Source organism: Caryophanon tenue (assembly GCF_001700315.1).
Classification (GTDB): domain Bacteria; phylum Bacillota; class Bacilli; order Bacillales_A; family Planococcaceae; genus Caryophanon; species Caryophanon tenue.
The window spans coordinates 1-57,671 of sequence record NZ_MASJ01000024.1 but is presented as its reverse complement, the minus strand read 5'-3'; the positions used below and the strand labels follow the sequence as shown (position 1 = coordinate 57,671).

56 protein-coding genes, 8 tRNA genes and 1 pseudogene (1 of these 65 running past the window's edge) are annotated in these 57,671 nt (G+C 38.9%); 55 read left to right on the top strand and 10 right to left on the bottom strand.

All coding sequences use genetic code 11. The annotated features are described in order from the left end of the window. The 8 genes from hflX to A6M13_RS11485 form a co-directional block, all read left to right on the top strand. On the top strand, positions 1 to 593 hold the 3' portion of the coding sequence (gene hflX, locus A6M13_RS11520) for a GTPase HflX (protein WP_066546402.1). 697 nt of this gene lie to the left of the window's left edge; only the last 593 of its 1,290 coding nucleotides appear in the window; its start codon lies beyond the left edge, outside the window; the stop codon is at positions 591 to 593. A gap of 333 nt (positions 594 to 926) precedes the next feature. Continuing rightward, positions 927 to 2,417, top strand: a complete 1,491-nt coding sequence (locus A6M13_RS11515) for a peptide MFS transporter (RefSeq protein WP_066546400.1) — start codon at positions 927 to 929, stop codon at positions 2,415 to 2,417. 153 nt (positions 2,418 to 2,570) lie between these two features. Next, entirely contained in the window at positions 2,571 to 3,680 is a 1,110-nt protein-coding gene (gene menC, locus A6M13_RS11510; protein ID WP_066546398.1) for an o-succinylbenzoate synthase, read from the top strand. 321 nt (positions 3,681 to 4,001) lie between these two features. Further along, positions 4,002 to 4,955: an ABC transporter permease gene (locus A6M13_RS11505; protein WP_066546396.1), complete on the top strand. Its 954-nt coding sequence runs from the start codon at positions 4,002 to 4,004 to the stop codon at positions 4,953 to 4,955. 49 nt (positions 4,956 to 5,004) lie between these two features. Next, positions 5,005 to 5,916, top strand: a complete 912-nt coding sequence (locus A6M13_RS11500; RefSeq protein WP_425393921.1) for an iron chelate uptake ABC transporter family permease subunit — start codon at positions 5,005 to 5,007, stop codon at positions 5,914 to 5,916. Further along, positions 5,913 to 6,680 carry an iron ABC transporter ATP-binding protein gene (locus A6M13_RS11495; protein ID WP_066546391.1) on the top strand — a complete coding sequence of 256 codons (768 nt, stop codon included), beginning with the start codon at positions 5,913 to 5,915 and terminating at the stop codon, positions 6,678 to 6,680. Before A6M13_RS11500 ends, A6M13_RS11495 begins: the two co-directional genes overlap by 4 nt. A gap of 145 nt (positions 6,681 to 6,825) precedes the next feature. Continuing rightward, positions 6,826 to 7,881, top strand: a complete 1,056-nt coding sequence (locus tag A6M13_RS11490; RefSeq protein WP_066546389.1) for a siderophore ABC transporter substrate-binding protein — start codon at positions 6,826 to 6,828, stop codon at positions 7,879 to 7,881. A gap of 413 nt (positions 7,882 to 8,294) precedes the next feature. Further along, the gene (locus tag A6M13_RS11485) at positions 8,295 to 8,924 is read left to right on the top strand and encodes a phosphatase PAP2 family protein (protein ID WP_066546387.1); all 630 of its coding nucleotides are present in this window, start codon (positions 8,295 to 8,297) and stop codon (positions 8,922 to 8,924) included. 115 nt (positions 8,925 to 9,039) lie between these two features. On the opposite strand, the gene A6M13_RS11480 is transcribed toward A6M13_RS11485, so the two are convergent. The 3 genes from A6M13_RS11480 to thrC all read right to left on the bottom strand — a co-directional run bounded on the left by A6M13_RS11480 (position 9,040) and on the right by thrC (position 11,839). After that, on the bottom strand, positions 9,040 to 9,690 hold the full coding sequence (locus A6M13_RS11480; RefSeq protein ID WP_066546384.1) for an NAD(P)-dependent oxidoreductase: 651 nt from the start codon (positions 9,688 to 9,690) through the stop codon (positions 9,040 to 9,042). 194 nt (positions 9,691 to 9,884) lie between these two features. Beyond that, positions 9,885 to 10,787 (bottom strand): homoserine kinase, encoded by a 903-nt coding sequence (gene thrB / locus A6M13_RS11475; protein ID WP_066546382.1) that lies wholly within the window; start codon positions 10,785 to 10,787, stop codon positions 9,885 to 9,887. After that, entirely contained in the window at positions 10,787 to 11,839 is a 1,053-nt protein-coding gene (gene thrC / locus A6M13_RS11470; RefSeq protein ID WP_066546380.1) for a threonine synthase, read from the bottom strand. The genes thrB and thrC overlap by 1 nt, the downstream gene beginning before the upstream one ends. Before the next feature lie 258 nt (positions 11,840 to 12,097). Between thrC and A6M13_RS11465 the strand changes: the two genes are divergently transcribed. Continuing rightward, the gene (locus A6M13_RS11465) at positions 12,098 to 13,321 is read left to right on the top strand and encodes an MFS transporter (protein WP_066546378.1); all 1,224 of its coding nucleotides are present in this window, start codon (positions 12,098 to 12,100) and stop codon (positions 13,319 to 13,321) included. A 506-nt stretch (positions 13,322 to 13,827) separates the two neighbouring features. Further along, entirely contained in the window at positions 13,828 to 14,682 is an 855-nt protein-coding gene (locus tag A6M13_RS11460) for a MurR/RpiR family transcriptional regulator (RefSeq protein ID WP_066546376.1), read from the top strand. Between the two features lie 95 nt (positions 14,683 to 14,777). Here A6M13_RS11460 and A6M13_RS11455 read toward each other — a convergent pair whose 3' ends face one another. Further along, positions 14,778 to 15,584: a GNAT family N-acetyltransferase gene (locus A6M13_RS11455; RefSeq protein WP_245669309.1), complete on the bottom strand. Its 807-nt coding sequence runs from the start codon at positions 15,582 to 15,584 to the stop codon at positions 14,778 to 14,780. A 252-nt stretch (positions 15,585 to 15,836) separates the two neighbouring features. Between A6M13_RS11455 and A6M13_RS11450 the strand changes: the two genes are divergently transcribed. From A6M13_RS11450 to A6M13_RS11375, 16 genes are all read left to right on the top strand, one after another. Then, positions 15,837 to 16,760, top strand: a complete 924-nt coding sequence (locus A6M13_RS11450; protein ID WP_066546366.1) for a manganese-dependent inorganic pyrophosphatase — start codon at positions 15,837 to 15,839, stop codon at positions 16,758 to 16,760. 261 nt (positions 16,761 to 17,021) lie between these two features. Beyond that, on the top strand, positions 17,022 to 17,657 hold the full coding sequence (locus tag A6M13_RS11445) for an NAD(P)H-dependent oxidoreductase (RefSeq protein ID WP_066546362.1): 636 nt from the start codon (positions 17,022 to 17,024) through the stop codon (positions 17,655 to 17,657). A gap of 328 nt (positions 17,658 to 17,985) precedes the next feature. Continuing rightward, positions 17,986 to 20,349, top strand: a complete 2,364-nt coding sequence (locus A6M13_RS11440) for a bifunctional 2',3'-cyclic-nucleotide 2'-phosphodiesterase/3'-nucleotidase (protein ID WP_066546359.1) — start codon at positions 17,986 to 17,988, stop codon at positions 20,347 to 20,349. A 424-nt stretch (positions 20,350 to 20,773) separates the two neighbouring features. Beyond that, a complete protein-coding gene (locus tag A6M13_RS11435) occupies positions 20,774 to 21,079 on the top strand; it encodes a winged helix-turn-helix transcriptional regulator (protein ID WP_066546356.1) in 306 nt (101 codons plus the stop codon). A gap of 27 nt (positions 21,080 to 21,106) precedes the next feature. After that, positions 21,107 to 22,027, top strand: a complete 921-nt coding sequence (gene murB, locus A6M13_RS11430) for a UDP-N-acetylmuramate dehydrogenase (protein WP_066546353.1) — start codon at positions 21,107 to 21,109, stop codon at positions 22,025 to 22,027. Between the two features lie 98 nt (positions 22,028 to 22,125). Further along, positions 22,126 to 22,878 carry an exodeoxyribonuclease III gene (locus tag A6M13_RS11425; RefSeq protein WP_066546351.1) on the top strand — a complete coding sequence of 251 codons (753 nt, stop codon included), beginning with the start codon at positions 22,126 to 22,128 and terminating at the stop codon, positions 22,876 to 22,878. Next, a complete protein-coding gene (locus A6M13_RS11420; protein WP_066546348.1) occupies positions 22,878 to 23,228 on the top strand; it encodes a fluoride efflux transporter FluC in 351 nt (116 codons plus the stop codon). Before A6M13_RS11425 ends, A6M13_RS11420 begins: the two co-directional genes overlap by 1 nt. Beyond that, the gene (locus A6M13_RS11415; RefSeq protein ID WP_066546345.1) at positions 23,225 to 23,557 is read left to right on the top strand and encodes a fluoride efflux transporter FluC; all 333 of its coding nucleotides are present in this window, start codon (positions 23,225 to 23,227) and stop codon (positions 23,555 to 23,557) included. Before A6M13_RS11420 ends, A6M13_RS11415 begins: the two co-directional genes overlap by 4 nt. Before the next feature lie 91 nt (positions 23,558 to 23,648). Further along, a complete protein-coding gene (locus tag A6M13_RS11410) occupies positions 23,649 to 23,990 on the top strand; it encodes an ArsR/SmtB family transcription factor (protein WP_066546342.1) in 342 nt (113 codons plus the stop codon). A gap of 5 nt (positions 23,991 to 23,995) precedes the next feature. Further along, positions 23,996 to 26,089, top strand: a complete 2,094-nt coding sequence (locus A6M13_RS11405; protein ID WP_066546340.1) for a heavy metal translocating P-type ATPase — start codon at positions 23,996 to 23,998, stop codon at positions 26,087 to 26,089. Between the two features lie 85 nt (positions 26,090 to 26,174). After that, on the top strand, positions 26,175 to 26,471 hold the full coding sequence (locus A6M13_RS11400; protein WP_342669477.1) for a late competence development ComFB family protein: 297 nt from the start codon (positions 26,175 to 26,177) through the stop codon (positions 26,469 to 26,471). 356 nt (positions 26,472 to 26,827) lie between these two features. Continuing rightward, positions 26,828 to 27,244 (top strand): transcriptional regulator MntR, encoded by a 417-nt coding sequence (mntR, locus tag A6M13_RS11395; protein WP_066546337.1) that lies wholly within the window; start codon positions 26,828 to 26,830, stop codon positions 27,242 to 27,244. Between the two features lie 15 nt (positions 27,245 to 27,259). Then, a complete protein-coding gene (locus A6M13_RS11390; RefSeq protein ID WP_066546334.1) occupies positions 27,260 to 28,117 on the top strand; it encodes a CvfB family protein in 858 nt (285 codons plus the stop codon). Between the two features lie 141 nt (positions 28,118 to 28,258). Next, positions 28,259 to 29,155, top strand: a complete 897-nt coding sequence (locus A6M13_RS11385; protein ID WP_066546326.1) for a DUF1002 domain-containing protein — start codon at positions 28,259 to 28,261, stop codon at positions 29,153 to 29,155. 59 nt (positions 29,156 to 29,214) lie between these two features. Continuing rightward, positions 29,215 to 29,484, top strand: coding sequence for a GNAT family N-acetyltransferase (locus tag A6M13_RS11380; RefSeq protein ID WP_066546323.1), 270 nt, complete (start codon positions 29,215 to 29,217; stop codon positions 29,482 to 29,484). Between the two features lie 148 nt (positions 29,485 to 29,632). Continuing rightward, entirely contained in the window at positions 29,633 to 30,043 is a 411-nt protein-coding gene (locus A6M13_RS11375; protein ID WP_066546321.1) for a hypothetical protein, read from the top strand. 208 nt (positions 30,044 to 30,251) lie between these two features. On the opposite strand, the gene scpC is transcribed toward A6M13_RS11375, so the two are convergent. Both scpC and A6M13_RS11365 read right to left on the bottom strand, forming a co-directional pair. Continuing rightward, entirely contained in the window at positions 30,252 to 31,766 is a 1,515-nt protein-coding gene (gene scpC / locus A6M13_RS11370) for a succinyl-CoA:acetate CoA-transferase ScpC (RefSeq protein WP_066546318.1), read from the bottom strand. Between the two features lie 425 nt (positions 31,767 to 32,191). Then, on the bottom strand, positions 32,192 to 32,842 hold the full coding sequence (locus tag A6M13_RS11365; RefSeq protein WP_066546316.1) for a LytTR family DNA-binding domain-containing protein: 651 nt from the start codon (positions 32,840 to 32,842) through the stop codon (positions 32,192 to 32,194). 500 nt (positions 32,843 to 33,342) lie between these two features. On the opposite strand from A6M13_RS11365, the gene A6M13_RS11360 reads away from it, so the two are divergent. Both A6M13_RS11360 and A6M13_RS16040 read left to right on the top strand, forming a co-directional pair. Continuing rightward, the gene (locus tag A6M13_RS11360) at positions 33,343 to 34,134 is read left to right on the top strand and encodes a helix-turn-helix transcriptional regulator (RefSeq protein WP_066546313.1); all 792 of its coding nucleotides are present in this window, start codon (positions 33,343 to 33,345) and stop codon (positions 34,132 to 34,134) included. 264 nt (positions 34,135 to 34,398) lie between these two features. Continuing rightward, complete coding sequence (locus A6M13_RS16040) at positions 34,399 to 35,328, top strand: M15 family metallopeptidase (RefSeq protein ID WP_083998341.1); 930 nt, start codon at positions 34,399 to 34,401, stop codon at positions 35,326 to 35,328. A gap of 53 nt (positions 35,329 to 35,381) precedes the next feature. Here the strand turns inward: A6M13_RS16040 and cls are convergent, their stop codons facing one another. Both cls and A6M13_RS11345 read right to left on the bottom strand, forming a co-directional pair. After that, a complete protein-coding gene (gene cls, locus A6M13_RS11350; RefSeq protein ID WP_066546310.1) occupies positions 35,382 to 36,839 on the bottom strand; it encodes a cardiolipin synthase in 1,458 nt (485 codons plus the stop codon). A gap of 104 nt (positions 36,840 to 36,943) precedes the next feature. Further along, on the bottom strand, positions 36,944 to 37,741 hold the full coding sequence (locus A6M13_RS11345) for a YwqG family protein (RefSeq protein WP_169817443.1): 798 nt from the start codon (positions 37,739 to 37,741) through the stop codon (positions 36,944 to 36,946). A 296-nt stretch (positions 37,742 to 38,037) separates the two neighbouring features. Between A6M13_RS11345 and A6M13_RS16335 the strand changes: the two genes are divergently transcribed. Further along, positions 38,038 to 38,175, top strand: a complete 138-nt coding sequence (locus A6M13_RS16335; RefSeq protein WP_169817442.1) for an Lmo0850 family protein — start codon at positions 38,038 to 38,040, stop codon at positions 38,173 to 38,175. Positions 38,176 to 38,280: 105 nt separating this feature from the next. Here A6M13_RS16335 and A6M13_RS11340 read toward each other — a convergent pair whose 3' ends face one another. Then, the gene (locus A6M13_RS11340) at positions 38,281 to 39,465 is read right to left on the bottom strand and encodes an FtsW/RodA/SpoVE family cell cycle protein (protein ID WP_066546307.1); all 1,185 of its coding nucleotides are present in this window, start codon (positions 39,463 to 39,465) and stop codon (positions 38,281 to 38,283) included. Positions 39,466 to 39,658: 193 nt separating this feature from the next. On the opposite strand from A6M13_RS11340, the gene A6M13_RS11335 reads away from it, so the two are divergent. From A6M13_RS11335 to A6M13_RS11305, 7 genes are all read left to right on the top strand, one after another. Further along, positions 39,659 to 40,405 carry a hypothetical protein gene (locus tag A6M13_RS11335; protein ID WP_083998343.1) on the top strand — a complete coding sequence of 249 codons (747 nt, stop codon included), beginning with the start codon at positions 39,659 to 39,661 and terminating at the stop codon, positions 40,403 to 40,405. 155 nt (positions 40,406 to 40,560) lie between these two features. Beyond that, positions 40,561 to 41,622, top strand: a complete 1,062-nt coding sequence (locus tag A6M13_RS11330; RefSeq protein WP_066546302.1) for a D-alanine--D-alanine ligase — start codon at positions 40,561 to 40,563, stop codon at positions 41,620 to 41,622. A gap of 13 nt (positions 41,623 to 41,635) precedes the next feature. Then, positions 41,636 to 43,003, top strand: coding sequence for a UDP-N-acetylmuramoyl-tripeptide--D-alanyl-D-alanine ligase (locus A6M13_RS11325; RefSeq protein WP_066546298.1), 1,368 nt, complete (start codon positions 41,636 to 41,638; stop codon positions 43,001 to 43,003). Between the two features lie 54 nt (positions 43,004 to 43,057). Further along, a complete protein-coding gene (locus tag A6M13_RS11320; protein ID WP_066546295.1) occupies positions 43,058 to 43,765 on the top strand; it encodes an alpha/beta hydrolase in 708 nt (235 codons plus the stop codon). A gap of 338 nt (positions 43,766 to 44,103) precedes the next feature. Then, positions 44,104 to 45,663 (top strand): degradosome RNA helicase CshA, encoded by a 1,560-nt coding sequence (gene cshA, locus A6M13_RS11315; protein WP_066546292.1) that lies wholly within the window; start codon positions 44,104 to 44,106, stop codon positions 45,661 to 45,663. A 107-nt stretch (positions 45,664 to 45,770) separates the two neighbouring features. Further along, the gene (locus tag A6M13_RS11310) at positions 45,771 to 46,250 is read left to right on the top strand and encodes a PH domain-containing protein (protein ID WP_066546466.1); all 480 of its coding nucleotides are present in this window, start codon (positions 45,771 to 45,773) and stop codon (positions 46,248 to 46,250) included. Further along, the gene (locus A6M13_RS11305) at positions 46,243 to 47,760 is read left to right on the top strand and encodes a PH domain-containing protein (protein ID WP_066546286.1); all 1,518 of its coding nucleotides are present in this window, start codon (positions 46,243 to 46,245) and stop codon (positions 47,758 to 47,760) included. The genes A6M13_RS11310 and A6M13_RS11305 overlap by 8 nt, the downstream gene beginning before the upstream one ends. A gap of 50 nt (positions 47,761 to 47,810) precedes the next feature. Here A6M13_RS11305 and A6M13_RS11300 read toward each other — a convergent pair whose 3' ends face one another. Then, complete coding sequence (locus A6M13_RS11300) at positions 47,811 to 48,425, bottom strand: rhomboid family intramembrane serine protease (RefSeq protein WP_066546284.1); 615 nt, start codon at positions 48,423 to 48,425, stop codon at positions 47,811 to 47,813. A gap of 70 nt (positions 48,426 to 48,495) precedes the next feature. Here A6M13_RS11300 and acpS point away from each other — a divergent pair, with 70 nt between their 5' ends. The 19 genes and pseudogenes from acpS (at position 48,496) to A6M13_RS11205 (ending at position 57,476) form a co-directional block, all read left to right on the top strand. Further along, positions 48,496 to 48,864 (top strand): holo-ACP synthase, encoded by a 369-nt coding sequence (acpS, locus tag A6M13_RS11295; RefSeq protein WP_066546270.1) that lies wholly within the window; start codon positions 48,496 to 48,498, stop codon positions 48,862 to 48,864. A 70-nt stretch (positions 48,865 to 48,934) separates the two neighbouring features. Then, positions 48,935 to 50,056 carry an alanine racemase gene (gene alr / locus A6M13_RS11290; protein ID WP_066546268.1) on the top strand — a complete coding sequence of 374 codons (1,122 nt, stop codon included), beginning with the start codon at positions 48,935 to 48,937 and terminating at the stop codon, positions 50,054 to 50,056. 132 nt (positions 50,057 to 50,188) lie between these two features. Then, on the top strand, positions 50,189 to 50,458 hold the full coding sequence (locus tag A6M13_RS16620) for a hypothetical protein (RefSeq protein ID WP_066546266.1): 270 nt from the start codon (positions 50,189 to 50,191) through the stop codon (positions 50,456 to 50,458). Between the two features lie 4 nt (positions 50,459 to 50,462). Then, positions 50,463 to 50,813, top strand: a complete 351-nt coding sequence (locus tag A6M13_RS11280) for a type II toxin-antitoxin system PemK/MazF family toxin (protein ID WP_066546261.1) — start codon at positions 50,463 to 50,465, stop codon at positions 50,811 to 50,813. Between the two features lie 167 nt (positions 50,814 to 50,980). Beyond that, positions 50,981 to 51,385: an anti-sigma regulatory factor gene (locus A6M13_RS11275; protein WP_066546259.1), complete on the top strand. Its 405-nt coding sequence runs from the start codon at positions 50,981 to 50,983 to the stop codon at positions 51,383 to 51,385. A gap of 15 nt (positions 51,386 to 51,400) precedes the next feature. Then, complete coding sequence (locus tag A6M13_RS11270) at positions 51,401 to 52,399, top strand: PP2C family protein-serine/threonine phosphatase (protein ID WP_066546256.1); 999 nt, start codon at positions 51,401 to 51,403, stop codon at positions 52,397 to 52,399. Between the two features lie 76 nt (positions 52,400 to 52,475). Continuing rightward, a pseudogene (locus tag A6M13_RS11265) lies at positions 52,476 to 52,685 on the top strand (STAS domain-containing protein); the annotation flags it as partial. Beyond that, positions 52,672 to 53,142 (top strand): anti-sigma B factor RsbW, encoded by a 471-nt coding sequence (rsbW, locus tag A6M13_RS11260; RefSeq protein ID WP_066546253.1) that lies wholly within the window; start codon positions 52,672 to 52,674, stop codon positions 53,140 to 53,142. The pseudogene A6M13_RS11265 and the gene rsbW, both read left to right, overlap by 14 nt. Beyond that, positions 53,120 to 53,908 carry an RNA polymerase sigma factor SigB gene (gene sigB, locus A6M13_RS11255; RefSeq protein ID WP_066546248.1) on the top strand — a complete coding sequence of 263 codons (789 nt, stop codon included), beginning with the start codon at positions 53,120 to 53,122 and terminating at the stop codon, positions 53,906 to 53,908. Before rsbW ends, sigB begins: the two co-directional genes overlap by 23 nt. A gap of 97 nt (positions 53,909 to 54,005) precedes the next feature. Beyond that, entirely contained in the window at positions 54,006 to 56,171 is a 2,166-nt protein-coding gene (locus A6M13_RS11250; protein ID WP_066546245.1) for a Tex family protein, read from the top strand. Between the two features lie 12 nt (positions 56,172 to 56,183). Next, positions 56,184 to 56,648, top strand: coding sequence for a SprT family protein (locus tag A6M13_RS11245; RefSeq protein ID WP_066546242.1), 465 nt, complete (start codon positions 56,184 to 56,186; stop codon positions 56,646 to 56,648). A gap of 117 nt (positions 56,649 to 56,765) precedes the next feature. Beyond that, positions 56,766 to 56,841: transfer RNA gene (locus tag A6M13_RS11240), tRNA-Asn, on the top strand. A 4-nt stretch (positions 56,842 to 56,845) separates the two neighbouring features. Further along, a tRNA-Glu gene (locus tag A6M13_RS11235) sits at positions 56,846 to 56,920 on the top strand. A 25-nt stretch (positions 56,921 to 56,945) separates the two neighbouring features. Next, positions 56,946 to 57,021 (top strand) — tRNA-Asp (locus A6M13_RS11230). A gap of 5 nt (positions 57,022 to 57,026) precedes the next feature. Continuing rightward, a tRNA-Gln gene (locus A6M13_RS11225) sits at positions 57,027 to 57,101 on the top strand. Positions 57,102 to 57,106: 5 nt separating this feature from the next. Continuing rightward, positions 57,107 to 57,182: transfer RNA gene (locus tag A6M13_RS11220), tRNA-Lys, on the top strand. 31 nt (positions 57,183 to 57,213) lie between these two features. After that, positions 57,214 to 57,300 (top strand) — tRNA-Leu (locus tag A6M13_RS11215). Between the two features lie 20 nt (positions 57,301 to 57,320). Further along, a tRNA-Arg gene (locus tag A6M13_RS11210) sits at positions 57,321 to 57,397 on the top strand. Between the two features lie 5 nt (positions 57,398 to 57,402). Next, positions 57,403 to 57,476 (top strand) — tRNA-Gly (locus tag A6M13_RS11205). The last annotated feature ends 195 nt before the right edge of the window (positions 57,477 to 57,671 follow it).

The window sequence follows — 57,671 nt, the reverse complement described above, 5'->3', positions numbered from 1 at the left end:
ATGACAAGCAAGTATTCGAAAAAGATATGCTGTTTGCAACGCTGGAAACAAGTGTGCGTCAAATTGATTTAGAGGATAATAAACGCTTTTTATTAACGGATACAGTTGGATTCGTTAGTAAATTACCACACCATCTTGTTAAAGCCTTCCGTTCAACATTAGAAGAGGCGCGTGACTCTGATTTACTGTTACACATTGTAGACGTATCGAATGAAGAATACCGTTATATGATGGAAGTGACAGAGGACACATTAAAAGCGATTGGTGTAGAAGATGTACCAACTATTTATGTGTACAATAAATCAGATAAAGCAGACTTACGTTATCCAATGGTGAGTGGCGATAATATTTGGATTTCAGCGAAACAAGATGAAGGTTTAGATGAATTAATTCACATGATTCGCGAAGAAATTTTCTCAAACTATGTACGTTGTGACATGCTAATTCCATATGACCGTGGCGATATTGTTTCTTATTTTAATATGCAAGCATCGATTTTTGAAACATCTTATGAAGAGGACGGCACATTATTAAGTGTTGAACTGCAAGAGTCCGACTACCAAAAATATAAGCAGTTTGTTGTAGAGAAATAAGAATTTTATATGTAGAAGCAACCGATTTGAAAGGTTCAACATTTCAAATCGGTTTTTTTATAAATATTATTTGTTATATTGAAATATTATATATGTTATTTTTATTTGTATTTATTTAGTATAAAATATTTATTTGAAAATTAAATGTATTCTAAACAATAAGTTTGACGTCAAAAAAGGTGTATAATGCTAAACATATTGAAAAAATAATATTTTCTAACTTTTTAAATACCTATTGCAAAATAATTAATTTTGCTTTAGTGTAGTGAAATGGTTTGTTTAACAGACTAATAAGATAAATTGTTAGAATATTATAGTAAAGGGTGAAAATTTATGTTGAGTAGAGACGACATTGTCAAATCAGTCCCTCAAAAAGGGTTTTTCGGTCATCCTAAAGGGTTATTTACATTATTCTTCACGGAGTTTTGGGAACGTTTCTCTTACTACGGGATGCGCGCAATTTTACTGTACTACATGTACTATGAATTAAATCATGGTGGTTTAGGCTTAGACCGTACAACAGCAAATACAGTAATGGCGATTTACGGGTCGCTTGTTTATATGTCAGGAATCATCGGTGGTTATTTAGCAGACCGCGTATTCGGTACGCGAAAAGCGGTATTCTACGGTGGTATTTTAATTATGATTGGTCATATATTATTAGCATTACCAGGTAGTGCAACATTATTATTTGGCTCAATGTTCTTTATCATTATCGGTACAGGTTTATTAAAATCGAATGTATCAACCATTGTAGGGGATATGTATACAGAGGAAGATGCACGTCGTGATGCAGGTTTCTCAATCTTCTATATGGGTATTAATATGGGTGCGTTTTTATCACCATTAATTATTGATCGTGTGTACCAAGCAGCAGGTTTCCACGCAGGTTTCTCTGTAGCAGCGTTCGGTATGGCATTAGGGTTAATCGTTTATGTCGTAACGGCTAAGAAAAACTTAGGTTTAGCAGGTACAGTCCCGCCAAACCCAATGACACCAGCAGAAAAGAAAAAAATGTCTATTATTGCGATTATCGCAGTAGCGGTTATTATCGCATTAGTATTAGTAGCCAATGCAACAGGCACATTAACGGTTGCAAACTTCTCATTAGTCATTACAACATTAGGGATTTTAATTCCAACAATTTTATTCACATATATGTATCGTAGTCCAAAGACGACAACGGAAGAAAAATCACGTGTGTTAGCGTATATCCCATTATTCATTGCAGCAGTAATGTTCTGGGCAATTGCTGACCAAAGTGCAACAATTTTAGCGACGTATGCAGATACGCGCGTGAATTTAATGTTAGGTAGCTTTGAGATTTCACCAGTATGGTTCCAATCATTAAACCCAATGTTTATCATTTTACTGGCACCATTATTTGCGACATTATGGATGAAACTTGGCGTACGTAATCCATCGACACCACGTAAGTTCTCATACGCATTATTCTTTGCAGGGGCATCATTCTTCTTAATGGTTATCCCAGGTATGTTATCAAACGGTGGCGAAACATTAGTAAGCCCTTGGTGGTTAGTTGGTTCATTCTTCTTAGCAGTAATCGGTGAATTATTACTATCACCAGTAGGTTTATCAGCAACAACAAAATTAGCACCAGCAGCATTCGCCGGACAAACAATGGCGATTTGGTTCTTAGCATCAGCAGCGGCATCAGCGATTAACGCACAGTTAGTACGTATTTATGCAGTTGTATCAGAAGTAACATACTTCGGTGTGCTTGGTGCATTTGCAGTAGTTATCGGTATTATTATTTTAATCATTTCACCAATCATTTCTCGTGCGATGAAAGGTGTAAAATAACAAGAAAAGAAGTGCGTCTAAGAAGAGATTCTTGGGCGCGCTTTTTTTTGTGCAAAAATACAGTACACTACTATAATAAAGTGTAGGTGTCCAAACTTTTATTTTTTCTAATATAATAGAAGAAACTCCAAAAAAGAGAATGGTGGGATATGTATGTTTCAAATAGAAAGAATGGTTGTACGCACTGCGAAAATGCAATTGAAAGCACCGTTTAAAAGTGGCATCGATATGATTCATGATAAGCCATTTTTAGTTGTCGAAGTACATACAACGAACGGGATTATTGGGTATGGTGAGGGGCTCGCATTTGAAAAGCCTTATTACACTGAAGAAACGATTGGGACGATGCAACATATAATTGGAGATGTACTTGCACCACTTGTATTACATCGTTCGCTAAAGCATCCACGCGATATTCATACACTTTTTGAACCGATTCGTCGTAATCAAATGGCAAAGTCAGCTGTAGAGACTGCTGTCTGGGATGCATATGCACAGCTTGTCGATCAACCACTTGCACAATTATTAGGCGGTACACAGCAAGCGATTGAAGTCGGCGTTGCCATTGGTTTACAGCAAGATGAAAACGCGATGATTGCTCGTATTCAGCATGCATTGGATGAAGGGTATAAACGCATTAAAGTAAAAATAAAGCCAGGCGAAGACATTGACCTTTTACGCATGATTCGTCGTCATTTTCCAACAATTGATTTAATGGCAGATGCTAATTCTACGTACACACTTAAGCAACTAGATCGTTTAAAAGCACTCGATGAATTTAATTTAGTGATGATTGAACAACCACTTGCATATGATGATCTTGTTGAACATGCGATTTTACAGCAACATATCACTACACCCATTTGCTTAGATGAAAGTATTTGTTCATTAGCAGATGCAAAGCGAGCTATACAATTAAAAAGTTGTAAAATTATAAATGTGAAGCTTGCGCGAGTTGGTGGTTTTACAGAAGCAATACGTATTCATGATTATTGTGAACAACATGACATTGGTGTGTGGTGTGGGGGAATGTTAGAGGCTGGAATAGGTCGTGCACATGCGATAGCAATTGCATCGCTACCAAACTTTATGTATGCATCTGATATTGCAGGTGCTAATCGCTACTGGTACGAAGATATTACAGTACCTGAAATTACAGCAAGCGGGGCGAAAATCAGTGTGCCAACAGTGGCAGGGCGTGGCTATGGGCTTAATCACGAGCACCTTGAGCGTATCACAATTGGCATAAATACATATGTATAATCTAAAAACGTACAAATAGCGCTGATTTGTACGTTTTTTAGAATTATTTTATTTGACAAAAATGTCAAATTAAAATGATTCTTAAATATTTTGAATTTGAAATTTTTTTCGCAGGTGATGAAGTCTTTTTGTTATCTACAATATGTTGATATTATTGTATTTTATACATGAAATATGTTAATGATTGGCTATTTTTTTCATTCTCAATTAGCGAGAACGGTTGAATGACTATAGAGAAAGGGTATATAATGAGTTTTACATGCAATGATAATCATTTTCATTGTGAAAAGAAAACAAAATAGAATAAATGAGGTTTACGAAATGAGACTATGGATGCTAATTGTAGCAGCTGTTATTTTGTCGTTTATCTCTCTGTTTGTAGGCGCAATTGATATTAGACCAAGTGACCTACTCGACTGGGATTCTGATAAGATGCAAATCTTTTTAGCCAGCCGTGTGCCACGACTAATGGCGATTATTTTAGCCGGCGCAGGTATGAGTATTGCGGGGTTAATTATGCAATCACTAAGCCGTAATAAATTCGTTTCACCTACAACAGCGGGGACATTAGATGCTGCGAAACTAGGGATTGTAATTTCGATGGTGTTCTTCACACAAGTAACGTATATGCAACAAGTTTTATTTGGTTTTGCATTCGCGTTAGCAGGAACATTTATCTTCATGCAATTACTTGACCGTATTAAGTTTAAAGATGTTATTTTTATTCCATTAATCGGGATTATGTTCGGGAATATTATTTCTGCAATTACAACATTCTTTGCTTATGAATCAGAAATTATGCAAAATGTGAGCGCCTTCTTCATGGGAAGCTTTACATTGGTCGTATCAGGTCGTTACGAACTACTATACGTAGCAGTACCAGCGATTATACTAGCATATATTTTTGCGAACAAATTTACTGTTGCAGGAATGGGTGAAGATTTTGCAAAGAACTTAGGACTTAGTTATAAAACCGTATTAAACATTGGTTTAGTACTTGTAGCCGTTATTTCAACAACTGTTGTTTTAACAGTAGGGGTTATTCCGTTCCTAGGGTTAATTATTCCAAACATCGTATCGTTATATTTAGGCGATAATTTACGTAAAACGATTCCACATACAATTGCACTTGGGGTTGTATTCCTACTAGCATGTGATATCTTCAGCCGCTTAATTGTTCACCCATATGAAATTCCGGTAAACACGACGGTTGCAGTAATCGGTAGTGCCATCTTCTTAGTGATGTTATTTAGGGGGAAAGCATATGCAAAGTAGTGTAAAACGAAAAAACCTCATTAAAATATTAGTATTAGTTGCTCTTGCTATGTTATCAATTGCAGGATTCTTATTTTATAACATTCAAGGTGGTTTTAGCTATGCGTTCCCAAAACGTGTTATTCGTGTCCTTGCAATGATTATTACGGGTGTAGCGATTGCGTACGCAACCGTTATGTTCCAAACTGTTACACGTAACCGTATTTTAACACCGTCGATTATCGGGGTTGACTCGATGTATGAAGTGGTACAAACGGTTATTTATTTCTTCTTAGGTTCGGCATCTATTTTTGTTGTAAGCCGTTACTTAAACTTCGGTGTATCGATTTTAGCGATGGTATTATTCGCGTTATTATTATACCGTTTCTTATTCCGTGCCGATAAATATCCAATCTACTTACTACTATTAGCTGGTATGGTTATTGGCACATTGCTCGGAAGTTTTGTGACGTTTTTACAAGTTATTATTGACCCAGTAGAATATTTAAGCCTACAAACACGTTTATTCGCGAGCTTTACGAACGTAAAAGCTGAACTTTTATATATTGCTGCGGCGATTTTAATTGTGTCCTTCATTTGGGGCGCAATGATGATGAAAGATTTAGACGTAATGGGCTTAGGTCGTGAAACAGCGATTAACTTAGGTGTAAACTATGATAAGCGTGTATTACAAGTATTAATTTTATCATCTATTTTATTAGCAACATCAACAGCTTTAGTTGGACCAATTACATTCTTAGGATTAATTGTCGCCAATTTAGCGTATCAATATTTAGTAACCTATAAGCATTCGATTTTAATTCTCGGTGCGAGTTTAATTAGTATTATTGCTCTTGTCGGTGGTCAATTCCTTGTATTACACGTATTTGATTTAAATACGACAATCAGTGTCATTATTAACTTTGTCGGTGGATTATACTTCATTTACTTATTACTAAAAGAAAGTAGGTCAGCAGGATGATTGAAATTAAAGGCCTGTCGAAGTTTTTTGCGAAAAAACCTGTTGTAGAAGATGTGTCAGTGACAATTCAACCTCGTACAATTACGTCATTTATTGGACCAAATGGTGCTGGTAAATCGACATTATTATCAATGGTAAGCCGCCTATTAGATTCAGATACTGGTGAGGTTTTATTAGATAGCAGCAACGTGAAGGGTATTAAATCACATGAATTTGCGAAACGTGTCGCAATTTTAAAGCAAGCGAACCACATTAATGTGCGTTTAACAATTCGTGAACTTGTCGCATTTGGACGTTATCCGTACTCAAAAGGTCGTTTAACACCAGAAGATGAAGTGAAAATTGATGAAGCGTTAGAATATATGAACTTAGCAGATATGCAGGATAAATATTTAGACGAATTATCAGGTGGTCAAAAGCAACGTGCGTTTATTTCAATGGTTATTGCGCAAGATACAGAATATATTTTATTAGACGAGCCATTAAATAACTTAGATATGAAACACTCTGTACAAATTATGAAAATTTTACGCCGTTTAGTAGACGAGTTAGGGAAAACGGTTATTATCGTACTGCATGATATTAACTTTGCATCTGTATATTCAGACCGTATCGTGGCGTTAAAAGATGGTCGTCTTATTAAAGATGGTCCAACAAATGAAATTATTAATTCAGAGGCATTACAAGAAGTTTATGACATGCACATCCCGGTCCAAGAACAAGACGGTTGTCGCATTTGTGTGTACTTTAACTCGCATTCATAGCATATCGTTCTACATGAATTGTAAAAGTTTTTTTAAAAGATGATTGACAATTGTAAAAGAATTCGTATAGAATTACGTTAGTTAAATGAAAACGATAATCACTATCATTTAAGATGGTGATGACAATCCAGGAGGAGACATTACAATGAAAAAATGGCGTTTTTTAACGACAACTGCAGCATTAACGTTAATGCTAGCTGCTTGTGGAGCTGAAGAAGAGGAAACAACAACTGCAGAGGATACAGAAGAAACAGCTGCAACAGAAACTTCAAACGAAGAGACTGCAACTGAAGAAACTTCTGCATTCCCAATGACTGTACAATCTTTATCAGCAGGTCGTGAAAATGAAGATGGAAGCTCACTTACTTTTGAAGATGTAACTTTAGAAGAAGAGCCTAAGCGTATTATCTCATTCGACTACGGTTTCTTAGATACACTTGATGCTTTAGGTGTTGAAGGTATTGTTGGTGTAGCTGCTAACGGCGGTACAGGCAACGTTCCTGCACACATTAGAGACAAGTACGCCCCATCTGATGATATTGCTGACGTTGGTTCTTTAAAAGAAATCAACTTCGAAGCAGTAGCAGCGGCTGAGCCAGATGTAATCTTCATCTCTGGTCGTCAAAGTGCTTTCTATGAAGAATTAAAAGAAATTACACCAAACGTAGTATTCATCGGTTCTGATAACTCTGATTACATCGCTGGCGTAAAAGAAACGGTTGACTTAGCTGCAACAATCTTCGGTAAAGAAGAAAAAGCAGAAGAGTTAAAAGCAACATTAGATGAGAAAGTGGCAGCAGTAAATGAAAAAGCTGGCGGTTACGAAAGCGCATTAGTAGCAATGTACAACGACAAGAAAATCTCTGGTTTCGACAACGGTGAAGATTCTCGTTTCGCATACGTTTACAATGACTTCGGTTTCACACCAGTAACAGAAGATATTGAAGCTTCTTCTCACGGTTCTGACTTCTCTTATGAGTCAATCCTTTCTGTTGACCCAGAAGTATTATTAGTAATCGACCGTACAGTTTCAGATGTTGAAGCTATCCAAGCAGACATCGAAAACGACATCATCAAACAAACTCGTGCTTACAAAGAAGGCAAAATTGTTTACCTTGATGGCGTAAACTGGTACTTCTCTTCAAACGGTATCACAACTGAAACACAAAAATTAGATGAAATCTTAAACGAATTAAAATAATTCGATGACAGCGACATGTCTCCCAAAGGAGACATGTCGCTTTTTCTAAAGGCGAATAAAAAATATATTTGTATAAATGCGTCGCACAATTATAAAAGAAGGTTATGCTGAAAAAATATTAGTGTTTTTAAAGTGAAGCTTGCCTGTGTTATTACATTTGAATGATAAAAGGCGAGTTGGAGATAAAAACTGAAAAACAGTGCTGTTCTCGCAGGAGTCGCCATTTTCACGCCACTCGCCAGCATATTATTTGATTCACAAATCATATAGAACTCACACTCCGTCAATACGAATGCAACCATTTCTCTATTTTCAACATTTACGCTATATCCAACATTCTTTTGGCTACACTACTTTTCGAAAGCATCATTTACCGCTATAATAATGGAAGTAAAAGGAAGGTAGGGGGACGTATGAAAACATGGCAATGGTGCACAGTGGTAGCTGGTTTGCTGTTGTTTACAGTGATTGCATTTACATATAACACGGACATGTTCCAAACAATTGATGCACGTGCTTCTCAAGCAATTGCCGGAAATGGCATCATTACGGCATTTCATTATTTAGGTGAAACGATTTTTGTACTTGTGTTAGCAGCTGTATTCATCGGCATTTGTATAGTGAAAAAGCGAAACGATTATGCGGTATTCACATTTGCAACAATTATCGGTGGTTATATTATTAACCAAGTGGTGAAGCGTATTTTCGAGCGTCCGCGTCCAGAAATTGCGGACCAGTTAACGAGTTTTAGCTTTCCATCAGGACATACGATGGCAAGCTTATGTTGGATATTAACAGCTGTTTATGTATTAAATGCACTTTATCGTCAAGCACGTGTGCATACGACAGTATGGATTGGCGCAACGGTATTATTTATGCTTGTTGGTATGTCTCGTGTAGCTGAAAGTCGTCATTTCTTCTCTGATGTACTGGCGGGCTGGGGATTAGCATTAGCATGGTTTATCTTTTGTGTTATCGTTTTACAGCGTTGGCAACAAACGAAGAACAAACAATCAGGACATAAAAAAAGGCATCTGGTATGACGACCAGATGTCTTTTTTTATATGGACATAATGAACACGATGTATTTATAAGCATACGTTTTAAACAGCGTTATATGGCTGCTGTACGCGTATACTTAAAATAGAGAATGGTTCACTATGAAGCACTCGTAATGTTCTCAGAAGCGATTGTAATGCGTTCTTGCAAGTGCTGACGGTTCTCAGCCTCATCAACTACTGCAACTGCAAAATCTGCATAGCTAACATAGCTATTTAACTGTGAGTTATAAAGAACATGGTCTTTCCCTTTTATATAATGCCCTGTTCGTGGGCCAGATGGGTCTAAAATTTCAGATGAGCTAATAAACGTCCAATTCACAGATGAACGATTTAAATCTTTTAAGTTTTGTAACTGGTTTAACGCAGTTGGTAAATAGATTTCTGGAAAATCTTCTTGTTCTAACAGGCGACGTGTTTTGTCTTTATCGACAAATAGATTTCCTGCACCTCCCACTGTAATGAGGTGAATCGGTGTGCCTTCTAATAGTTGAATTAAATGCTTACCTAAATCGACATATAGATGCTCTTCGCCTTGACCAGCGCCAAGTGCATTAATGACAGTATCTACACCTAATAAATCATGTGCTGTAATCTCTAATAGTTGTCTTTCTAACACTTCAACGTCAACATCAGTTGGTAGTTTAGCTGCGTTTCGTACAATGGCTACAACGTCGTGTTTACGCATTAATGCTTCACGTAGTACATGTTTGCCGACACGTCCTGTAGCACCGATAATTGCGATTTTCATAGTAAATCTCCCCTTTACGTGTGAAGTTACTTTTATATTATAACGATTAATGACGAAAAAATCGAATAAACGACGTTAAAAATGTTATTTTGAAGTGAAAATCATACTTTTAGCGTATAGGGGATTATACCGTCATAATGCCTGTAAAATGGAAAAAGAGCGTGTCCTTTATGAAAAAGGATACGCTCTTTTACTTATACAGTTGCAATTGTCGTAACTTGAATGCCTTGTTCGTCCGCTTTCGTTAAGACGATACGGTGGTGTGGGAAACACTCTTCCATTTTCGCGACAAAGCTATCTTCAATTGTCGATGGAATAATCGAAATCATTGTTGGACCTGCACCACTTAGTGCCGTTCCATATGCACCTGCTTGTTTAGCCGCGATACGAATGTCTTCGTAGTTTACGACAAGTTGTGCGCGGAATGGCTCATGGAAGCGGTCTTGTTCCATATAATGACCAACACGTTTGAAATCACGTGCCATTAATGCAGCAGCGAGCATATTTGCATTGGCACTCGCTTCAACGGCGTACGTACGTGAAAAATTATCTGGTAATACACCGCGTGCTTCAGATGTTTTTAGCTCGACATTCGGAATAAATACGACAAATGAAGCATCAACATTATTCACATGAAATGTATCAACAATGCCATTTGCATCCATTGCAGAAATCGTTAAGCCACCGAGAACAGAAGCTGTTGCATTGTCAGGGTGACCTTCAATTTGTGAAGACAGGTTGAGGCGGTCTTGCGTCGTTAATTGCAAATCGCATAATAAATTCGCAACTTCAATTCCAGCAACAATTGCGGCAGCACTGCTACCAAGACCACGTGCAAATGGTAACTCCGATGTCATTTCTAGCTTACAACCAGGCAACTCTTTGCCATATTGTTCAGCAATTTGTTTCGCGATACAGTAAATTAAATGTTCTTTAATGATGAATTGTTGTGGTAATTGCTCAGATAAATGGATAATTTCCCATGTATCTTGTGGCGTTACCGTTAGTTCTAAATAGAGGGAAAGACCAAGCCCGATTGAATCGAAGCCTGGCCCTAAGTTTGCTGTACTTCCAGGTACAACAATACGCCATGTCATTATAGTGTGCCCTCAATATATGTGCGGATTTCATCTTCATCATTTTTTAGTGATACTAAATCTACTGTTGAAACATTCATTGCTGTATCTGGGTCTTTTAAGCCGTTACCAGTGAATACTGTAACTACTTTGCTGCCTTGTGGAATTTTGCCGCTTTCCACTGATTTAATGACACCTGCTAATGATGCAGCAGAACCTGGCTCGACGAAAATGCCTTCTGTTCCGGCAATTAGCTGATAAGCTGCTAAAATTTCTTCATCTGTCACAGCGTCGATAATGCCGCCAGACTCGTCACGTGCTGCTTCTGCTAATGACCAGCTTGCCGGGTTACCGATGCGAATTGCTGTTGCGACTGTTTCAGGGTTTGCAATTGGTGCGCCTTGCACGATTGCCGCAGCACCTTCTGCTTCAAAGCCAAACATTTTCGGTAAGCCTGTTTGTTTTGCTTCATTGTATTCTTTGAAACCTTTCCAGTAAGCCGAGATATTGCCGGCGTTACCAACAGGAATACATAAGTAGTCAGGTGCAGCACCTAAGCTATCGACGATTTCGAATGCTGCTGTTTTCTGACCTTCTAAACGATAAGGATTTACTGAATTTACAAGTGCAACAGGTGTTGTTTCAGAAACGCGACGTACGATGTTTAAAGCATCGTCAAAGTTCCCATCAATTTCGATAATTTTCGCGCCGTACATGCATGCTTGTGCAAGTTTACCAAGTGCTACTTTACCTTTCGGGATAACAACGATTGAGCTAATGCCGGCACGTGTTGCATAAGCAGCAGCTGCTGCAGATGTGTTACCAGTAGATGCGCAAATTACGCATTTCGCACCGTCTTCAATTGCTTTTGCTACTGCAAATACCATACCGCGGTCTTTAAATGAGCCGGTCGGGTTTGCACCTTCTACTTTACCGTAAAGCTCGATGCCAAGCTTTTTTGACAAGTTGACTAAATGTACTAAAGGTGTGTTACCTTCATTTAATGTTAACGCTGGTGTATTTTCAGTAACAGGTAAGTATTGTTTATATTCTTCGATTAAACCTTTCCACATAACGGTATTAACTCCTTTGTTGTTCATATGACGAGAACAGTTGTTTTTGTATAAAAGACATTCTAACGTAAAAATGCCAGTCATTCAATAGAATTTGTGAAATTGTCAAAACAATGAAACATATTTCGTACTCGTTTAAAATTGGAAGCGTTTTATATAGGAATGAAGCCAAACACGCGCATAATTTTTCATTGCTATTTTGCACGAATACGTTTATATTTACTGTGTATTCAAGTGTAAAGACAGGTGGAGATAAAAATGACAACAATAAAGGAAACGACAGCAACACAACCAATATCGCGTAATAAACTATTGGGCGTTGCGGGTGTTGGCTGGATGTTCGACGCAATGGACGTTGGGATTTTATCGTTTGTAATTGCGGCATTGGCGGTTGATTGGGGGTTAAATTCCCAGCAGATGGGCTGGATTGGTAGTGTAAACTCAATCGGTATGGCAGTTGGTGCAGTCGTATTTGGCTTATTAGCTGATAAAATAGGGCGCAAAAAAATATTTATGTGGACGCTCGTGTTGTTCTCGGTCGCGAGTGGCTTATCCGCTTTAACCACAACATTAGCGGTCTTTTTAATACTACGCTTCTTTGTCGGTATGGGATTAGGCGGAGAGTTACCGGTTGCATCTACGCTCGTATCTGAAAGTGTAGAGGCAAAAGAGCGTGGGCGTGTCGTTGTCTTACTAGAAAGCTTTTGGGCAGCCGGTTGGTTAATTGGTGCACTTATTGCGTATTTTGTTATTCCTGATTATGGGTGGAGAGTGGCATTATTATTAACCGCTTTACCAGCGTTTTATGCATTGTACATTCGTATGAAGCTACCTGATTCACCGCAATTTGTTGCAAAGGCTTCAGCAAAAAAACGTACAGTCTGGCAAAATATGCGTGATTTATTGGCAAAACCGTACCGTAAACAAACGCTTGTATTATGGGTGTTATGGTTCTCAGTTGTATTTTCTTATTACGGTATGTTCCTTTGGTTACCGAGTGTGATGACGGGGAAAGGCTTTGATTTAATTACAAGTTTTAAGTACGTATTGATTATGACATTAGCGCAATTACCAGGATACTTTACAGCCGCATGGTTTATTGAAAAATTCGGCCGTAAATTTGTCCTTGTCACGTATTTAATCGGAACGGCAGCAAGTGCACTTGTATTTGGGAATGCAGAAAGTGTTGCGATGTTAATCGGTGCAGGTATGGCACTATCATTCTTTAACTTAGGTGCATGGGGCGCGCTTTATGCGTACACACCGGAGCAATATCCAGCAGTAAATCGCGGTACAGGAGCAGGTATTGCAGCGGGGGTTGGTCGAATTGGTGGAATTTTTGGTCCGCTGTTAGTCGGTTCGATGTTAACAAGTGGCTACGATATTAGTACGATTTTTGCGATTTTTTGCGGTGCTATTTTAATTGGTGCAGCCGCTGTTCTATTCTTTGGTAAAGAAACGAAGCAAACAGAGTTGCAATAACATTTCTGTAAAACCAGTCGACAGGTAAGATGTCTGGCTGGTTTTTTATAGCAGTAATGTCAGCTTACATTCACCCTATTTTCGCTTCTTTTATTCGAAATTCGGAATGATTAGATGTGACGGTATAGGCAATGTGACAAAAAAGTTCGTTTGAAAATTGCTACGTAATTACGAAATATAGAACGTTATGTCGTAAAAGCGCTCATTAATTTAGCGAACTAAAGTTTTTTCTGAAAAGTCATTGTTTTCAAACTATAAAAATGTTAATGTAACTAATACTACGTACATCGTGACGTAATAAAAAGAAGCAAGCTACTTTGTATACATTAATCATCCGTATAGCTTGTTCTTTTTGCAGCAATCGTATTTGGCGCAAGTATTGAGGAACAGCTAAAAGGCTCATCCGAAGCTGTCCCTATTAAAAAATGTATTGAATTTTAGATGTGTGGCTACGTCGAAACGCAATAGCATTTGATGATTAATTATATAAAGGAAGGTTGTTTGGCATGACGATTTATGAAGAAATTAAAAAACGTTTCCATCGTTTATCAAAAGGGCAACGCAAAGTAGCACAGTTTATTATAGACAATCCTCGCACCGTATCATTACATGTGGCAGCAGAGGTAGGTCGTCAAGCAGGCGTTAGTGAATCAACGGTTATTCGTTTTTGTTACGCGATGGATTTAGCAGGCTATACAGAATTACAAACGATGATGAAAGAATATATATTACAAACAGAACCAACAAAATCACGTGCATACGGCAGTAATGCGAAAGTGAAAAGCATTCAAAAAAATGCGAGTAGCTTGATGAATGAAGATGCCAAGTTAATAACAGATACCATTCAATTAATTGATGATGAACAGTTAGCAATGGCAGCGAAATCTGTAGATGAAGCCCAGCATATTTATGTGTTAGCAACTGTAGCGACTGCGCCAATTGCACATTGGTTTATCGGCACACTTGAGCAATTACATCCATCCGTTACGTTACTACACGACTCTCATACATATGCGCAGAGTGTGCAGGAGTTTGGACCGAATAGTGTATTAGTCGTATTAGCATTAGATAAGCAAGCGACGGAATGTACAAAGTTAAGTGAAAGTGCACAGCGTAAAGGGGTAGAGGTGATTACAATTGCAGATACGGCATTGTCACCATTACGTACACATTCTTCTTACTTATTCGCGATGGGGACGAAGCAAAAATCTATTTTAAATATGACGCCAGTTGTGATGTCATTTTTACATACATTATTACAATGTACGATTGCACAAAACCGTCGTAAATATGAACAGTATCAAAAAGAAGGCGTTCAAGAAGGTAAACCGGAGTTACGGTTAGTAACGACATTCCAATAAAAAACTTCCGTCGCACCTTTTGGTGGACGGAAGTTTTTTATTATTACGATAAGCACTATTTAAAACGTGGAAAGTGTTGTTGCGTTTCCTCTATTTTATGCGTGCTGTAGCCATTTACTCATGAAAATTTCATCAACAAATGTATCGTTTAGTTGAATCGCTTGTGTTCGTGTACCTTCTTCGTTGTAGGCCATTTTATCACAAAATGCACGAGCAACGTCATTATTTGCAAAGACAGTACATTCAAGACGAGTAATGTGGCGATCTAGTGCCCATTTTTCAGCTGCTTGAGCGAGTGCCGTTGCAACACCTTGGCGTTGGAAGTTTTGTTTTACACCGAATTCTACTGTCGCAATGTGACTTCGGCGGCTTGCTTCATTTCCAGTAAGACTTAAGAAACCAGCAAATTCACCATTGAAAATACAAAGTAATACAGTACTGTTTTTTGTTTTGCGCCATTCACCCATCATTTTACGAATGCCTTGCACTGTTAATTGGCGAGTGCCTGCTTCGTATGGTAGGTAATCGGTTTCAGAATAAATTTCTTCTAGTAAATTGATATAAGGTCGAGCATCTTCTGTTTCAATCGAACGAATGACAAAGGCATTGGCTCCTTTTCCGTCTTCCGTTTCATTATGTTCAACAGGATTTAGGCGTGAGAATGTAATCGCACTTCCTAACTTTACATCAATTACGTGATAATCTGCGTTTGTCCACGCTAAGAAATGTGTTAACGGTGGCTTTGTTTTCTTCCACCAGCTCATATTTAAATAGGCTGCATTTGGCAGTGCTTGCCCCATAATATTTTCAAGTGCTTCAAAAGTTAATATAATTTCATTTTGCGTTGCAGATTGGAAGAAAGTAGCTAAAGGAATGTACTTTTTCTCCATCTTTTTTGACATGTTATTCATCTTCTCCTTACTGATAATACACACGATGATTATAATATCATATTTGTAGCATGGAACAAAACGTTTATAACTCCAGAAACACTAAATAATCCTTGAAAATTTGGCTAAAAAATGACAAGCGCATTCATTTATTTTCAAAAAGATATGAACTTTCTTTAATTGAATGATGAACTACGTTTCTCTTCATCAGTTATGGTAAAATAAAAGCGATATTCATTCATATAGTAGGAGGCTTATTAACATATGAGCAAAGTTATTATTTTTGGGCATCAAAACCCAGATACAGACACAATTACATCTGCATTAGTATATGCACATTTAAAACAACAATTAGGCGTTGACGCTGAAGCGGTACGTCTAGGGGAAGTGAACAACGAAACTGCATATGCACTTGAAAAATTCGGCTTTGAAGCACCTCGTTTCATCGAAGGTGTAGAAGCGGGTACTGACGTAATTTTAGTAGACCATAACGAATTCCAACAATCAGCAGCAGGTATTGAGGCAGCACGTATTTTAGAAGTAATCGACCACCACCGTGTCGATAACTTCCAAACAGCGGATCCACTATACTTCCGTGCAGAGCCAGTTGGATGTACAGCAACGATTTTAAACAAATTGTTTAAAGAAAATGGTGTAGAAGTTCCTGCAAACATCGCAGGCTTAATGCTTTCTGCTATCATTTCAGATACATTATTATTCAAATCACCAACTTGCACACCACAAGACGTAGCAGCAGGTGAAGAGTTAGCGAAAATCGCTGGCGTTGACGCAGCAGACTACGGTTTAGCGATGCTTAAAGCGGGTGCTGATCTTTCTGATAAATCATTAGAAGATTTATTATCATTAGATGCAAAAGGCTTTGAGTTTGGTGCATACAAAGCAACAGTAGCACAAGTAAATGCAGTTGATATTGAAGATGTATTAGGTCGCCAAGAAGAGCTTGTAAACTTATTAAATAAAAATGTTGCAGATAACGGCTTAGATTTATTCTTCTTCGTTGTAACAGATATTTTAAATAATGATTCAACAGCAGTAGCAGCTGGTCAAGTGGCAGAAGCAGCGGCGAAAGCATTCGGTGCAGACATCGTAAATGGACGCATTACATTACCAGGCGTTGTATCACGTAAAAAGCAAATCGTACCTGTATTAACAGACGGTTTAAAATAAGTAACGGACGCATCGACCTACATTTTGTAGGTCGATGTTTTTTTGAAATAACGCAACAAAATTAGTAAATATTAAAGAAGTCGTTTAATGGATAGAGATTCAGCCAAAAGTCTGAGAACTTTTTAATAGATTTTTTCGTGAAATCATATTATGATATATCTTGTATCTCGAAGTTGAGATAAATGATGTGGAAATATTTCCATTTGAAAATATTAAAATAAGTTAAAAATTTCATTTAACAATAGAGGAGCAACTATCATTATGACAAACGTATTAGTAGTAAAAGCAAACAACCGCCCAGATGGCGTATCAACATCAATGTACAACACATTTATTGAAGAAGCAGCAAAAGTAGAAGGTTTAAACCTTTCAACATTTGACGTATTTGAAGAAAACTTAGAGTACTTCGGTCAAGAGTTATTCAACGCATTCGGTAAAGCGCAAGCTGGCGAAGAATTAACAACACGTGAAGCACGTTCATTAGAAGCATTCAACAAATCACGTGAAGCATTAACGGCAGCTGATTTAGTTGTATTTGCATTCCCATTATGGAACATGACGATTCCTGCAGCATTACAATCATTCATTGATTACACTTACGGTGCAGGTTACTCATTCAAATATAACGAGCAAGGTCAATTAGTAAGCTTAATGACTGACAAAAAATACATCGTGTTAAATGCACGTGGTGGCATCTACTCAACACCAGAAACAGCACCAATGGATATGTCTGCAAACTACATTAACGCAGTAATTGGTGGCGTTTATGGTATGGAAAAAGTAGGCGAAGTAATTATCGAAGGTCACGCTTCATCTCAAAATGATGCACCAGCAATCATTGCTGCGGGCTTAGAGCAAGTAAAACAATTAGCACAAGGTTTAGCTGTAAAGGCATAATAAATTTTTTTTACGGAAGGGCGAAATTTTCGTCCTTCTTTTTTATGCGCGTATATGTATTTTTATTCGTATTTATGTGTAAGATGTAATTTATTGTATGGTATCGATACCACATGTTGATATTACGGCGATTGTATGCGAAATAGGGTGCTTTATAAAAGGATGGATGTTTGAAGTCATACCTCTTTAGCGTATTCTTCTTACTTGTTTGAAGTGTTAAACATTTTTAAAAATATGTTTTTAATGGCTATTTTCATGATTTGACGAAATGCCGCATTATGAATATCATTTGAATAAACATACATATTTTGAGGGAGAGATAACCGTTATGCGTAACAAGTTATTAACAGGTGTATTAGCATCAGCAATCGTAGCAACTGGCTTTGGCGCAGCAGCCCCACAAGCAGATGCAGCAGCAAATTCTGTCACACGTGGAGATTATGTAAAGGAATTAATCACACAATTAGGTGTAGAGCTTGGTGATGGTTCAACAATTACATTTAAAGATGTACCAGCAGACTTAGCGCCTTATGTTGAAAAAGCGGTACAATTGAATTTAATTAAAGGTAAATCAGCAACAGAATTTGCACCGAACGACGAACTAACACGTTTACATGCATTTGTCATTGCAGCGCGTGGTTTATCTCAAGAAAATGCAGCGATTTCGACATTAGACCGATTTAAAGATAGCAAACATATCCACGCTTCTCACAAGCAAGATATGGCAAATGCCGCGGCTTTAAAAATTTTACAAGGCTTTGAAGATGGCACAATTCGTCATGCAGCACTTGTAACAGAAGGGCAAATGAAGAAAATCGCAGACCGTTTCGCATCACAATACGTTGTACCTGAAACGAATGAAGATATCGTAAACTTACGTATTTTAGGTACGTCAGATATTCATACAAACTTAGCGAACTACAGTTATTATGCAGATGCTGAAGATAACACAATCGGCTTAGCAAATACAGCGACATTAATTAAAGAAGCGCGCGAAGAAAACCCAAATAGCTTATTATTTGATAACGGTGACCTCATTCAAGGAACACCACTAGGTTCTTATGTAGCACTTAAGAAAACATTAGCACCAGGTGAAACACACCCAGCAGTAGCAGCATTAAACACATTAGGTTATGATGCCGCGACATTAGGAAACCATGAATTTAACTACGGCTTACCATATTTAGATGAAGTAATGAACGATGCGGACTTCTCATGGATTAATGCCAATGTACGTGACGCAGCAACAGGCGAGTACTACTTTGATGCGTACAAAATTATCGAGCAAATAGTGGTTGATGAAGATGGTGAAGAACATACAGTAAAAGTAGGGGTTACAGGTATTGTGCCACCACAAATTCTTGGCTGGGATGCCTTACACTTAACGGGTAAAGTAACAGTAGACCAACCACTTGATGCACTTGAAGCTGTAATTCCTCAAATGGAAGAAGCGGGTGCAGATGTCGTTGTTGTATTAGCACACTCAGGTATCGGTGACGATGAGTACGTAGAAGGTATTGAAAACGTTGGTTACCAAATTGCTGAAATGGACGGCGTAGATGCGTTAATTACGGGACATGCACATGCAACATTCCCAGGTGATTATGCAGACCTTGAAAAAGTGGATAGCGATAAAGGCACAATTGATGGTACACCAACAGTCATGCCAGGTGCTTACGGTGCGTATTTAGGTGTTATTGACCTAGAACTTGAAAAAGTAGAAGGTGAATGGCTAGTAAATGATGGTACAGGTGAGATTCGCTCGATTACAAAAGAAGGTTTAGAAGCGGACCAAGAAGTATTAGATGCAGTGAAAGAAGCGCATGAAGGAACAATTGATTACATTCGTGAGCCAGTAGGTGAAACGAAGTCACCAATTAACTCGTACTTCGCACTTGTACAAGATGCATCAGCAATCGAAATTATTACAGCGGCACAAACAGCATTCGTACAAAAGCAAATTGCGGGTACACCAGATGCAGAGCTACCAATTTTATCAGCAGGTGCACCGTTTAAGGCAGGTTCTCGTGACAATGCCGCGGATTATACAAATATCGCAGCAGGTCCATTAGCGATTAAAAACTTAGCGGACATTTACCACTTCGATAACACAGTTGCAACGGTAAAAGTAACAGGTGCAGATGTGATTGAATGGTTAGAGATGGCAGCAGGCGTATTTGCGACAATTGACCCGAACTCAACAGAAGAGCAAAATATCGTGGATGTAGAAGCTCGTTCTTACAACTTTGACGTATTAGATGGCGTTACATATGAAATCGATGTAACATCACCGATGAAATATGACCGTCGTGGTAATGTTGTAAATGAAGATGCGAACCGTATTAAAAATGTACAGTTTGAAGGGCAACCAATCGACTTAGAGAAAGAATTTATGATTGTTGTCAATAACTATCGTGTTGGTGGTTCATACGGCGCGAACTTTGTGAATGCAGATGGTTCTAACTTAACAACATATGCATATGAGAACCGTGAAGCAATCGTAGACTACATTATTGAAAAAGGTTCGATTGATGTAGCACCAGATAATAACTGGACATTTGCACCATTCCCAGAAAATACAAAAATTATTTATCGCACAGCAGATGTAGCGAAAAACTACATCCCTGAAGGTTCAAACATTGAATATTTAGGTGAAGATGTAAATGGCTTCGGTAAATTCTTATTAAAATAGTAATGTAATATAGAGACTGGGACAGAAAGAAATATCCTTCAGCAACGATAACTGCTGAAGGATATTTTTGTGCTTTTGGTGCTACGCCACATAGCGAACGCATTTCGCAGGCAAGGCAGATGTCCCTCTATTAAAAGCTCATGCTCCTGCGGTACCTCGTCGCAGAAAAACATTGCTTGTCCTGCTGAAGTCGCCGCTTGTGTCAGGACACACCCACAAATTTCGATTATCTCCATACACATATTTTCATCAGAAATAGGGTTCTGTCCTAGTCTCTTTTCGCACATAAGCCCAATTATTTACTTATTGATAATAAAGAGAGTACAATATATAGAAGTTATGAAATATAACTTACTGCTTATAAATAATTTATTAACTTTTTGCGTCAATAAGCGTACAATAACAACGTAGAGGTGAAACAAAGATGAAAGAAACGACACTATGTCCACGATTAGCAAAAGCGATGGAGATGATTGGCAAACGTTGGACAGCTTTGATTTTATATCAACTATTGGACGGACCACAGCGCTTTAACGCGATTGAATCCGCATTGCCAATAAGTGGTCGTTTATTATCAGAGCGTTTGAAAGAACTAGAAAAAGAAGGTATCGTGCTGCGCACAGTATATTCAGAAGTGCCAGTTCGTGTAGAATATAGTTTAACGGATAAAGGGTTAGCGCTAAGTGGTGCAATCCGTGAAATTGAAGATTGGTCAAAAGAATGGCTATAATCGCATGAAAGGATAGGAAGAAACACAATGAATAAACAACAGTGGGTGAAGGATTTAGCACAATATATTCCTTCAACAAACATTAAAATAGATGAACCATTAAGTACGTATACAATGACAAAATTAGGCGGCGCAGCAGATGTTTTCGTATTACCTGAAAATGAAATGCAAGCTCAAGTGGTCGTACGTTATGCACATGAGCACAATATTCCATTATTAATGCTTGGCAATGGCTCGAATATGGTTGTACGTGATGGCGGTATGCGCGGAATTGTTGTGACGTTTGCACATTTGAATACAATCGAAATTACTGATACGCATGTGTATGCAGGAGCAGGAGCATTATTAAAAGAAGTATCAAAAGCAGCAGCGTCACATACGTTAACAGGTTTAGAGTTTTCATGTGGCATCCCAGGTTCAATCGGTGGAGCGATGGCGATGAATGCAGGGGCATATGGCGGTGAAATGTCAGATGTTGTGCGCAAAATTACGGTGTTAACAGCAGAAGGTGAGCGCCTTGTTTTAACGAAGGATGAGCTCGAACTTGGCTATCGAAAAAGCGTTGTCGCTAAAAAAGGCTACTATGTGTTATCAGCTGAGTTTGACTTACAGCGAGGCGAACAAGAAGAAATCGATGCGAAAATTGCAGATTTAACGTTCCAACGTGAATCGAAACAACCGCTTGAATTCCCATCAGCAGGCAGCGTATTTAAGCGTCCACCTGGTCAATTTGCCGGGAAGCTAATTCAAGATAGTGAATTGCAAGGTAAAGGTGTAGGTGGTGCGGAAGTATCAACGAAGCATGCCGGGTTTATCGTTAATAAAGGTGGCGCATCGGCATCAGATTATATTGCGACAATTCAAATGGTACAAGCTACCGTAAAAGAAAAGTTCGATATTGAGTTAGAACTTGAAGTGAAAATTGTTGGCGATGAGCCAGCAAAATAAGAAATAAACAGATGCCCGTTCCGAGACAGTATATTGGGACGGGCTCTTTAACATGCGCAATCGCGTAGTATGGAAACAAGCATGTAAGGAGCGTATATATGAAGTTTATATCATGGAATGTAAACGGTATTCGTGCCGTCTTAAAAAAAGATTTTTTAACATTTTTTAACGAAGTGGATGCTGATTTTTTCTGTATTCAAGAAACAAAGTGCCAAGCGGGACAAGTCGAATTAGAGCTTGAAGGGTATGAGCAATATTGGAATTATGCCGAGAAAAAGGGGTATTCCGGTACAGCGATTTTCACAAAGCATACGCCGTTATCAGTTGCGTACGGTGTTGGTGATCACGACAGTGAAAGTGAAGGGCGCATCATTACGTTGGAATATGATGATTTTTATGTAGTCAATGTATATACGCCAAACGCACAGCGTGATTTAGCGCGCCTGCCGTTTCGTCTTGAGTGGGAAGAAAAATTAGCGATGCATTTAAAGCAATTAGACGCACAAAAACCAGTTGTGTATTGTGGTGATTTAAATGTGGCGCATACTGATATTGACTTGAAAAATGCTAAAGGGAATAAAGGAAATTCAGGGGTGACGATCGAAGAACGAGCAGCGATGACGGCATTATTAGAAGCAGGGTTTGTCGATACATTCCGCATGATGCATCCAGAGCGCGTCGATGCCTACACATGGTGGTCTTATATGGCGAATGTTCGTGCGCGTAATATTGGCTGGCGTATTGACTATTTCATCGTGTCAGAGCGTTTAATGCCTCGCGTGACAGAAGCGGATATTTTACCAGATGTACTTGGCAGTGATCATTGTCCTGTACTGTTAACGCTTCAATAATGCACAAACATATTTGGCTAGTCGGCTGTGGCGGTATGGTAGGTGTGTTACTGCGATACGCTTGTTTAGCGCTTTTTGCTGGGGGTGCGCTATGGTGCATCAATATCGTAGGCAGCTTCTGTTTAGGGGTAATCAATGCGTGGCTACTTAAACGAAAAAAAAGCGATGCATGGCGATTATTTTTAACAACAGGTGTACTCGGCTCTTTCACGACATTTTCAAGCTTTTCAGCAGAATGGTTACAGCTAATGGAACGACATCTTCTATATGGCTTTAGTTATTCAATTGGCATGACATTGTGCTGTTTTCTTGCGGTATGGTGCGGCGATAAAGTAGGCGAATCATTATGATTTTATTATGCATCGGTGGATTTTTAGGTGCGGTGTTACGTTACTATGTGCAGCAAGCTTTGCCGAAAAAGGGGGCTGCGACAATGACTGTCAATGTAGTGGGCTCTTTTTTCATCGGTATGGCACTAGTATTGCCTTTAACAACGACAATGTATCAGTTATTTGTAATTGGATTTTTAGGTGCTTTCACAACATTTTCAACGTTTATGCTTGATGCGTTACAGCTCCAAAAAAACGATAAACGACGCGCCATACTGTACATTTTGGCTACGCTAATAAGTAGCTATATCGCAGTGTTGATGGGTTATAAAATTGGACGAATATTATAGAAGTCTGAAGAACATTCAAACTATTGTTTGAATGTTCTTTTTGTTTGCGGTACAATACATTCAAATGAATATTTGAATAAGGGGTGAGAGAATGAAAGAAGTATGTGAAATTGTTGAAGCACATGAAGATATCGTTACGGATGTACAGCAGAGAATGCCTGACGTGAGTGGGATGCTACAAATTTTTAAAGCGTTAGCAGATGAAACACGTTTAAAAATTGCCTATGCGCTAACATTAACAGAGCGCTTATGCGTATGTGATGTAGCAGAAATTATTAATAGCTCGTCTGCAACAGCATCGCATCATTTACGTTATTTACGCGAGCATGGTTTAGCGAAGTCAACAAAAGAAGGTAAACTCGTTTATTATGCAATTGCAGATGAACATGTTGTTCACATTATCCAAATGGCATACGAACATGCGAAGGAGTGATTGAAATGACAACACAGCAATATCGCTTACAAAACTTATCGTGTGCAAACTGTGCCGCGAAATTTGAAAAGAATATACAGCAATTACAAACAGTCGAGGAAGTGAAGTTAAACTTTGGGGCAGCTAAGCTGACAGTTACAGGAGAGGCGACAATTGAAGAGCTAGAACAAGCTGGTGCGTTTGACAATATTAAAGTTGTACCTGCTAAAACGAGAGTGATCGAACAAGCAGTACCGTTTTACAAGCGCCGTGAAAACATACTAGCGTTTATTGCGCTTGTATTTGTCATCATTGGCTATAGCGCAACTGTATGGGGAGAGCAATATGCACCGTACCTCTTTGCAGTAGCGATTGTTGTCGGCGGGATAGATATTTTTAAAGTAGGCTTTCAAAATTTAGTGAAATTCCAATTTGATATGAAAACACTTATGACGATAGCCATTATTGGTGCTGCTATTATTGGTGAGTGGGAAGAAGCGGCGATTGTCGTGTTCTTATTTGCGATAAGTGAAGCACTTGAAGCATACTCGATGAATAAAGCACGTCAGTCTATCCGTCAGCTTATGGATATTGCACCAGCAACGGCACTTAAAAAATCGATACATAGTGACCATACGCACGAACTAGAAGTACCAACAGAGGACTTACAAATCGGTGACATCATTATTATTAAGCCAGGCTCAAAAATTGCGATGGACGGACGTGTCGTAAGCGGACGTTCTACGGTCAATGAAGCATCGATTACAGGCGAACCAATTCCGGCGTTAAAAGAGGTTGGAGCGGATGTATTTGCAGGAACATTGAATGAAGAAGGCGCACTTGAAGTGGAAGTAACGAAGCATGTGGATGATACGACAATTGCAAAAATCATTCATTTAGTCGAAGAGGCACAGGAAGAAAAAGCGCCGTCGCAAAAATTTGTTGACCGCTTCGCTAAAGTCTACACACCGCTTATTATGCTTGTGGCATTAGCAGTTGCAATGATTCCACCAATGTTTACAGGTGATTGGCAGCATTGGATTTACCAAGGGCTTGCCGTTCTTGTCGTGGGCTGTCCGTGTGCATTAGTGATTTCAACACCTGTAGCAATCGTTACCGCAATTGGCAACGCAGCCAAACATGGTGTCTTAATTAAAGGTGGCGTTTATTTAGAGGCACTTGGTCACGTCAAAGCCATTGCTTTTGATAAAACAGGTACGTTAACAAAAGGAACACCAGCTGTAACGAATTTATATACACATCATGAAACACGTTTACTAGAAGTTGTGAGTGCTGTTGAAACAAAATCACAGCATCCATTAGCACGAGCAATTTTAGATTATGCATTTACACAAAAAGTGACTGTACCATCTGTTACTGACTTTGAATCTGTAACAGGGAAAGGTGCAAAAGGCTTTGTGAATGGCAACGTTGTATATGCTGGAAGTTTAGCCTGGGTATCAACGCTCGTTGACATTCAACCAGAAGTGTTTGAGCAAGCAAAGGTATATGAGGAGCAAGGTAAGTCATTAGTGGCAGTAAGTGAGGGCAATGTATTTTTAGGTCTACTTGCGATTGCTGATGAAGTGCGCGATGAAAGTAAAGCGATTTTACAGCAGCTGCATGCGTTAGGTATTGAAGAAACGGTCATGCTAACAGGTGATGGACAACGTACTGCAAATGCGATTGCTTCGACACTAGGTGTAACAAATGTTCAAGCGAGTTTACTACCGGATGAGAAGTTAGCGGCGATTCAGCAGTTACAGCAAAAGCATGGGGGCGTTGCGATGATTGGCGATGGCGTAAACGATGCGCCTGCACTTGCAGCATCGACGGTCGGGATTGCGATGGGTGGTGCAGGGACGGATACGGCGTTAGAAACTGCAGACCTTGCTTTAATGTCCGATGATTTAACGAAACTGCCATATGCGGTAAAGTTAAGTCGTAAAACATTGCGTATTATTCAACAAAATATAGTATTTGCACTGAGCTTAAAGTTATTAGCGTTACTGCTTGTTATTCCGGGCTGGCTAACATTATGGATTGCTATTTTTGCGGATATTGGTGCAACGCTGCTCGTTGTATTTAATTCCCTACGTTTAATGCGTCTAGATAAGTAAACAATGTTGCGAAAATAATTTAGAATCGATACAATAAAATTTATGATGGCTGTAAGGTCAAGAAATAAGCGTAGGTAGGGACATCATGATGGAAAAAAACGATGTAATTTTAGTCAATGTGACTGAGGAAATTGTACGAGGATTAGTAGGCTTTATGCTACGCGGGCCTGAGTATCAAGCATTTTGTAATTGTTATATTTGTGAGACGGATGTCATTGCGCTTACGTTAAATGCACTGCCAGCCAAGTATGTATCAAATCCGAGAATGCGCGATGCGGCGTTCAAAGAGCTTAATACGCCAGCGAATATTGACATGATTAATCGTGAAATTATTCATGCAATTTATATTGTTGCACGTCAACCAAAACATACAACCGTTTAATAGAGGGAATGGGGTTGGGACGAAATCCCCCTCTAAATTTAAATTGAACAAAGCGCCAGCGAATAGCCCATTCACTGGTGCTTTGTTTTGTTTATGTATAGATTGTCGAGTTGGCGCTATCTAATTTTTTCACACACGCTATTTCTGCAAAAGTCGCGTCCGACGTCGACCAACTCACATAGAATATATAGGAAAAAACAAACTGCTTTCATAAAAAGAATATCGGGTTATGCTACGAGGTATTCTTTTTATGATGGAGTTTGCCAGATTGAAGTGCTGTTTTAAGGCAACTTATGTTATTATAAGCATTCCTGTAGTAAACTAAAGATATGCAATAGAAAGCGAGGGAACGATGAATGCCAACACCGAGTATGGAAGATCACATTGAACAAATTTATTTACTCATCGAACAAAAAGGGTATGCACGTGTGTCTGACATCGCAGAAGCATTGGCCGTTCTTCCGTCTTCAGTTACTAAAATGGTGCAAAAACTAGATAAAGATGGGTATCTAATCTATGAAAAATATCGCGGTTTAACATTGACAGCAAAAGGGCAAAAATTAGGAAAACGACTTGTGCAACGACATGAGTTATTAGAGCAATTTTTACGCTTAATTGGTGTTGAAGAGCACTTAATATATAACGATGTCGAAGGAATTGAACACCATTTAAGTTGGGATTCAATTAATCGCATTGCTGATTTAGTACAAGTTATGGAAGAAAGTCCAGACATACTTCAAAAACTAGAACAATTAAAATCAAATCATTTGTAGGAGGAATATTATTACATGTACGAATTACATGCTGGCGATGTGGTCAGCTTAACAGTGGAAACAGAACAGGGCTCAAAGTGGATTTTAACGAACGGAGTTAACAAAGTATCATTAAACGCTTCAGAAGTATTAGAGCCTTTAACAGTCGGTGACAAGGTTGAAGTATTTTTATACACAGACCGCCGAGGAGATTTACATGCAACAACAGCGATTCCAACAATTCGCAAAGAAGAATATGGTTGGGCACGTGTGTTACGCACAGTAAAACATGAGGGGGCTTATGTGGATATCGGTACATCACGTGAAGTATTAGTACGTGCAGAAGATTTACCGAAGATTGAAGAATTATGGCCACAAACAGGTGACCATTTATACATTACATTAAAGCCAGACCGTAACGGTAGCTTATACGGACGTTTAATCACAGAAGAAAAAGTAGTCGATTTATATGAAGGTGCGATGGAAGACCAGTTTAACCAAAATATCGTCGCACGTCCGTACCGCTTATTACCAGTGGGGACATTTTTAATCGGTGTAGATGAACCGTACCGTATTTTTGTACATGAATCAGAGCGTAAAGCAGAGCCGCGTTTAGGGCAAGAAGTGTCTGTACGTATTATTGACGTAAAAGAAGACGGCTCAATGAACGGTTCATTATTACCACGTAAACATGAGCGTATCGGTGGCGACGCTGAACAAGTTTTAAACTATTTAGAAGATGTTGGTGGACGTATGCCATTTGGGGATAAATCGTCACCAGAGGAAATTAAAGAAATGTTTAATATGAGTAAAGCAGCGTTTAAACGTGCATTAGGTACGTTAATGAAAGCACAAAAAATTAAACAAGTAGATGGTTGGACAGAGTTAGTCTAACAATGTAACGAGCTGTCCTTTACGGCAGCTCGTTTTTTTTAGCTTTCATTTTTGAAAGCTGATAAAACGGAACTTTTTCTACAGCTATCACGTATAATTGAACAGGTATTAGTACTTTTACGAATAATGGAGGTTCTTTATATGAAGAAGTTATTAACAGTCGTTGCAACAGCAGCTTTAACATTATCGCTCGTGTCACCTACACAAGCCGCAACAGGTGTTATTGATGAGAAATTAGGTGTGCCGATTGTTGTATACGGCGCAAACTTAACGGCAGAGCAAAAACAAACGGTACAAAAAGCGCTTGATGTAACAGGGGATGATGCTGTTGAAGAAATTACGGTGTCAGGCGCTGATTTAGTTAATTATATTTCTGATGGTAATCCAAAGGCACGTATGTTTTCATCTGCTAAAATTACACAGCGAGATGGTGGTGAAGGATTAACGATTGATATTGTGACACCGAGCAATATTACGCAAATTACGTCAGAAGTTTACGCCTCTGCTATGTTAACAGCTGGTATTGAAGATGCACTTGTAGAAGTAGCAGCACCAAACCCGGTAACAGGTCACTCAGCGCTTGTAGGGATTTATAAAGCGTATGAGGTATCTACCGGTGAAAAGCTAGACACGGAGCGTACAGATGTCGCTAATGATGAGCTGAATATCGCTACGCAAATTACGGAAGCAACAGGTATAGACGATGCAAAAGTAGCGGAGTTATTAACATCTATTAAGCAGCAAATTGCTGAATTGAATCCTGCGACACGTGAAGACGTGGAACAAATTGTGTCAGAGCAACTGGCAAACTTCAAAATTGAATTATCAGAAGCGGACCGTCAATTATTAGTTGATTTAATGGACCGCATTTCAAATTTAAATATCGATTTTGATCAATGGTCACAACAGCTTAGTGATTTAAGTAAGGATATTGAAGAAAAGTTTGGCTCATTTATTACGGAAAATGAAGGCTTTTGGCAAAGTGTCAAAGACTTCTTTACGAATTTAGTCGATACTGTAAAAGGTTGGTTTAATTAAAAGAAGTTATAAACATGTGGATAACTGGGTATAGTATGTAAAAGGGGAGGTATGTGAATATGTTTTCAGTAAGACAAGATGAAAAAGCAATTGAATATACACAAGACGGGCAAATGCTTGGCGAAATTACATGGTATTTACAAGGGGATACGATGGTAATGGACCACACATATGTATCAACGACATTACGCGGACAAGGGATTGCCAAGCAATTACTGGATGAAGCAGCGAACTATGCTCGTGCGAATCATTATAAAATGCAACCGTTATGCTCGTATGTTGTGACGGCATTTAAGCGTTATGACGACTACGAAGATGTAAAAAAATAATTATATTGATGGAGAGGGTATGTTAGATTTAGTGCTAACATACCCTCTTTTTTATTCGTAAGCACTGAGATGTTTAAGTGAAGGATAGACGGGAATAGTTAGTTATGACGCAGTAATAACTTAATTGAAAAAGTGGGAGGAATTTATTATGGCAATCGATAAAAAAGGTTTAGGGGTAGTATTAGCAGGGTTAGCGGTAGGTGCTGCACAATATTTAAAGAAACCAGAAAATCGTGAAAAAGCGATGGAAATGTTAAATCAATCAAAAACAAAATTCAATAGCTTAATGGACCAAGGTAAAGGTGCTACTCAGCAGTTTAATACATCAGAAGGTCAGACATTAAAAGAGAAGGTACAAGACGTAGCATCACAATTTAAGGCAACGTCAAATACGAATACAACAGACTTACCAATTGACGATGTTGATACACAACATGCAGCAAAATTTAGTGAGGACCGTATGGTAGATGAAGGGCCTCAAGATCCAGCACAATACTTTAATGACACAAATGATGGTGTGAAAAGTGATTTAAACCATACACGCCATACAGATATGTAATTGACGCTTGTAACGGGCAAGTGCGATAAATAACCTATTTGCCCCAAGCTATTCCTCCAAAACGTGCTCGTTATGCGGAATAGCACCCAAAGCATAAAAATAGCCTTCAGCAATCACCACTGCTGAAGGCTATTTACTTTTGTCTGAAATGCTTGTACATACAAAAATCCTGTCATTCACGAGGAATGACAGGATTTACAATCAAAAATTATTTTACTAATTCTTTTTTCATTGTTTTGTTTTCAGCTAATGATACGTGCCAAGATAAAGCTTCAGCTAAAATATGTGGTGTATGAGCATCACCTGTAGCTTCTACTGCACGGTTGTAGTAGTCGCGTAATTGCTCTTTATATTCTGGGTGAGCACATTTCTCGATGATTAATGCAGCGCGCTCTTTTGGAGCTAAACCACGTAAGTCAGCGATACCTTGCTCAGTTACGATTACATCTACATCGTGCTCAGTGTGGTCTACGTGAGACACCATTGGTACGATTGAAGAAATCGCGCCACCTTTAGCGTATGATTTCGTTACGAAGATACCTAAACGTGCGTTACGCGCGAAGTCACCAGAACCACCGATACCGTTCATCATTTTTGTACCAGAAACATGTGTAGAGTTTACGTTACCATAAATATCTAACTCAAGAGCCGTGTTGATAGAGATTAAACCTAAACGACGGATTAATTCTGGGTGGTTAGAAATTTCTTGTGGACGTAAGCAGATTTTATCTGCGTAGTTCTCTAAGTTACCGTATACTTTTTCTTGTAATTCAGCAGTTAATGTAATAGATGCACCTGCAGCAAAGCGTACTTTACCAGCATCGATTAAGTTGAATACTGCATCTTGTAATACTTCAGAAGCTACTACTAAGTTTTCGAATTCTGAATCAGCAAATCCGTCTAATACAGCGTTTGCTACAGAACCTACACCTGATTGTAATGGCATTAATTCGTTTGTTAAACGACCCGCTTTAATTTCATCGCGGAAGAAGTCTAATAAAAGGTTTGCCATTGTTTGTGTTTCCTCATCTGGAGGAACGATCATTGAAGGAGCATCTGGCTCTTCAGAAATAACGATTGCAGCGATTTTCGCTGGGTCAACTGGAATACCAATTGTACCGATACGTTGTTCTGGGTTTGTCATTGGAATCGCTTCACGTTTACCTTGCTCAGCAGGTGTGTAAATGTCGTGAAGACCGATTAATGATTCTGGGTGAGAAACGTTTAATTCGATAATTACGTTTTCAGCGTATTCTACGAAGATGTTTGAGTTACCAACAGAAGTTGTTGGGATAATCATACCGTCTTCAGTAATTGCAGTTGCTTCGATAATTGCATGTTTGATTGGTCCGATAATACCTTGACGTACTAACTCAGCGTTGTGAGAAAGGTGAGCGTCTACATAAGTTACGCTACCAGAGTTGATCATGTTACGGATACCAGAGTCAGCTTGGAATGGACCACGCTTGCGGATAACGCCAGCTTCAGCTAAGTGCTTATCTACTTCTGGACCTAAAGATGCGCCTGTGTAAACATCAATTTGGAATTTTTCGTTTTGTGCACGCTCTACTAATGCCATTGGTACAACTTTAGCATCTCCAGCACGTGTGAAACCAGACATACCTACAACGCTACCGTCTTGAATTAAAGCAGCAGCTTCTTGTGCAGATACAACTTTGTCTAATAAAGACTTAACGCCAATACGATTTTCATAATTAGTCATTTTGAAAATCCTCCCCTAATTTAAGTGATAAAATATTGTCTCTATTTAGCATAAAGACGTGGAAACAAACTGCATTTTGCGAGTTTGTAATTTTCAGTTTATTATTAAAAATAACTGTAGAATTGAATAACGTAAGTCTAACACGTAATTGTCACAGATTCTTCAAAATGAACATGAAAAATGGTTTTATGCTCATTTTAATAGCGTTTTTATGTTTTTTCGAGAATTTATTGATGGAAACGCTTTCTTGCTTTATAAGAAGGTTCTAAGAGAAATACTAGGAAGTGAGACGTTTTGCGACCCACTTGTACAATAATGATGGGCATTTTGTTTTGAAATGCTGAAAGGACAAATATTATAGTATAAAGGCGATAAAAAAACCGAATTCATAAAGGTATGAATTCGGTTTCTTATGCGTCTAGTAATTAGAAGCCTAATGAACGACGGAAGTAGCTTGCATAACGTTGGCTAACTGGGATGCGTGTGCCGTCTTTCATGATTAATAAGAATGTTGAGTGAGAATCTGGTTGAATCTCATCAATATAATCAATATTCACGATGTAAGAACGGTGGCATCGAATAAACGAGTCAGGCGCTAAGAATAGCTCTAAATCACTTAAGTTTAAGCGGTGATAACCTTCACGAGTCATTGTTTTCACAAATGTTTTACGCAATTGTGTTTCTAAATAAATTACTTGGTCATGCTTGATTGGGTACCAGCAGTCATCAATCTTAATCGTAATATAGTTCGTTAAGAATGGCGATGGCTTTTGTGGGAATACAGCTGTAATCGCACCTTTTGTTTCGCCTTCTTCAATTAGAGGGATACTCATACCGTAGTATGGTACGCCGAATACATCAGGCTCGATGTATGTGCTAATTTTTTGACCATAGTTTACAGCTTTGTGTGCTGCTGAGCCTTCTTTTACTGGATCACCCGGTTTAATTTTTAAGTCAACTTTTTTACTCGGCTGGTAGTATAAGTATGATTGAGTATCAGAAATAGCGATAGATGTATTGTCAGGGAAAAATTCTTTGATGACATCCATGATTTCTTCGATTTGTTTCGGATCCACGTCTTAACACCTCATTAATTTAATAATAATTTAATAATACACTATTTTACTACATAATCTCTTAAAATTTTATAGAAGAATGATGAATAAATTAGAAAATTTGCGATTCAGACAAAATAGTGAGAGTAGCATATCAATTATTTCCTATTTATAAGAAGTATATCATGCCATGTGACGATTTTCTAATATTTAGGTTAAAATACATACTATAATATGATGTATTTTCATAACTGCGTAAAAAGCATTAAGAAAAAAGAATTAATTAATTATCTGAAAATTATTGAATAAATTGTATTTTTTATGGTAAAATTCGCTATATAAATCGTGTTTTAAGAATCTTCTAGAAATAAGTTCCATTAATTTTACGCTATTATTAGGTATAAAGATTTGTTTTTTTACAGGAAATTTGACAAACTTAATGCATTGTAAGGATAAATTCATTATGATAAAGAATAAGAACAATATGGAATAAAAGTTACGAGAAACTAGGGAGTGGGTCTATGCAACTACAGCATTCTATGTCAGAAGCAATTTCGAAGCGTTATTTTCAAGAGATTGATAGTATGAATGAGTATGAAGGGGTAGAAGAATTTTTCACGTTAGAAACGAAGTTATTGTTTGAAGTGTATCATTTAGAAGCACCAAAGGCGAAAAAGACTATCCATGAGATTATTGATTTGTTAACGGTACGTTTTGGTAAAAAGGTGATTAAAATTGTACGCTCATATTTTAAAACATTATCGTCGATTGTAGCGCGTAAGTTATTAGACAATCAAGTACCAGCGAAAAAAGCATTTGCGTTTAATGTAGCATGTGTCGATATGATTGATAATCACATGAGAGATGCGGAGTTTTTACAGTTTGCTGATGACTTAGTAGATTTCTTTGTGAACTTTATTGCGGATCGTAAACAACCTATGTTTAGACATCAAACCGTTAACAAAGTAATCGTTTATATTAATGATGAGCTAGAACAAAACTTGACCGTCGAAAGTATTGCAGCACATTTCAAAATTAGTACAAGTCATTTATCACGCATTTTTAGAGAGCATGTTGGTATTACATTAGTTGAGTATTTAAATGTGCGTCGTGTCGAGGAATCGCAGTATTATTTACGTCATACGAATAAAAGTATTACGTCCATTTCGGCTCAATTCCATTTTTGTAATCAAAGCTATTTCACACGTATTTTCAAAAAATATACAGGTGTCACACCAAAACATTTCCGAGATGAGCTTCATCATGAGTTTTACCGATTTGAAATTAATGAAGAAACCTATAACCAATTATAATTATTTTGCATAGAATTGATAAGATGTCGTTTTTATCGAGCGACCGATTTGGCATATACGTAAAAGCCTTCGACATGTTTCGGTGTCGGAGGTTTATTTTATGCAATTAAACGTATGTTAGAACAGACGCGCGCCTATTTATTTCTTGCCCAAATGTATTAATTACAGGCGGATTGCGCTCATTTTTTACGTGTCACATATTTCGCAATCTCAAAAGTTTGATGATACACTAGCGGTAATAAGCAGTAGAGGAAGGAGTACTACATGTTAGTCCCAAACAATCAACATAAGAAAAAGAAAACAGGTCTTATTATTGGCACGACAAGCTTACTAGCAATTGCACTAGCAGGTGGTGTCGTTTATTATACAGCCGTGGTCGACGAGCCAACGGAAGAAACGATTACACAAAGTAGTCAACAACAGAAGCAACAAATCGAGGAACCGGTACAATCTATCACACCGATAGAGCCGGTTGTTGAAGCACCACCACTTGAAAAAGTTGATGCGACAAAATATGACGAAACTAAAGAGTTGCCAACAGAACCTACGTATATTAATGGCATTTTAATTGCGAACAAGCAATATCCATTGCCGTCGACATATGCACCGGATACAGACCCAACAGCGCAAGCGGCACTTGATACAATGGTTGCAGCAGCTGCAAAAGAAAATATACAGCTAGTTGGTTTTAGTGGCTATCGTTCTTATGATTATCAAACGACTTTATATAATAACTATGTAGCACGAGATGGACAAGAAGAAGCGGACCGTTATAGCGCACGTCCTGGCTATTCGGAGCATCAAACAGGTTTAGCGTTTGATATTGGAGAAGTTGGCAAAGAAGACTTATGGCTAACTGCGGCGTTTGGTGAAACACCAGCAGGTCAATGGCTCGTTCAACATGCACCGACATATGGCTTTATTTTACGTTATCCAAAAGGGAAAGAGCATTTAACCGGTTTTATGTATGAATCTTGGCATTTCCGTTATGTGGGTGTGGAGCATGCGCTAAAAATAGCCGAGCAAAATATTACGTTAGAAGAATATTTAGGTGTGTATGAAGGGAAAGAGGTCATTGTTCCACAAGTGGCTGAGGAAGCGCCGCAAGAAAATGGATCAACAGTAGAACAATCAGAAGTGACAACTACTGAGGGAACACAGGTAGGCGCAAAATCTGAACACAATAATCCATAATAAGTAAAAGAGGAGATGGCCATGTTAATTCGTGGGCATCTCCTTTTGTGTATTTATAAAATAGGTGACAATAGACGCGAAATAGATTCTTTCATCTTGATAACAAGCGAGCGTTTTTTATAAAGTTCATGTGTAAGCTCAGAGCAATCAAGCATGTCTTGCTCAAACAGTTCTGCTAAACGATGCGAGATGCTACGGTCATAAATGAACGCATTAATCTCAAAGTTCAGCTTAAAGCTGCGCAGGTCAATATTTGCTGTGCCGACTGTGCAAACTTCATCATCAACGACAATCATTTTTGCATGAATAAAGCCACGGTCATAATGATAAATTTTCGCGCCTGCTTCTAATAATTGTCCAACGTATGAATATGTAGCCCAATATACAAACATATGGTCAGGTTTATTTGGAATCATAATCCGGACATCAATGCCACTTAAGGACGCGATACGAATGGCATCCATAAAGCTTTGGTCTGGAATAAAATAAGGAGATTGGATATAGACATATCGCTTTGCCATATTAATCATTTTTAAGTAGCCATTTTTAATTTGTTCCCAATTCGAATCAGGTCCACTGGAAACGATTTGCATACTGACAGTCCCTTTGCGTGGGATAATCGGGAAATAACGATTGGCGTAATGGATTTCACGATGCGAAGTGGCTTGATTCCAATCGAGTAAAAAACGTGTTTGTAATGGGTGAACGGCACTACCTTCAATACGAAGGTGGGTGTCACGCCAATAGCCAAATCGTTCTTTTAAGCCTAAGTATTCATCACCAACATTAAAGCCACCTGTATAGCCAATTTTGCCATCAATGACAACAATTTTACGGTGATTACGATAGTTCATACGCGGATTAATAAGCGGTAAAATAGATGGGAAAAAAATTTCGATTTCGCCGCCTGCTATGATTAAATCCTTAAAATGTCTACGTTTAGTTGTACGCGAGCCCATTTCATCATATAAAATACGAACTTTCACGCCTTGCTGTGCCTTTTTTATGAGCGCACGGTAAATGCGTGAGCCAAGCTGATCTAATTTGAAAATATAGTACTGAATATGAATATGGTCTTTTGCATGTTTAATATCTGTTAGGAGTGCTTCAAATTTATCGACACCATCATGGTAAATACGCACCGCATTGTCTTGTGTTAAGACAGCATCATTATTACGTAAATGCATAAAAATCATTTCATCGTATTTTTCAATTTGAGGGTTACGATATTCGAATGTATCGTTTGCAATCGCTGTTATTTGGTAGTCAATTAATTGGTCAATGCCGATATCTTGCCGACCTGCCCAGCGAAATAAATGTTTTTTGCGAAGTTGCCGACCGAGCAGTAAATATAAAATAAATCCTGCTAATGGTAGAAAAAATAATACTAAAATCCATGCCCATGTGGATGTTGGGTCTCGGCGTTCTAAAAAGATAATGGTAATGGCTAATAAAATATTAAGTGTGATAATGAGTAACGCTGAAATACTAAATTCTGCAAATTCTAACATAACTGTCACCACCTTTGTTCATTCACCCATTCAGTATATACTATACGTCTTAGGTGAGGTAAGAATGACGCGCATAGAAAAAAGCTACTCTTAAAAAGAGCAACTTAGTAATGGTCCCAATGATAAAGAATATCTGAAAAATCGCCTCGTAATAAATCATCTCGATTAATAAAGAAATTAGCGACACCACAATTTCCCCACATAATGCCATTTTCTTCGTCGGAATCGATTTGTAGTAGTAAAACATCGTATTTTTTTAAGAACGGGTATTCATGACGAGGGTCTTGTGTAATAAAGTAAGGATAACCACCCATCTTATGTCCGCTGCCTAAAAAATGCTCCATATAAATATCATATAGCGGCTGACCTTCGTCGTTAAACAACAGATTCAGCGGTGTTTTAGAAATGTTGCTGAAGCGGTAATCTAACGCTGAAACTGGTTCAGTAGTAGGTGTAAATAATAATCGGCTTTCCTTTTGAATAGGGAAGCTATTATTTTCTAAATGTTCAAATTGAGAGAAGTCTGTTACAAGCTCCTCTATTGGTAAAGGATTTTTGAAAAAGCGTACTTTAAAATCGCGCTGCCATATATCTTCAAAGGTATTAAAGAAAGTGAAGGGATTTGTATAAGGGACGAAAAATTGTAAAATCCCTTGTGATGGAAACAATGAAAAATTTGGTACTTCAGAAAAATTAATTTGTGCCAATAATTTCATCGGCTCTCCGTTTTTATCTGTTGGATAGTGAGAACTTTTTGGTAAGTATGGCTTGCCAATAAATTTACTACAGTATACATCAGTTGACTGAAAAGACGGTGAAATATGAAGAGTGGGCACTCTAGTTGCTTGAATACTATCCTGAAAAGCATATAAATCTTTCGGTAATTCATTGCCCCTAATCATATGTATATAAATCCTCCAATACATTATCATGTTACGTGCTTATTTTTTATTATTTCCGCAAAGCTCAAATCATAAACATAGTGGGGATTTTTAGGTGATTTTAGCGTTGAGAAGTAGTTTTGACAAATTGGTGATGTTTTTACTTGACTTTTTTTAATGTTTTTAAAATTAATGCTTCAAAGCTTTTAAAACGTGGTATGATAAGAACAGATACTTGTCAGACATCTTTAACGAGGAACTTTTCGTCGTTTATAACGTACTAAATACTAAACGCAGACATTGTGAGGTGGATTTATATGACGAAAGAAGTAGATGTGAAAAAAATCATTTCAAATTTGGCGAAGCTAGGCGTGACAGCGAGCATGACAAAATCACGACTGGAGTTATTAAAAGTATTAACGCCTCCACCCAAAACACAAACAACACAAATGTAATGTGGTGGGTAAAGGTCGCTTGAGCAAGCAATTTTCTGAAGATTGTTTGCTCAAGCGACCTTTTTATATATAAAAAGAGAGCACCCATTTCGGGCGCTCTCTTTTTTAATGTTGGTCCTCATCATGTGAACCGAACATATATGTGCGATGGTGGAACTTCATACTGAAAATAAGACCGAGCGCTAGGGAAATCCCCATCATCGAACTACCACCGTAACTAATAAGAGGTAACGGAATACCTGTGATCGGAAGAAGTTGAATCGTCATGCCGATATTTTCAAAGACGTGGAAGGTAATCATCGCGATAACACCTGCACACACATATGAACAGAACGGGTCTTTTAATTCTAACGCAATTTTCGTTAAGTGATAGACAAGTAAAAAGTACATACAAATTACGAAGCTTGCGCCAACAAATCCCCATTCTTCTCCGATAACCGAGAAAATAAAGTCCGTGTGGTTTTCCGCAACATATACTTCACGCCCACCAAAGCCTTTACCAAAAATTTCACCAGAGCCAATCGCATTTAGCGAAGTAATAAGGTGGTATCCTTCAGAAGCGGCATATGAGTATGGGTCTAACCATGAGTAAATACGCGCTAGCTGATACGGGTCAAAGCCGAGCGTATTTTGGATGAAATCTTGTTTATACACAGCCATCCAAAGAAGTGCGCCCCCGATACCAGAAGCAGCTAAAAATACGGGCAAAATAATTTTCCATGTTACGCCACCAACGATAATAAGTGCAGCAGTAATGGCCAAGAATACGAGCGCTGAACCTAAATCAGGCTGCTGCATAATGAAGAATAACGGGATTGCGAGTACACCAAAAATTTTGGCTAGCAATAATAAATCCGAACGAATAGATTTATCGAGGTAATATTCATTATGCTTACTAATGACCCAAGCAGCCGCTAAAATGAAGAAGGTTTTCATAAACTCGGCAGGCTGAATGTTACCGATTGGTGTTGCGAACCAGCTTTTTGCACCGTTTACACGTAATGCAAAACTACCGGCTGGAATGACAAAAAGCATAAACAGTAAAAATACGCCGAAACCATATAAATACCATGTGAACTTTTTATATTGATTTGGCTCGAAAAACATGACGAAGGTGATAATAAACGCGCCAATTATATATCCGCGTAGCTGTAAAAATACAAAGTTTGCACTGTATTGTCCAGACGTTTGAGCAGATGAAATGGCCGTTAAACTAATGCACATGAAAATAAGCATGATAAAAGCAAGCGTCCAGTCAAAACGCTGCGCAAAGTTACGATTAGTTTCCAATTTTGAAAGCCACCTATAAGTAAAATTAAATGTATAAAATACAATACTGCTTATTATAACGTAAAAGTCCATCTTATGGCATTTTCGATTATAATAAATTTAAGACGAAAGTTAAGTAAAATTGTTTCAATTTTAGGAAGCGAAGTTTTATAATGAAAAGGATAGAAAGAGGTGAACGGATGTGGTGAAAAAAATGAGGTCATTTGATGAATACGTGCATCATTTTTATGTGCATATGGACGAAATCGGCAAGTTCGTCATTTTTAGTGAATTATCCATTCAACAATTTATCACATCGTTACAACAAGATAATCACCTTTTACTATTGAAGAGTCCATTTGAAGGACCAGCATATAATGGGCATACATATTTTGATTATGTACCTAAATCAGAAATACGTAGCTTTCAAAAGCAAGTAGCGGAGCAAAAAGAGGATATTTGCTTTATTGATTTTCAGTTAGAGCGTTCGTTAGACTTGTTAACGGCGAAAGAACAATCGGAGTTACTGTATTTAGCGCATAAGCGTGAGCCTATTATTTCTCCATTTTTTTATAAGTTAAATAATCGCTTCGTTGTATACGCATCCCCGTCAGAACGGCTCACGAAAGTGTTTTTCCGTTCGTTAGATGATACGGAGCTATTAGTGTCAGCGATTTTTAATCAACATATAGCTGAGCGAGAAGGAACAAATAGCTTTTGGCGACGAAAGCTAAAAAATCCAACGCCAGCCATTACACCGGAAACGTTACGAGGTTATCGTTCTTATGCGAAGGAAGGTGTGTTATTATCACTAGCGAAGCAGCCGAATGCGAAATCAACGTATGCGATTGAGCTACGAACACTCGGTGATAATTACGATTATCCAGATGAAATTTGGTTTGATTTACGAGAAATTTTACGACAAACTGCGGAAGAAACACTAATTGTGTCGTCGCAATAATATTAAATACAGGGGATGTGTTGTGGGACGTCCACGCACATCCACTTTTTATGTTCGGTAAGCATAATTTAGAGGAAAATGACCTAGTGAAATTTTTCTTTGTAATTCGCTGATTAGTGATAAACTATAGATACTTAATTTTTGGAGGTCTTTTCATGAAAACAATTCTCGGGCTATTATATGGCGGTAAGTCAGCAGAGCACGAAGTATCTTTATCGACAGCACGTGCTGTAATTAAGGCGCTAGACTTCAATCGTTATGAGGTGCACCCGATCTTTATTACATTAGATGGTGAATGGCGCGTAGGTAATGTGTTAACAGCGCCAGTCGAGACAATCGAAGAGCTACAATTTGCAGGCGAATCAAAACCAAATGATATTTCTGCATTTTTAACGAGCGGTGTGAAGTTTGATGTAGTGATGCCACTTTTACATGGTACAAATGGTGAAGACGGTACGGTACAAGGGTTTTTAGAAGTGCTAAATATTCCGTACGTTGGTAACGGCGTATTAGCATCATCAGCTGGTATGGATAAAGTCGTGATGAAGCAATTATTTGAAATTGCTGGTTTACCACAAGTACCATACATCAACTTCCTGCGTGTTGACTGGGCAGCAAATAAACAAGCCATCATTGAAAAGTGCGAAACAGCATTAACATGGCCGATGTTTGTAAAGCCGGCGAACTTAGGTTCAAGCGTCGGTATTAGTAAAGCGTCAACGAAAGAAGAGTTAGAACAAGCGATTGATTACGCACTACAATTTGACCGTAAAATCGTTGTGGAACAAGGCATCGTTGCGCGTGAAATTGAAACGGGTGTATTAGGCTATAATGACCCAGCTGTTTCAGTAGCAGGTGAAATTATTCCAGTGACGGATTTTTATGATTATGATTCGAAATATAAAGACGGCAATACAGCGTTAGAAATTCCTGCGAAAATCGAAACAGCTGTATATGACGAACTTAAAGAAATGGCGATTAAAGCATTTAAAATTTTAGACTGTTCTGGTTTAGTGCGCGCTGATTTCTTCGTAACCGCTTCGAATGAAATTTATATTAATGAAGTGAACACGATGCCTGGTTTTACACCGGTAAGTATGTTCCCATTATTATGGCAAGAAACAGGCGTATCGTATAAAGAATTAATCGACCGTTTAATTGCTTTAGCAATTGAGCGCCATGAGGAAAAACAACAACTACAATATACACAGAACTAAGTGAGGGTTTGACGTGAAAAAGACAGTTCAGCAGTTAGCAACATGGTTAAACATCGATGACCAAGCGTTTGGTGATGTGTTTGTAACGGGTGTTTCAATTGATACACGTACAATTGAGCAAGGAGATTTATTTATCCCGTTTCGTGGTGAGCAAGTGAATGGTCACCGCTTTGTAGAGCAAGCGATTGCTAAAGGCGCAGCAGCTTCGCTTTGGTTAAAAGATGAGCCGAATCCACCGGCGGATGTGCCATTAATCTTTGTTGATGATGCAGAAGAAGCCTTACAGCAAATGGCTCGTGCATATCGCAACGAACATGAAGCGACATTTATCGGCATTACAGGCTCAAATGGTAAAACATCTACAAAAGATATTTTAGCAAGTGCATTAGCACCGTTTTACAAAGTGCAAAAAACAATTGGTAACTTTAACAATCAATTAGGCTTACCGATTACGATTTTACGTCTGGATGAAGATACAAAAATCGCTGTTCTTGAAATGGGCATGAGTGGCTTTGGTGAAATTGAATTTTTAACAAAGCTTGCACAGCCACATTATGCAGTTATTACAAATATTGGTGAAGCGCATATGCAAGATTTAGGTTCACGTGCAGGTATTGCAAAGGCGAAATTTGAAATTGTGGACGGCTTAGTTGAAGGTGGTAAGCTATTTTATGATGGCGACGAGCCGTTATTAGTTGAGCGCGTTGCCCAAGCAACTCGACAAGATATTTCTTATATTAGCTTCGGTTTTGATGGTGAGCATGCACAAACAGCAACGAATATTCAAACGGTCGATAACGGCAGTCAGTTTGATGCAAATGGCGTTGTGAGCGGTGAATTTTTCATTTCGGTGCTTGGTAAACACCAAGTGAAAAATACGATGAGCACGATGTTAATCGCACATGAATTAGGCTTAACAGAAGCGCAAATTCGCGAAAGTCTAGCGCAAGTTGTGTTAACGGATATGCGTATGCAATTAGTAGAGACAGATAAAGCATTGTTTATTAATGATGCCTACAATGCAGCACCAACATCAATGAATGCGGCCATCGAATTTATGAAAACGACGACATTACGTGCTGATAAATGGCTTGTACTTGGAGACATGTTAGAGTTAGGTGATGACGAGCAAGCCTTTCATGAAGGATTAGCTGAAGCTATTGATGCAACTAAGATTGCGCGTGTTTGTTTATATGGTACACGTATGAAATCGTTAGCGGCGAAATTAGCACCGACATTTGGTGACCGCCTTATTTATAGTGAACAAGCGTATGAGCCGATTATTGACGATGTACGTGAACATGCAACAGCACAAAGCGTTATTCTTGTAAAAGCGTCACGTGGCATGAAGTTAGAACGTGTTATTGAAGCCTTTAAATAGGGAACAGAGTGTTAGCACATTATGTGCTAACACTTTTTTTAATGAGGTGAGTAAATGACGACAGGCGTATTATGTTTGCATGGCTTTAGTGGCGCACCGTATGAAGTGCAGCCTTTTGCCGATTATATAACAGCGCATACGGGATGGCTTGTCGCTGTACCAACGTTGCCTGGACATGGTGAAACATTGTCGATGAAAGGCTATACAGCTAAGCATTGGGTGAAAGCGGCGGAACTTGCGTATTTACAATTAGCGAAGCAAGTAGACGATGTGATTGTTGTAGGCTTTTCAATGGGTGGCTTACTTGCAATGCATTTAGTGAAAATCTTTAAGGTGAAAAAGTTGGTGTTATTAAGCGCAGCCCTTCAATATGTTAGCCCTGCGCAATTACTGAAAGATTTACGAGATATGCTTATATTGCTACGTCAACGAAAGCTACGCAATGATGAATTGTTTTTACGATACCAACAAAAAATTCGCCATGTACCGTTACGTGCCACGCTAGAGTTTACCAAAGTAGTTGCAGCGGTGAAGCCGTTTTATCAAACGATTCACGTACCAACGTTTATCGTGCAGGGTGCGCAAGACGGCATTGTGCCGGTCGCGACCGCAACGTTATTGTACGAAACAATTTCAGCGACTGAAAAAGAGTTATATATCTCTCAAAATGGTAAGCATCACATTTGTTATAGCGACGATTGTAGACAGTGGTTTTCTACTGTGCTTACGTTTTTACAAAAATCACCATTATCAGAACATTAAGAAAGTAAAGATCTTGAATCATTATCGTTGCAACGTTTTGTGAAGCATGTTATTCTATTCAGAGCAATGGATACATTTTGTGCGAAGACTCTTCATTTCATTGAAGGGTGCTTTTTTTTGAAATACGGTTTCATTCTTGTAGTACGAAACTTAACAATTAGAATTAAACCGTCCGGCAAAGACCGGGCTTTCCCTTTCATATAAGACGGCTCTGCGTTTTTAAGACAGAGAAATTTTAAAGTAACGGAAACGTTCCACATAGAGGCTCGAAGTTTGCCACAATTCATCTGAAAATGTAACCATTTGTCAACTTAAAGGAAAAAAGGAGATTGAGAAGTTTGACAAATTTTTCAGAATTTAATTTATCAGAATCTACATTACGCTCATTAGCACGTATGGGATTCGAATCAGCAACACCAATTCAAGAAGGTACTATCCGTTTTGCGATGGACGGCCGTGACGTATTAGGCCAAGCACAAACTGGTACTGGTAAAACAGCTGCATTTGGTGTACCACTTATCGAACGCATTGACCCAAAAAACCCAGCAGTTCAAGCATTAATTATTGCCCCAACTCGTGAATTAGCAATCCAAGTTTCAGAAGAAATTTATAAAGTCGGTTATGACAAGCGCGTAAAGATTTTATCAGTTTACGGTGGTCAAGAAATCGGACGCCAAATTCGTGCGTTAAAAAATAAACCACAAATTATCGTTGGTACACCTGGTCGTATTCAAGACCATATTAACCGTCGTACATTAAAATTAGACGAAGTACAAATGTTAGTATTAGACGAAGCGGATGAAATGTTAAACATGGGCTTCATCGATGACATCAATGCCATCCTTGAAAACGTGCCAGAAACACGCCAAACATTATTATTCTCTGCAACAATGCCTCCAGCGATTCGCAAAATTGCTTCTAACTTCATGAAAGATCCTGAAGAAGTGAAGATCAAAGCAAAAGAATTAACAATGGAAAACATTGAGCAGTTCTTCGTAAAATCAACTGAGCGTGAGAAATTTGATATTTTATCAAACTTAATCGACGTTCAAAAACCTGAGTTAGCAATTATCTTCGGTCGTACAAAACGTCGCGTAGATGAGTTATCTCAAGCGTTAACACAACGTGGTCACTCTGCAGAAGGTATCCACGGAGACCTTTCTCAAGCGAAACGTATGTCAGTATTACGTCAGTTCAAAGAAAATAAAATCCAAATCCTTGTTGCAACAGACGTAGCAGCACGTGGTTTAGATATTTCTGGTGTAACGCACGTATACAACTTTGATATTCCACAAGATCCAGAATCTTACGTTCACCGTATCGGACGTACAGGTCGTGCTGGTAAATCTGGTTTAGCAGTAACATTCGTAACACCACGTGAAATGGGTTACTTACGTATCGTTGAAGAAACAACGAAAAAACGTATGACACCATTACGTCCACCTTCAAAAGAAGAAGCTCTTGCTGGTAAGCAACAAGAAGCAATGGACACATTATTAAACTTAGTGCATGGCAATGACTTAACAAACTACAAAGTATTAGCTGAGCAATTATTAGCTGATAACAATGCGGTTGACTTAGTAGCAGCAGCACTTAAATCAGTAACAAACGAGCCAGATGCATCTGCTGTATCAATTACAGAAGAGCGTCCATTACCAATGCGTCGTGACCGTCAAGGTGGCGGTGGTGGCCGCGGTGGAGACCGTCGTCGTAGCGGCAGCAATGACCGTGGTGGAGACCGTCGTCGTAGCGGCAGTAATGACCGTGGTGGAGATCGTCGTCGTAACGAACGTGGCGATAGCCGTGGTGAACGTGGTGGCGCAGGCCGTCGTGAAGGTGGCAGCGGTGCTGGTCGTCGTAACGATGGTGGCGGACGTCGTCGTCGCGAAAGCAACTAATTTTGATAATTCCCTCGTATTAGCTTATGCTAATGCGAGGTTTTTTTATGGAAATGAAACAAAGTGAAGTGAAACATCGTATACTGAAACAGAGAGGACGTGAAACTGTGAGAAAACCACCAGCATATCAAATTGCGCGTAAAGCGTTAACTGTTTGGCGCGTATATGGCATGATTCAGACGATTGTCTTATTACTAATAGGACTTGTGATGGCGGTACTAACGAAAATGTTTGATTGGTCACCGTGGTTACATATCATTTGGTTTGGCTTGCCGATTTTATCTGCTATTTTTAGCGTATACTTATTTCCAAAATTGCGTTGGGAGCGTTGGCGCTATGAAGTGCGTGAACAAGAGATTGAAGTGCAACACGGTTTATTCGTTGTGAAACGTACATTAATTCCGATGGTACGTGTACAACATGTAGATATATCACAAGGCCCTATTTTGAAGCGCTATGACTTAGCCAATATTTCGATTTCTACAGCCGCAACGATTCATGAAATTCCAGCGCTTATTACAGATGAGGCGGATGAGTTACGCCAACGTATATCGTTATTAGCAAGGGTGGCGGAAGAAGATGTCTAATCAAAAATTTCGCTTGCACCCTGTATCAGCACTCATTAATTTTTTTAAAGGGCTGAAGGAAATGCTATTGCCGATTGTGATTATTTTCTTTACAAGTGGCGGTTTAGTCATTGACCCGACGGACCCAGATTTTTGGCCGAGTTTAATTCCGAAGCTGTTCTTATTGGTCGGTTTAATTATTATTTTATATGTAGGGATTGTAAAATGGCGTACGTACGTGTACTGGTTCGAAGATGAAGAGCTGCGTGTTGAATACGGGCTATTCGTTAAGAAAAAGCGCTATGTGCCATTCGAGCGTATTCAAAGCTTAAATTATAAAGAAGGTGTTTTTCATCGTTTGTTTAAGCTTGTCGCCGTGGAAGTCGAAACAGCAGGTGGTACGAGTACGGGTGCTGAAATAGCATTAACAGCCGTTACACGTGCACAAGCAGATCGTATTGAAGGCGAAATGCGCGCTGCGAAAAATCGTCTAAAGGCACAAGTTGTTCAAGAAGGTGAGGAACCGCTTGAAGAAGAAATGGAAGTAGAAAAAGTTATTCATCAAATGACGACGAAGGATTTATTATTACTCGCTTCGACATCGGGCGGTGTAGGGGTTGTATTAGCCGGTATTTTAGCAATCTTTTCACAAGTGAGTTCGTATATTCCATATGAAGCGATTTATGATGAAGTATCGACATTTGTGCGTGTTGGTACTGCATTTGTCATTAGTATTGTCGCATTTGCCTTTTTCCTTACATGGCTTATTTCAGTATTATTAACGTTTATTAACTATTACAATTTTAAAGTCGTCGAGTTTGAGAATAAAATTGTCATTACACGAGGTTTATTAGAGAAAAAACGTACGACCATTCCATTATCACGCGTACAAGGTATTCGCATTGTTGAAAACCCACTACGCCAGCCATTCGGTTTTGCGACAGTATTAGTGGAATGTGCGTCGGGTGGCGGTGATGAGCAAGGCATTTCATCGAAAATTAATTTGTTTCCGCTTATCAAAACAGCACAGATTGAACGAAAACTTGCACAAATATTACCGCAATTTACATTAGATGTGCCACTTACACGTTCACCGAAGCGTGCGATTCCGTTTTTCTACCGTTTCGATATTATGTGGATCGTGCCGATTATTGGAGCGTTAACGTATTTCTTCTATCCGTACGGTTTATTGTCGCTAGCACTCATCGCGATCGTAATGATTATTGGGCGTTGGCAATGGAAAAGTTCGGGATATGCTATTGATGAAGCACAGCTTGTCGTGCAGGGAAGAATCATTAGCCGTTCAACATTTTACTTAGAAAAGCACCGCATTCAATCGATGACTGCATCGCAAAGTTATTTCCAAAAGCGCCGGCATTTATCATCTGTTCTTGTAACGGTGATGTCCGGTATGAGTGGCACGCATGTGCAGGCGGTTCATCTAGAGCATGGAGATGCAGATCATTTACTTGCATGGTTTGACCGAGAAGAACCGCATGATGCTATTATGGACGAGCTATCTGAGCAGTAAAATGAAAAGACACAACGAACATCGTTAGACGATGCCCATTGTGTCTTTTTTTATTGCTGTCGTTTTTGTCGCCAAGCTAAAATTCGCTTCGGGTGCAAATAAACAAGCCCGATAATAAAGCCGACAAGCATGCCACCTAAATGTGCAGCGACATTAATATTTGGTTGTAAAAATGTCATGACAACACTAATCGCGATAATCGGTAAAATAATTTGTCGCAAAGCAGGCATCGTTTTACGTGTGTAGAAGACAAGTGCTGCATACGCACCGAACACGCCGAAAATCGCGCCTGATGCTCCAACGCTCACTGTGTAAAAATCTAAAAAGATATAAGTCGCGATATTTCCGAATATCCCTGACACGAAATAAAGGGTAATAAAGCGCATTTTCCCTAAAATACGTTCCATCTCAGGGGCGAATACGTATAATGAAAAACAGTTGAATAATAAATGGAAAAAGTCAGCGTGCAAAAACATCGATGAGACGAGACGCCAGTATTCTCCGTCGGCAATTAAAAAGTTTGCGCCAGCGCCCCAATTAAATAACTCACGTCCGATGTCAGGAATATACGTTACAATATGTACAATAATGTTTAATACGAGTAACGTAAAAATAACAGGGTAGAGCTTCATATACTGTTTTAAGTTTTCTCTACGATTAAACAATGGATTCCACCTCGGTTTCTATAACGGTATTATACATGTGAGACATGACAGTTGGAAAGAAGGAGCTATTATGATTAAAGGAATTGGATTAGACATTACAGAGTTAACACGGATTAAAAAAATTGTTGCAAGAACGCCGCGCTTTACGGCACGTATTTTAACGGCACGTGAACAAGCCATTTACGATACGTTATCGGAGCAACGAAAAATTGAATTTTTGGCGGGGCGCTTTGCAGCAAAAGAAGCGTATGCAAAAGCAAACGGCACAGGGATTCGAGCGGGCTGTGAATTTACAGATATTGAAGTGCTTACGAATGAATTAGGTGCGCCTGTTTTATATTTTAAAGGCGCTTTAGCGAATGGCTTTGTCAGTATTACACATTCAGAACAGTACGCGGCTGCGCAAGTGATATTAATTTCAGACAATTTAGTGGAGTGAAACATTCGGTGTGGTAAAATAGAGAAAAAACTACTTAGACGTTTAAGTATGTGAAAAAGAGGTTATATTGATGACAGTAGAACAGTACTTTCGACCAACAAAAGCGATAATCGATTTAGGTGCAATTCGTCAAAATGTGCAGCAATTAAAAGTACATCTTAATGAAGGCGTAAAAATTATTGCAGTGGTAAAAGCGAATGCCTATGGACATGGAGATGTAGCGGTGGCGCAAGCAGCACTTGAAGCCGGAGCGACAATGTTAGCGGTAGCAACAGCTGATGAAGCATTACATATGCGAAAGCACTTCCCACATGTTGAGATTTTAGTATTAGGTGCAACACCTGCTTATTTCGCACCATATGCGGCGAACGAACGTATTCGTTTAACTGTGTTTTCAACGGACTGGGTACAACAAGCAGCACCTTACTTAGAAGACACAACAGCAACATTAAATATCCATGTGAAAATTGATAGTGGAATGGGACGTATCGGTGTACGTACAGAAGAAGAGTTAAAAGCGTTAGAGGCGGCGATTATTGCACAGCCACGTATGCAAATTGAAGGGGTATTTACACATTTTGCGACAGCAGATGAGTCTCAAGAGGAGCTATTTCAGCAGCAGGTCAGCATCTTTTCTCAGCTGAAATCGTCTTTACAAGAGAAGCCGAAATATGTGCATGCTTCAAATACGGCAGCAGCGCTTATTAAAGACGCGACATTACAATTTGACGCAGTACGTTACGGTATTTCATTATATGGTTTAACGCCGTCTAGCTATGTAGCAAGCATTGAGCCATTCCCGTTACATCCAGCATTATCACTTGAAACGGAGCTTGTGCATGTGAAACAATTACAAGCGGGTGATTCAGTTGGTTACGGTGCAACATTTGTAGCGCAGGAGCCATGTTGGGTAGGGACATTGCCAATTGGTTACGCAGATGGCATGATTCGAAAGTTAGCAGGACAAGATGTGTTAATTGATGGGCAGCGTATGCCGATTATTGGACGCATTTGTATGGACCAGTGCATGGTGCTTTTATCAAAGCCATATGCAGTTGGTGAGAAAGTACAACTAATTGGGAAACAAGGAAACGAGCACATTACCCTTGATGAATGGGCAGCGCGTGTAGAGACGATTAATTACGAGATTCCATGTATTTTTACAAGCCGTATTCCGCGTGTATATCGATAAAGCACAATCAAAATTAGCTACATTAATGCGCGAATTGTCTAAAAGAAACAATTCCAACCTTTTCATTTGCTTTTTCGGATGTTATGATGAAAGGGAATTAATTAGTAGTTGGCTTGGTGGAGGTGCTAGATAATGTACGCAAAACAACTAGAATATGTAGAAGTACAACATGCATTAGCGGAAGACGAATGGAATGAGTATGACTATCGGTTAAAGCGTTATAGTTTTTCGGGTTTACCATGTGAACATAGTTTGAATAGTGATGAATCAAATCAAATGCGAGAAGCAATGATCAAGGGCTATATGGAAATGGCGAGCATTAACTTAGCAATGGCAGAAGAGTTTAACTATGCTGAGTGTGAAGCGACAGATATAGTGGAGCGTCTCGTAAGCGGGGGATGACAATTTGAACGTTAAACGTGGAGACGTTTTTTTCGCAGACCTATCACCTGTTGTCGGTTCAGAACAAGGTGGTACAAGGCCAGTATTAATAATTCAAAATGATATTGGAAATCGTTTTAGTCCCACAGTAATCATTGCAGCGATTACAGCGCAAATTCAAAAAGCAAAATTACCGACGCACGTAGAAATCGACGCCCAAAAATATGGCTTCGAGCGTGAATCCGTAATTTTGCTTGAACAATTGCGTACGATTGATAAATCGCGGCTAACGGACCGCATCACACATTTAGATCAAGATTTAATGAAACGAGTGGATGATGCGCTTCGAATTAGTTTGGGGCTAGTTAAATTTTAAATATACATAGTAACAAGGCATCGGTAGTATGGAATACTCCCGGTGCTTTTTTACAATAAATTTTCAAAAAATAAATTCAAACGAATTTCATTGAAAAGTGGAATGTAGTAATATGCTATAATTATAAAGAGAAATTGCGTATTTAAGACGGAATTGGGGGCATGGAAATGACAAAAAAGTCCTCAGTAGAAATTGTAACTGAGTGGGATATTGTAGCTGTGCGTCAATTAGGTAGAAACGAAGCGAAAGAAATTGGTTTCGGTACAGTTGACCAAGCGCGTATTACAACGGCTATTAGTGAGCTAGCACGAAACATTTATTTATATGCAAAAATCGGTGAAATCGAAATTGAACGGCTAGAACAAGATGGCAAGAAAGGGATTGCCATTATTGCAAAAGACCAAGGCCCAGGTATTAGTGATATTCGAAAGGTGATGGAGGATGGTTATTCTACATCAGGTGGTTTAGGTGCAGGTCTTCCTGGGGTAAAACGCTTGATGGACACCATTAAGCTGGAATCTGAAGTTGGTGAAGGTACAGTAATACGAGCAGAAAAGTGGTTACGTTATTAAAGGGGGAGCATCAGCTTGAAAGAATTGCAGAAGCAATATACTAGAATTTTAGCTGATTATATTGAAGAACAAACGGAACGCAATTTATATATTGGTCAAAATTTCATACGTCAATTGTTGCAAAAAAATGTGGCTCCAGAAGAAGTGATTCATATTCATAAATCAGCGGTAGAGGAAATTATTGATGAATTTCCAGATGAATTGCGTTATGCATACGATTTTTTAATCGAAGTGATGGTTCATTATGGCTTAGCGTTAAGTGAGCATAAAAGTTTGCTACAGCAACAAGAAGAGATACAAATGGAATTGCAAGTGGCCACAAATATTCAAAATATGATTTTAAAGTCAACGAGGCCGAGTATTTCGGGTGTCGATGTTGGTGTCATCTCTGTACCTGCTCGAAAAATGAGTGGTGATTATGTACATTTCGTTGAAGATCACGAAAAGTATGTAGGTGTAGTTGTTGCGGATGTTGTTGGAAAAGGCATTCCTGCCGCACTTTGCATGTCGATGGTGAAATACGGTATGGATAGTTTAGAGCATTCTGAAAGTGAGCCTTCTCATGTGTTGGAAGTTATTAATCGTATCGTTGAGAAAAGTGTTGATGATACGATGTTTGTATCGATGTTTTATGGTCGATACGATGTGGAAAAATCGATATTCTCATATGGATCAGCAGGGCATGAACCAGCGCTTTATTATGAAGCAGCGACGGATACCTATCATGAATTGTCAGCAAAAGGTTTATTGTTAGGGATCTTACCAGAAGGCAACTATCAACAAAAAGAAATTCAACTGATGGAAGACGATTTAGTCATTATGATGACAGATGGTGTGACCGAAATCCGTACGAATTTAGAGATGGATGCGATTGCGAAAATTACATCGATTGTAAGTACACATCGTAACGAATCGGCACAGCACATTGTTGACTGTGTGTTTAAAGAACTAGAAAAGCTACAAGAGTTCGAATTAAGCGATGATTTTACACTTGTTATTTTAAAAAAAATATAAATAAAGGTTTATGTCTCATGTGAATGGGTAAAAGAAACCGAATACGGAGGTGTCTTGAGAGATGAATATTATTTTCCAAATAGATTTATCGAAATTAAATTATATGGATAGTACAGGTTTGGGTGTCTTTGTCGGTTTTTATAAACGTGCGAAGCGTGAACAAGCGAATGTTAAACTAGTCGGGTTATCAGCTCGTTTACGCCGACTGTTTGAAATTACAGGATTAAGCGATTTAATGGAAATTGAAAAAGATAAGAAGGTGGAAGTAAGCAATGAAGGCATTTGACTACATTGAAATTAGAATTCCAGCAAAACCACAATATGTGAGTGTAGCGCGTCTTGCTATTTCTGGTTTAGCCGCTCGTATCGGTTTTTCTTATGATGATATTGAAGATCTGAAAATTGCATCAAGTGAAGCAGTAACAAATGTTGTTCAACATGCATACGCTGAAGATGAAGAGGGCGACGTTGTGATTGGTTGTGCTCTGTATGATTCACGTATGGAAATTATGGTAGCAGACTATGGCAATAGCTTCAGCTTTGAAGAAATTAAAGAAAAGGTTGGCCCGTATCACGATGAAGAAACAATTACCGGTGTGCGTGAGGGTGGACTAGGACTTTATTTAATGGAAACGCTAATGGATGAAGTAAAGGTAAATAATGAAGGTGGAGTTACTGTTTTCATGACAAAATATGTCGCGCGAGAGCAGGTGGAAGAAAATGTCGAAAGAATCACCACATAAAAATTCTTCCAAAGAAGAAGTCCTTCAGTGGATTGCGGACTATCAAGCAACACAAAGTGATGAAGCACAAACCAATTTAGTCGTCCATTATCGCTATTTAGTAGAGTCAATTGCGCGTAAATATTCAAATGGTAAGTCCTATTATGATGATATTGTGCAAGTAGGTATGCTCGGTTTACTTGGTGCGATTCGTCGCTTTGACCCAGATTTTGGGCGAAGTTTCGAAGCGTTTGCTGTACCGACAATTGTTGGAGAAATTAAACGCTTTTTACGCGATAAAACATGGGATGTGCATGTGCCACGTCGTATTAAAGAGTTAGGACCGCGTATTAAAGCAGCAGCAGAAACATTAACGACGGAATTGCAACGTTCTCCATCGATTAGTGAAATCGCAACCCATTTAGAAGTAGAAGATGAAGATGTGTTAGAAACGATGGAGATGGGACGTAGTTATCAAGCGTTATCGATGGATCACTCAATTGAATCAGATTCTGATGGCAGTACGGTTACATTATTTGATGTCATCGGAAGAGAAGATGATGGTTTTGAAATGACAAATCGTCGCATGATTGTTGCAGATGCAATGAATGTTTTATCTGATCGTGAAAAGAAAATTATTCAGCTTACATATTTAGAACAAATGAGCCAAAAGGAAGCTGGAGAACGATTGGGCATTTCACAAATGCATGTGTCGCGTATTCAGCGAAAAGCTATTAAAAAATTACAAGATGCCATTGCTGCGAGTGACAGCGGTGTATCATTATAAAGAATGCTGAGGTGTAAGAGAATTTCTTGCATCTTGGCGTTTTTTTATGTGTTATGGAACGTGCTACAATAATAGGTGAAACAGAAAGGATGATTCGATGGAAAACACAGCAATCGTTCAGCGTATTGCGCAAGTAACAGCGTGTACGCCAAAGCAAACGCAAGCAGTTATTCAACTATTAGAAGATGGTAATACCGTACCATTTATTGCCCGTTATCGAAAAGAAGCGACAGGCTCGCTCGATGAAGTGCAAATTAAAGCCATTGAAGACCACTATCATTACATACAACAATTAGAACAACGAAAAGAAGAAGTGCTACGTTTAATTGATGAACAGCAAAAGTTAACGCCAGAGTTAGCAGAAGCGATTCAAAAGGCGACTGTATTACAACGCGTTGAAGATTTATATCGGCCGTATAAGCAAAAGCGCCGTACGAAAGCGACTATTGCAAAAGAGCGTGGATTAGAGCCATTAGCAGATGCACTTGCTACATTACAAAAAGTAGCAGTTGCTCCGTTAGCCGAGCCTTTTTTAACGGAAGGTGTAGAAACGATTGATGCTGCGCTAGAAGGTGCGCGTGATATTTTAGCAGAACGTATTGCAGATGATGCATCGTTACGTGAGCAATTGCGTGTTTTAACACGTAAATATGGGGTCGTGACGACATCTGTAAAAGATGCGGCAGCAGATGAGAAGAAAATTTTTGAAATGTACTACGCATATGAAGAACCAGTTGCACGTATTGTACCGCACCGTATTTTAGCGATGAATCGCGGAGAGCAAGAGGATGTATTAAAAGTATCGATTCAAGCACCATTCGATAAAATGATGACGGCGATGGAACGTCGCTTCATTGCGAACGCATCTACAAATGAAGTAACAGCGCAAATGATGCTTGCGATTGAGGATAGCTATAAACGTTTAATTCAGCCATCTATTGAACGTGAAATTCGGAATGAGTTAACGGAAAAAGCGGAGGCACAAGCCATTCACATTTTCTCGGAAAACTTACGTAGTTTATTATTACAGCCACCAATGCGCGGTAAGGTTGTATTAGCAGTAGACCCTGCTTATCGTACAGGCTGTAAATTAGCGGTAGTAGATGAAACAGGGAAAATGCTAGAAGTGTCGACGATTTATCCACATCCACCAAAGCCAAAAAAGCAAGAAGCAAAGGATGCAATTGCACAAATTTTAGCGAAGTATCCGGTGAGCATTATTGCGATTGGGAACGGTACAGCCTCTCGTGAAACAGAACAATTTATTGCGGAATGTTTAAAAAATGTGACCGGTGTTTCGTATGTTATCGTTAACGAAGCGGGCGCATCGGTTTATTCAGCTTCAGACACTGCGCGCGCGGAGTTCCCAGACTTACAAGTGGAACAACGCAGTGCGGTGTCCATTGCAAGACGTTTACAAGACCCGTTATCAGAGCTTGTAAAGATTGACCCGAAAGCAGTTGGTGTTGGGCAATACCAGCATGACGTTTCGCAAAAAAAGTTATCGGAGTCATTAACGTTTATAGTAGAAACAGCTGTTAACCAAGTGGGTGTAAACGTAAATACAGCTTCAGCATCGCTTTTACAGTATGTATCAGGCTTATCGAAAACTGTTGCAGAAAATATTGTTGCGATGCGTGAAGAAGTCGGACAGTTTACAGCACGTACGCAGTTAAAGAAAGTGCCACGCTTAGGCGCAAAAACATATGAGCAAGCAATTGGCTTTTTACGTATTGTTGATGGTAAGAATCCACTTGATGCTACAGGTATTCACCCAGAAAGCTATGCGATTGCTAAAGAAATTTTAACTATGGCACATGTCGATGCAAAAGAAGTAGGTACAGCCGCTGCAGAGCAACGAATTGCGCAGTTAGATGTAGCTACGTTAAGCGAAGCGTTACAAGTAGGCGAAATTACGGTTCGAGATATTGTTGAGACATTGCAGAAACCGGCACGGGACCCACGTGATTCTTTCCCACAGCCTTTATTGAAAACAGATGTATTAAAGATGGAAGATTTAAAAGTAGGAATGGAATTACAAGGGACAGTTAGAAATGTGGTGGATTTCGGTGCCTTTATTGATATCGGTGTAAAACAAGATGGGCTTGTACACATTTCGAAATTACGTAAGCCATCTAAGCAACGTATTAAACATCCACTTGAGATTGTATCGCTTGGGGATATTGTAACTGTCTGGGTAGATAGCATTGATGTAGTAAAAAATCGAATTGCTTTAACAATGATTAGCCCGGTACAAGAGTAGGAGGGAACGATAGTGGATAATGAAGCACTACAGTTATATGTAGAGCAACTATCCGAGCAAGCATTTGGTAAACCATTTCTTCACCGTGCTATATTTAATCCGCGTTTACGTACAACTGGTGGGCGTTATATGCTGGCAACGCATCATATTGAGATTAATAAAAAGTCATTCGAGCAATTTGGAGAAGCGGAACTTCGTGGCATCGTATTGCATGAGCTTTGTCATTACCACCTTCATATAGAAGGGAAAGGGTATCAACATCGAGATGAAGATTTTCGACAGTTATTAAAAAAAGTAGGCGCCCCTCGTTTTTGTTCAACGTTAGGGACGACTAAACAACCTAATCGCAAACAGCATTTTTATCGTTGTGTATCATGTTCTAAACGTTATATTCGTATAAAGAAAATAGACGTGAATAGATACTTTTGTGGGAATTGCCATGGTGTTTTAATGTATGAAGGGGCTTCTAGACGTTGATAAATCAATGTTTAGAAGTTTTTTATAAAAAGATTATAAAAAAGTGTTGACCTTTTGTTGAGGTGTCTCTATAATAATAAAAGTCGACAACATACGTCGCAAACGAAGTATCATTATTCCGAAGTAGCTCAGTTGGTAGAGCATCCGGCTGTTAACCGGCAGGTCGCAGGTTCGAGTCCTGCCTTCGGAGCCATAATGGCCCGTTGGTCAAGTGGTTAAGACACCGCCCTTTCACGGCGGTAACACGGGTTCGAATCCCGTACGGGTCACCACTTAAATAAAATATTGTAAATGTTTGGTCCCGTGGTGTAGCGGTTAACATGCCTGCCTGTCACGCAGGAGATCGCCGGTTCGATCCCGGTCGGGACCGCCATTCGTTGGGGTATAGCCAAGCGGTAAGGCAGCGGATTTTGATTCCGTCACGCCCAGGTTCGAATCCTGGTACCCCAGCCATTTACGTGCCATTAGCTCAGTTGGTAGAGCATCTGACTTTTAATCAGAGGGTCGAAGGTTCGAGTCCTTCATGGCACACCATCTTCTTTTTTTGTTTTTACATAAATTGAATGCGGTCGTGGCGGAATGGCAGACGCGCTAGGTTGAGGGCCTAGTGGTGGTTTACACCGTGGAGGTTCAAGTCCTCTCGGCCGCACCAATCTTACAAAATTAAAATATGCGCCCGTAGCTCAATTGGATAGAGCGTTTGACTACGGATCAAAAGGTTGTGGGTTCGACTCCTGCCGGGCGCGCCATATATGCGGGTGTAGTTTAGTGGTAAAACCTCAGTCTTCCAAACTGATGTTGTGAGTTCGATTCTCATCACCCGCTCCATCTTTTAAAAAGAATTTTAAAAAGATGTTGACACTTAAATAATGAAATGTTAAGATAAACGGAGTCGCTAAGGTGACTGCAACATGAACCTTGAAAACTGAACAACAAACGAGGATGAATCATAGTCGGTTTAACCGACAAAATTATGACATCTTAAATGATGCCAGCAACATCGAGAACTTCGGTTTGAGATGA

Coding starts and splice junctions, on each gene's coding strand:
- A6M13_RS11515 (WP_066546400.1), top strand. CDS start 927: ATGTTGAGTAGAGACGACATTGTCAAATCAGTCCCTCAAAAAGGGTTT.
- menC (WP_066546398.1), top strand. CDS start 2,571: ATGTTTCAAATAGAAAGAATGGTTGTACGCACTGCGAAAATGCAATTG.
- A6M13_RS11505 (WP_066546396.1), top strand. CDS start 4,002: ATGAGACTATGGATGCTAATTGTAGCAGCTGTTATTTTGTCGTTTATC.
- A6M13_RS11500 (WP_425393921.1), top strand. CDS start 5,005: ATGTTATCAATTGCAGGATTCTTATTTTATAACATTCAAGGTGGTTTT.
- A6M13_RS11495 (WP_066546391.1), top strand. CDS start 5,913: ATGATTGAAATTAAAGGCCTGTCGAAGTTTTTTGCGAAAAAACCTGTT.
- A6M13_RS11490 (WP_066546389.1), top strand. CDS start 6,826: ATGAAAAAATGGCGTTTTTTAACGACAACTGCAGCATTAACGTTAATG.
- A6M13_RS11485 (WP_066546387.1), top strand. CDS start 8,295: ATGAAAACATGGCAATGGTGCACAGTGGTAGCTGGTTTGCTGTTGTTT.
- A6M13_RS11480 (WP_066546384.1), bottom strand. CDS start 9,690: ATGAAAATCGCAATTATCGGTGCTACAGGACGTGTCGGCAAACATGTA.
- thrB (WP_066546382.1), bottom strand. CDS start 10,787: ATGACATGGCGTATTGTTGTACCTGGAAGTACAGCAAACTTAGGGCCA.
- thrC (WP_066546380.1), bottom strand. CDS start 11,839: ATGTGGAAAGGTTTAATCGAAGAATATAAACAATACTTACCTGTTACT.
- A6M13_RS11465 (WP_066546378.1), top strand. CDS start 12,098: ATGACAACAATAAAGGAAACGACAGCAACACAACCAATATCGCGTAAT.
- A6M13_RS11460 (WP_066546376.1), top strand. CDS start 13,828: ATGACGATTTATGAAGAAATTAAAAAACGTTTCCATCGTTTATCAAAA.
- A6M13_RS11455 (WP_245669309.1), bottom strand. CDS start 15,584: ATGTCAAAAAAGATGGAGAAAAAGTACATTCCTTTAGCTACTTTCTTC.
- A6M13_RS11450 (WP_066546366.1), top strand. CDS start 15,837: ATGAGCAAAGTTATTATTTTTGGGCATCAAAACCCAGATACAGACACA.
- A6M13_RS11445 (WP_066546362.1), top strand. CDS start 17,022: ATGACAAACGTATTAGTAGTAAAAGCAAACAACCGCCCAGATGGCGTA.
- A6M13_RS11440 (WP_066546359.1), top strand. CDS start 17,986: ATGCGTAACAAGTTATTAACAGGTGTATTAGCATCAGCAATCGTAGCA.
- A6M13_RS11435 (WP_066546356.1), top strand. CDS start 20,774: ATGAAAGAAACGACACTATGTCCACGATTAGCAAAAGCGATGGAGATG.
- murB (WP_066546353.1), top strand. CDS start 21,107: ATGAATAAACAACAGTGGGTGAAGGATTTAGCACAATATATTCCTTCA.
- A6M13_RS11425 (WP_066546351.1), top strand. CDS start 22,126: ATGAAGTTTATATCATGGAATGTAAACGGTATTCGTGCCGTCTTAAAA.
- A6M13_RS11420 (WP_066546348.1), top strand. CDS start 22,878: ATGCACAAACATATTTGGCTAGTCGGCTGTGGCGGTATGGTAGGTGTG.
- A6M13_RS11415 (WP_066546345.1), top strand. CDS start 23,225: ATGATTTTATTATGCATCGGTGGATTTTTAGGTGCGGTGTTACGTTAC.
- A6M13_RS11410 (WP_066546342.1), top strand. CDS start 23,649: ATGAAAGAAGTATGTGAAATTGTTGAAGCACATGAAGATATCGTTACG.
- A6M13_RS11405 (WP_066546340.1), top strand. CDS start 23,996: ATGACAACACAGCAATATCGCTTACAAAACTTATCGTGTGCAAACTGT.
- A6M13_RS11400 (WP_342669477.1), top strand. CDS start 26,175: ATGATGGAAAAAAACGATGTAATTTTAGTCAATGTGACTGAGGAAATT.
- mntR (WP_066546337.1), top strand. CDS start 26,828: ATGCCAACACCGAGTATGGAAGATCACATTGAACAAATTTATTTACTC.
- A6M13_RS11390 (WP_066546334.1), top strand. CDS start 27,260: ATGTACGAATTACATGCTGGCGATGTGGTCAGCTTAACAGTGGAAACA.
- A6M13_RS11385 (WP_066546326.1), top strand. CDS start 28,259: ATGAAGAAGTTATTAACAGTCGTTGCAACAGCAGCTTTAACATTATCG.
- A6M13_RS11380 (WP_066546323.1), top strand. CDS start 29,215: ATGTTTTCAGTAAGACAAGATGAAAAAGCAATTGAATATACACAAGAC.
- A6M13_RS11375 (WP_066546321.1), top strand. CDS start 29,633: ATGGCAATCGATAAAAAAGGTTTAGGGGTAGTATTAGCAGGGTTAGCG.
- scpC (WP_066546318.1), bottom strand. CDS start 31,766: ATGACTAATTATGAAAATCGTATTGGCGTTAAGTCTTTATTAGACAAA.
- A6M13_RS11360 (WP_066546313.1), top strand. CDS start 33,343: ATGCAACTACAGCATTCTATGTCAGAAGCAATTTCGAAGCGTTATTTT.
- A6M13_RS16040 (WP_083998341.1), top strand. CDS start 34,399: ATGTTAGTCCCAAACAATCAACATAAGAAAAAGAAAACAGGTCTTATT.
- cls (WP_066546310.1), bottom strand. CDS start 36,839: ATGTTAGAATTTGCAGAATTTAGTATTTCAGCGTTACTCATTATCACA.
- A6M13_RS11345 (WP_169817443.1), bottom strand. CDS start 37,741: ATGATTAGGGGCAATGAATTACCGAAAGATTTATATGCTTTTCAGGAT.
- A6M13_RS16335 (WP_169817442.1), top strand. CDS start 38,038: ATGACGAAAGAAGTAGATGTGAAAAAAATCATTTCAAATTTGGCGAAG.
- A6M13_RS11335 (WP_083998343.1), top strand. CDS start 39,659: ATGAGGTCATTTGATGAATACGTGCATCATTTTTATGTGCATATGGAC.
- A6M13_RS11330 (WP_066546302.1), top strand. CDS start 40,561: ATGAAAACAATTCTCGGGCTATTATATGGCGGTAAGTCAGCAGAGCAC.
- A6M13_RS11320 (WP_066546295.1), top strand. CDS start 43,058: ATGACGACAGGCGTATTATGTTTGCATGGCTTTAGTGGCGCACCGTAT.
- A6M13_RS11305 (WP_066546286.1), top strand. CDS start 46,243: ATGTCTAATCAAAAATTTCGCTTGCACCCTGTATCAGCACTCATTAAT.
- acpS (WP_066546270.1), top strand. CDS start 48,496: ATGATTAAAGGAATTGGATTAGACATTACAGAGTTAACACGGATTAAA.
- alr (WP_066546268.1), top strand. CDS start 48,935: ATGACAGTAGAACAGTACTTTCGACCAACAAAAGCGATAATCGATTTA.
- A6M13_RS16620 (WP_066546266.1), top strand. CDS start 50,189: ATGTACGCAAAACAACTAGAATATGTAGAAGTACAACATGCATTAGCG.
- A6M13_RS11275 (WP_066546259.1), top strand. CDS start 50,981: ATGACAAAAAAGTCCTCAGTAGAAATTGTAACTGAGTGGGATATTGTA.
- rsbW (WP_066546253.1), top strand. CDS start 52,672: ATGAAGGCATTTGACTACATTGAAATTAGAATTCCAGCAAAACCACAA.
- sigB (WP_066546248.1), top strand. CDS start 53,120: ATGTCGAAAGAATCACCACATAAAAATTCTTCCAAAGAAGAAGTCCTT.
- A6M13_RS11250 (WP_066546245.1), top strand. CDS start 54,006: ATGGAAAACACAGCAATCGTTCAGCGTATTGCGCAAGTAACAGCGTGT.